The sequence below is a fragment of the Nocardia arseniciresistens genome, assembly GCF_046764875.1.
Classification (GTDB): Bacteria; Actinomycetota; Actinomycetes; order Mycobacteriales; family Mycobacteriaceae; genus Nocardia; species Nocardia arseniciresistens.
In genome coordinates, this window is sequence record NZ_JBKORD010000007.1 from 171,519 (window position 1) to 228,731 (window position 57,213).

At 65.4% G+C, this 57,213-nt stretch carries 50 protein-coding genes, 1 tRNA gene and 1 other RNA gene (2 of these 52 running past the window's edge); 23 read left to right on the forward strand and 29 right to left on the reverse strand.

Annotated elements, in window-relative coordinates:
- A protein-coding gene (locus ACLMAJ_RS14755) for a transglutaminase family protein (RefSeq protein WP_412014226.1) crosses the window boundary here: on the reverse strand, positions 1-1,380 show its beginning. It extends 2,178 nt beyond the left edge of the window; only the first 1,380 of its 3,558 coding nucleotides appear in the window; its start codon is at positions 1,378-1,380; its stop codon lies off the left edge, out of view.
- A gap of 139 nt (positions 1,381-1,519) precedes the next feature.
- On the opposite strand from ACLMAJ_RS14755, the gene ACLMAJ_RS14760 reads away from it, so the two are divergent.
- Together ACLMAJ_RS14760 and ACLMAJ_RS14765 are read left to right on the forward strand one after the other, a co-directional pair.
- Positions 1,520-1,729, forward strand: coding sequence for a hypothetical protein (locus ACLMAJ_RS14760; RefSeq protein ID WP_412014227.1), 210 nt, complete (start codon positions 1,520-1,522; stop codon positions 1,727-1,729).
- 43 nt (positions 1,730-1,772) lie between these two features.
- The gene (locus ACLMAJ_RS14765) at positions 1,773-2,417 is read left to right on the forward strand and encodes a hypothetical protein (protein ID WP_412014228.1); all 645 of its coding nucleotides are present in this window, start codon (positions 1,773-1,775) and stop codon (positions 2,415-2,417) included.
- Positions 2,418-2,450: 33 nt separating this feature from the next.
- Here the strand turns inward: ACLMAJ_RS14765 and ACLMAJ_RS14770 are convergent, their stop codons facing one another.
- The 3 genes from ACLMAJ_RS14770 to ACLMAJ_RS14780 form a co-directional block, all read right to left on the reverse strand.
- Positions 2,451-3,074 carry a LysE family translocator gene (locus ACLMAJ_RS14770; protein ID WP_412014229.1) on the reverse strand — a complete coding sequence of 208 codons (624 nt, stop codon included), beginning with the start codon at positions 3,072-3,074 and terminating at the stop codon, positions 2,451-2,453.
- 67 nt (positions 3,075-3,141) lie between these two features.
- Positions 3,142-3,750: a recombination mediator RecR gene (recR, locus tag ACLMAJ_RS14775; RefSeq protein WP_412014230.1), complete on the reverse strand. Its 609-nt coding sequence runs from the start codon at positions 3,748-3,750 to the stop codon at positions 3,142-3,144.
- Between the two features lie 16 nt (positions 3,751-3,766).
- Entirely contained in the window at positions 3,767-4,099 is a 333-nt protein-coding gene (locus ACLMAJ_RS14780; protein ID WP_412014231.1) for a YbaB/EbfC family nucleoid-associated protein, read from the reverse strand.
- Positions 4,100-4,309: 210 nt separating this feature from the next.
- Here ACLMAJ_RS14780 and ACLMAJ_RS14785 point away from each other — a divergent pair, with 210 nt between their 5' ends.
- The 4 genes from ACLMAJ_RS14785 to ACLMAJ_RS14800 all read left to right on the forward strand — a co-directional run bounded on the left by ACLMAJ_RS14785 (position 4,310) and on the right by ACLMAJ_RS14800 (position 6,868).
- On the forward strand, positions 4,310-4,885 hold the full coding sequence (locus ACLMAJ_RS14785) for a hypothetical protein (RefSeq protein WP_412014232.1): 576 nt from the start codon (positions 4,310-4,312) through the stop codon (positions 4,883-4,885).
- Positions 4,886-5,012: 127 nt separating this feature from the next.
- Positions 5,013-5,633, forward strand: coding sequence for a hypothetical protein (locus ACLMAJ_RS14790; protein WP_412014233.1), 621 nt, complete (start codon positions 5,013-5,015; stop codon positions 5,631-5,633).
- A 52-nt stretch (positions 5,634-5,685) separates the two neighbouring features.
- A complete protein-coding gene (locus tag ACLMAJ_RS14795) occupies positions 5,686-6,507 on the forward strand; it encodes a MerR family transcriptional regulator (protein ID WP_412014234.1) in 822 nt (273 codons plus the stop codon).
- Positions 6,508-6,517: 10 nt separating this feature from the next.
- Positions 6,518-6,868 carry a VOC family protein gene (locus ACLMAJ_RS14800; protein ID WP_412014235.1) on the forward strand — a complete coding sequence of 117 codons (351 nt, stop codon included), beginning with the start codon at positions 6,518-6,520 and terminating at the stop codon, positions 6,866-6,868.
- A 45-nt stretch (positions 6,869-6,913) separates the two neighbouring features.
- Here the strand turns inward: ACLMAJ_RS14800 and ACLMAJ_RS14805 are convergent, their stop codons facing one another.
- Positions 6,914-7,348: an SRPBCC family protein gene (locus ACLMAJ_RS14805; RefSeq protein WP_412014236.1), complete on the reverse strand. Its 435-nt coding sequence runs from the start codon at positions 7,346-7,348 to the stop codon at positions 6,914-6,916.
- 238 nt (positions 7,349-7,586) lie between these two features.
- On the opposite strand from ACLMAJ_RS14805, the gene ACLMAJ_RS14810 reads away from it, so the two are divergent.
- A complete protein-coding gene (locus ACLMAJ_RS14810) occupies positions 7,587-9,026 on the forward strand; it encodes an FAD-binding oxidoreductase (protein ID WP_412014432.1) in 1,440 nt (479 codons plus the stop codon).
- Positions 9,023-10,339, forward strand: coding sequence for a class I SAM-dependent methyltransferase (locus tag ACLMAJ_RS14815; RefSeq protein ID WP_412014237.1), 1,317 nt, complete (start codon positions 9,023-9,025; stop codon positions 10,337-10,339). The genes ACLMAJ_RS14810 and ACLMAJ_RS14815 overlap by 4 nt, the downstream gene beginning before the upstream one ends.
- 24 nt (positions 10,340-10,363) lie before the next feature.
- Here ACLMAJ_RS14815 and ACLMAJ_RS14820 read toward each other — a convergent pair whose 3' ends face one another.
- The 3 genes from ACLMAJ_RS14820 to ACLMAJ_RS14830 form a co-directional block, all read right to left on the reverse strand.
- Positions 10,364-13,912 carry a protein kinase domain-containing protein gene (locus tag ACLMAJ_RS14820; RefSeq protein WP_412014433.1) on the reverse strand — a complete coding sequence of 1,183 codons (3,549 nt, stop codon included), beginning with the start codon at positions 13,910-13,912 and terminating at the stop codon, positions 10,364-10,366.
- A gap of 192 nt (positions 13,913-14,104) precedes the next feature.
- Entirely contained in the window at positions 14,105-14,773 is a 669-nt protein-coding gene (locus tag ACLMAJ_RS14825; RefSeq protein WP_412014238.1) for an SgcJ/EcaC family oxidoreductase, read from the reverse strand.
- Positions 14,774-14,814: 41 nt separating this feature from the next.
- Complete coding sequence (locus tag ACLMAJ_RS14830; protein ID WP_412014239.1) at positions 14,815-15,285, reverse strand: SgcJ/EcaC family oxidoreductase; 471 nt, start codon at positions 15,283-15,285, stop codon at positions 14,815-14,817.
- A 92-nt stretch (positions 15,286-15,377) separates the two neighbouring features.
- Here ACLMAJ_RS14830 and ACLMAJ_RS14835 point away from each other — a divergent pair, with 92 nt between their 5' ends.
- Complete coding sequence (locus ACLMAJ_RS14835; RefSeq protein ID WP_412014240.1) at positions 15,378-15,830, forward strand: MarR family winged helix-turn-helix transcriptional regulator; 453 nt, start codon at positions 15,378-15,380, stop codon at positions 15,828-15,830.
- A 92-nt stretch (positions 15,831-15,922) separates the two neighbouring features.
- On the opposite strand, the gene ACLMAJ_RS14840 is transcribed toward ACLMAJ_RS14835, so the two are convergent.
- Positions 15,923-16,609, reverse strand: a complete 687-nt coding sequence (locus ACLMAJ_RS14840; RefSeq protein WP_412014241.1) for an NAD(P)-dependent oxidoreductase — start codon at positions 16,607-16,609, stop codon at positions 15,923-15,925.
- 91 nt (positions 16,610-16,700) lie between these two features.
- Between ACLMAJ_RS14840 and ACLMAJ_RS14845 the strand changes: the two genes are divergently transcribed.
- Entirely contained in the window at positions 16,701-17,429 is a 729-nt protein-coding gene (locus ACLMAJ_RS14845; RefSeq protein WP_412014242.1) for a TetR/AcrR family transcriptional regulator, read from the forward strand.
- A 61-nt stretch (positions 17,430-17,490) separates the two neighbouring features.
- On the opposite strand, the gene ACLMAJ_RS14850 is transcribed toward ACLMAJ_RS14845, so the two are convergent.
- From ACLMAJ_RS14850 to ACLMAJ_RS14860, 3 genes are all read right to left on the reverse strand, one after another.
- Positions 17,491-19,626 (reverse strand): 3-hydroxyacyl-CoA dehydrogenase NAD-binding domain-containing protein, encoded by a 2,136-nt coding sequence (locus ACLMAJ_RS14850; RefSeq protein WP_412014434.1) that lies wholly within the window; start codon positions 19,624-19,626, stop codon positions 17,491-17,493.
- 50 nt (positions 19,627-19,676) lie between these two features.
- On the reverse strand, positions 19,677-20,891 hold the full coding sequence (locus ACLMAJ_RS14855; RefSeq protein WP_412014243.1) for an acetyl-CoA C-acetyltransferase: 1,215 nt from the start codon (positions 20,889-20,891) through the stop codon (positions 19,677-19,679).
- Positions 20,892-21,182: 291 nt separating this feature from the next.
- Positions 21,183-23,807, reverse strand: coding sequence for a DNA polymerase III subunit gamma and tau (locus tag ACLMAJ_RS14860; RefSeq protein ID WP_412014244.1), 2,625 nt, complete (start codon positions 23,805-23,807; stop codon positions 21,183-21,185).
- Between the two features lie 322 nt (positions 23,808-24,129).
- On the opposite strand from ACLMAJ_RS14860, the gene ACLMAJ_RS14865 reads away from it, so the two are divergent.
- Both ACLMAJ_RS14865 and ACLMAJ_RS14870 read left to right on the forward strand, forming a co-directional pair.
- Positions 24,130-25,077 (forward strand): hypothetical protein, encoded by a 948-nt coding sequence (locus ACLMAJ_RS14865; protein ID WP_412014245.1) that lies wholly within the window; start codon positions 24,130-24,132, stop codon positions 25,075-25,077.
- Between the two features lie 102 nt (positions 25,078-25,179).
- Positions 25,180-26,487: an ammonium transporter gene (locus tag ACLMAJ_RS14870; protein ID WP_412014246.1), complete on the forward strand. Its 1,308-nt coding sequence runs from the start codon at positions 25,180-25,182 to the stop codon at positions 26,485-26,487.
- 146 nt (positions 26,488-26,633) lie between these two features.
- On the opposite strand, the gene ACLMAJ_RS14875 is transcribed toward ACLMAJ_RS14870, so the two are convergent.
- A complete protein-coding gene (locus ACLMAJ_RS14875) occupies positions 26,634-27,551 on the reverse strand; it encodes a neutral zinc metallopeptidase (RefSeq protein WP_412014247.1) in 918 nt (305 codons plus the stop codon).
- A 333-nt stretch (positions 27,552-27,884) separates the two neighbouring features.
- On the opposite strand from ACLMAJ_RS14875, the gene ACLMAJ_RS14880 reads away from it, so the two are divergent.
- Positions 27,885-29,552, forward strand: coding sequence for a DUF2207 family protein (locus ACLMAJ_RS14880; RefSeq protein WP_412014248.1), 1,668 nt, complete (start codon positions 27,885-27,887; stop codon positions 29,550-29,552).
- An 88-nt stretch (positions 29,553-29,640) separates the two neighbouring features.
- Here ACLMAJ_RS14880 and ACLMAJ_RS14885 read toward each other — a convergent pair whose 3' ends face one another.
- The 4 genes from ACLMAJ_RS14885 to ACLMAJ_RS14900 all read right to left on the reverse strand — a co-directional run bounded on the left by ACLMAJ_RS14885 (position 29,641) and on the right by ACLMAJ_RS14900 (position 34,340).
- Complete coding sequence (locus ACLMAJ_RS14885; RefSeq protein ID WP_412014249.1) at positions 29,641-30,918, reverse strand: ROK family transcriptional regulator; 1,278 nt, start codon at positions 30,916-30,918, stop codon at positions 29,641-29,643.
- Between the two features lie 387 nt (positions 30,919-31,305).
- Positions 31,306-32,739 carry an MFS transporter gene (locus ACLMAJ_RS14890; RefSeq protein WP_412014435.1) on the reverse strand — a complete coding sequence of 478 codons (1,434 nt, stop codon included), beginning with the start codon at positions 32,737-32,739 and terminating at the stop codon, positions 31,306-31,308.
- Between the two features lie 168 nt (positions 32,740-32,907).
- Positions 32,908-33,639, reverse strand: a complete 732-nt coding sequence (locus ACLMAJ_RS14895; protein WP_412014250.1) for a DUF8020 domain-containing protein — start codon at positions 33,637-33,639, stop codon at positions 32,908-32,910.
- 125 nt (positions 33,640-33,764) lie between these two features.
- Entirely contained in the window at positions 33,765-34,340 is a 576-nt protein-coding gene (locus ACLMAJ_RS14900) for an HhH-GPD-type base excision DNA repair protein (protein WP_412014251.1), read from the reverse strand.
- Between the two features lie 207 nt (positions 34,341-34,547).
- On the opposite strand from ACLMAJ_RS14900, the gene ACLMAJ_RS14905 reads away from it, so the two are divergent.
- The gene (locus tag ACLMAJ_RS14905; RefSeq protein WP_412014252.1) at positions 34,548-35,354 is read left to right on the forward strand and encodes a methyltransferase domain-containing protein; all 807 of its coding nucleotides are present in this window, start codon (positions 34,548-34,550) and stop codon (positions 35,352-35,354) included.
- A 63-nt stretch (positions 35,355-35,417) separates the two neighbouring features.
- Here the strand turns inward: ACLMAJ_RS14905 and ACLMAJ_RS14910 are convergent, their stop codons facing one another.
- Both ACLMAJ_RS14910 and ffs read right to left on the reverse strand, forming a co-directional pair.
- A complete protein-coding gene (locus ACLMAJ_RS14910) occupies positions 35,418-36,707 on the reverse strand; it encodes an aspartate aminotransferase type Ic (protein ID WP_412014253.1) in 1,290 nt (429 codons plus the stop codon).
- Positions 36,708-36,865: 158 nt separating this feature from the next.
- Positions 36,866-36,960: signal recognition particle sRNA small type (gene ffs / locus ACLMAJ_RS14915), an RNA gene on the reverse strand.
- Positions 36,961-37,080: 120 nt separating this feature from the next.
- Between ffs and ACLMAJ_RS14920 the strand changes: the two genes are divergently transcribed.
- Both ACLMAJ_RS14920 and ACLMAJ_RS14925 read left to right on the forward strand, forming a co-directional pair.
- Positions 37,081-38,028 (forward strand): hypothetical protein, encoded by a 948-nt coding sequence (locus ACLMAJ_RS14920; RefSeq protein WP_412014254.1) that lies wholly within the window; start codon positions 37,081-37,083, stop codon positions 38,026-38,028.
- A gap of 55 nt (positions 38,029-38,083) precedes the next feature.
- Positions 38,084-38,171 (forward strand) — tRNA-Ser (locus tag ACLMAJ_RS14925).
- Positions 38,172-38,261: 90 nt separating this feature from the next.
- Here ACLMAJ_RS14925 and ACLMAJ_RS14930 read toward each other — a convergent pair.
- The 3 genes from ACLMAJ_RS14930 to ACLMAJ_RS14940 all read right to left on the reverse strand — a co-directional run bounded on the left by ACLMAJ_RS14930 (position 38,262) and on the right by ACLMAJ_RS14940 (position 41,618).
- Complete coding sequence (locus ACLMAJ_RS14930) at positions 38,262-39,035, reverse strand: hypothetical protein (protein WP_412014255.1); 774 nt, start codon at positions 39,033-39,035, stop codon at positions 38,262-38,264.
- Positions 39,036-39,166: 131 nt separating this feature from the next.
- On the reverse strand, positions 39,167-39,943 hold the full coding sequence (locus tag ACLMAJ_RS14935) for a hypothetical protein (RefSeq protein ID WP_412014256.1): 777 nt from the start codon (positions 39,941-39,943) through the stop codon (positions 39,167-39,169).
- A gap of 238 nt (positions 39,944-40,181) precedes the next feature.
- The gene (locus ACLMAJ_RS14940; protein WP_412014257.1) at positions 40,182-41,618 is read right to left on the reverse strand and encodes a wax ester/triacylglycerol synthase domain-containing protein; all 1,437 of its coding nucleotides are present in this window, start codon (positions 41,616-41,618) and stop codon (positions 40,182-40,184) included.
- Between the two features lie 170 nt (positions 41,619-41,788).
- Here ACLMAJ_RS14940 and qcrB point away from each other — a divergent pair, with 170 nt between their 5' ends.
- Positions 41,789-43,456 carry a cytochrome bc1 complex cytochrome b subunit gene (gene qcrB, locus ACLMAJ_RS14945; protein WP_412014258.1) on the forward strand — a complete coding sequence of 556 codons (1,668 nt, stop codon included), beginning with the start codon at positions 41,789-41,791 and terminating at the stop codon, positions 43,454-43,456.
- Between the two features lie 135 nt (positions 43,457-43,591).
- Here the strand turns inward: qcrB and ACLMAJ_RS14950 are convergent, their stop codons facing one another.
- Positions 43,592-43,801, reverse strand: coding sequence for a DUF397 domain-containing protein (locus ACLMAJ_RS14950; RefSeq protein WP_412014259.1), 210 nt, complete (start codon positions 43,799-43,801; stop codon positions 43,592-43,594).
- 416 nt (positions 43,802-44,217) lie between these two features.
- Between ACLMAJ_RS14950 and ACLMAJ_RS14955 the strand changes: the two genes are divergently transcribed.
- The 3 genes from ACLMAJ_RS14955 to ACLMAJ_RS14965 are packed head-to-tail and all read left to right on the forward strand — an operon-like array spanning position 44,218 to position 46,456.
- A complete protein-coding gene (locus tag ACLMAJ_RS14955; RefSeq protein WP_412014260.1) occupies positions 44,218-44,715 on the forward strand; it encodes a DUF309 domain-containing protein in 498 nt (165 codons plus the stop codon).
- Positions 44,716-44,729: 14 nt separating this feature from the next.
- The gene (gene gluQRS / locus ACLMAJ_RS14960) at positions 44,730-45,668 is read left to right on the forward strand and encodes a tRNA glutamyl-Q(34) synthetase GluQRS (RefSeq protein ID WP_412014261.1); all 939 of its coding nucleotides are present in this window, start codon (positions 44,730-44,732) and stop codon (positions 45,666-45,668) included.
- Between the two features lie 44 nt (positions 45,669-45,712).
- Positions 45,713-46,456, forward strand: a complete 744-nt coding sequence (locus ACLMAJ_RS14965; RefSeq protein WP_412014262.1) for an RDD family protein — start codon at positions 45,713-45,715, stop codon at positions 46,454-46,456.
- Positions 46,457-46,538: 82 nt separating this feature from the next.
- Here the strand turns inward: ACLMAJ_RS14965 and ACLMAJ_RS14970 are convergent, their stop codons facing one another.
- Positions 46,539-47,150 (reverse strand): DUF4190 domain-containing protein, encoded by a 612-nt coding sequence (locus ACLMAJ_RS14970; protein ID WP_412014263.1) that lies wholly within the window; start codon positions 47,148-47,150, stop codon positions 46,539-46,541.
- A gap of 29 nt (positions 47,151-47,179) precedes the next feature.
- Between ACLMAJ_RS14970 and ACLMAJ_RS14975 the strand changes: the two genes are divergently transcribed.
- The gene (locus tag ACLMAJ_RS14975; RefSeq protein WP_412014264.1) at positions 47,180-47,962 is read left to right on the forward strand and encodes a queuosine precursor transporter; all 783 of its coding nucleotides are present in this window, start codon (positions 47,180-47,182) and stop codon (positions 47,960-47,962) included.
- A 44-nt stretch (positions 47,963-48,006) separates the two neighbouring features.
- Here ACLMAJ_RS14975 and tgt read toward each other — a convergent pair whose 3' ends face one another.
- From tgt to ACLMAJ_RS15000, 5 genes are all read right to left on the reverse strand, one after another.
- A complete protein-coding gene (tgt, locus tag ACLMAJ_RS14980) occupies positions 48,007-49,254 on the reverse strand; it encodes a tRNA guanosine(34) transglycosylase Tgt (protein WP_412014265.1) in 1,248 nt (415 codons plus the stop codon).
- Between the two features lie 90 nt (positions 49,255-49,344).
- Entirely contained in the window at positions 49,345-51,258 is a 1,914-nt protein-coding gene (locus ACLMAJ_RS14985; RefSeq protein WP_412014266.1) for an ABC transporter ATP-binding protein, read from the reverse strand.
- Entirely contained in the window at positions 51,255-52,988 is a 1,734-nt protein-coding gene (locus tag ACLMAJ_RS14990) for an ABC transporter ATP-binding protein (RefSeq protein ID WP_412014267.1), read from the reverse strand. The genes ACLMAJ_RS14985 and ACLMAJ_RS14990 overlap by 4 nt, the downstream gene beginning before the upstream one ends.
- 81 nt (positions 52,989-53,069) lie before the next feature.
- Complete coding sequence (locus tag ACLMAJ_RS14995; protein ID WP_412014436.1) at positions 53,070-53,609, reverse strand: RrF2 family transcriptional regulator; 540 nt, start codon at positions 53,607-53,609, stop codon at positions 53,070-53,072.
- Positions 53,610-53,647: 38 nt separating this feature from the next.
- Positions 53,648-54,241: a TetR/AcrR family transcriptional regulator gene (locus ACLMAJ_RS15000; protein WP_412014268.1), complete on the reverse strand. Its 594-nt coding sequence runs from the start codon at positions 54,239-54,241 to the stop codon at positions 53,648-53,650.
- 202 nt (positions 54,242-54,443) lie between these two features.
- Here ACLMAJ_RS15000 and ACLMAJ_RS15005 point away from each other — a divergent pair, with 202 nt between their 5' ends.
- Entirely contained in the window at positions 54,444-56,741 is a 2,298-nt protein-coding gene (locus ACLMAJ_RS15005) for an MMPL family transporter (RefSeq protein ID WP_412014269.1), read from the forward strand.
- Positions 56,742-56,949: 208 nt separating this feature from the next.
- Positions 56,950-57,213, forward strand: the 5' portion of a protein-coding gene (locus ACLMAJ_RS15010) for an MMPL family transporter (RefSeq protein WP_412014270.1). It continues 2,037 nt past the right edge of the window; only the first 264 of its 2,301 coding nucleotides appear in the window; the start codon lies at positions 56,950-56,952; its stop codon lies beyond the right edge, outside the window.

Below are 57,213 nucleotides of genomic sequence, written 5' to 3' on the forward strand. Positions count from 1 at the left end.
GTCATCGTGCGCATCGGTGTAATTGCCTTCCAGCGCAACATGTTCAGCCATCGGCGCGACACTCGGCGCGACACCTTCCGGCACCCGATCGACATACCGGGGTGCCGACCACGGATCGATGAGCAGCTCCGGGCGGGTCCACACCGACTCGTCGTCGGCGCGCCAAGCGATGGCGATCTCCCAGCGCGGCAGCCGTTCTCCCGGATACCACTTGCCCTGCCGATGTTGGACGAGACCGGTCGGAGCGTAGATCCGGCGCAGCCGGTCGGCCAGGTCGAGCGCGCGTTCGCGCTTGTGCGTGCCGTCCGCTTCGGTGGTCCACTCCGGGCCGGTCTGGTCATCGATCGAGACGAAGGTCGGCTCGCCGCCGATGGTCAGCCCGACCCGTTCGGCGGCCATCCGCGCGTCCACCGCGGCACCGGACGCGGTGATCCGCTGCCACTGAGATCCGGTGTAGGGCAACGTGACTCGTGGATCCTCATGCACCCTGCGGACGGTGTTGGCGAAATCCATGGTCGCCTCGGTCGGCCCCGTCGCGCCGGTGATGGCGGCCGACGAGGTCGGATGCGGTGTCGCGGCCAACGGGATGTGTCCCTCGCCCGCGAACAGACCCGAGGTCGGGTCGAGCCCGACCCATCCCGCACCGGGCAGATACACCTCCGTCCAGGCGTGCAGATCGGTGAAGTCGGCAAGGGGGCCCGACGGCCCGTCGAGCGCCGGGACGTCCTGGGCCAGCTGCACCAGATATCCCGAGACGAACCGCGCGGCCATGCCGAGTTCACGCAGGATGGACACCAGCAGCCACGCCGAATCACGGCACGACCCGATCCCGAGGCGCAGCGTGTGGTCGGGCGACTGCACCCCTGGCTCCATCCGGATCGTGTAGCCGACAACCTGACGCAGCGCCTGATTGATCGCGACAAGGAAATCGATGGTGCGCGGCAGATCGCTCGGCACATGGGCGCGCGCCCAGTCACGGACCAGCGGGCCGGGTCCGGAGCCGTGGCCCGATTCATCGACCGGTCGCAGGTAGGGCTCCAGATCCGCGACCAGTTCCGCGCCGTAGCCGAACGGAAAGTGCTCGGCATAGTCCTCGACGAAGAAATCGAAGGGATTGATCACCTCCAGGTCGGCGATCAGCCCGACGGTGATCGACAGCTCACGGGCCTGATTCGGAAAAACCAGCCTGGCAAGGAAATTCCCGAACGCGTCCTGCTGCCAGTTGCAGAAGTGGTCGGCGGGTCGCACTCGCATCGAGTAGGCATCGATGGTGGTTCTGGAGTGCGGCGCGGGCCGTAGCCGCACTACGTGGGGATGAATCTCCACGAGCCGGTCGAAGGTATAGGTGGTCCGGTGTTCGAGTGACACCTTGATGCCCATGCAGCAAGTTCACCACACCGCGGCGCGCATACGAGGGACACGGAACGGCATGGTTCCGGACAGCCGCGTTCTCGATGCCGTGGCGCGACACGCACCCGGCCTCCCCCGGCCCGGCCTGCACGGATGATAGGACGGAATCATGCGCGCACCCACGTGCCAGTCCTGCGAATCCGCCGTGGACCACTGCCACGGCACCCTCATCGTCCACCTCCGCCGGATCGCCGAATGCACCGACGAGGACTGCTTCGATCTCGACCACGCCCGCCACGCCTTCGTCGTCGACTGCGCCGACATCGCGGGTGGTTGCGCGTGCACCGAACCGGCCGTCGACGGTCAGCGCCACGCCTGAACGCGCGGGCCGGCCCGGCTCGCTGTCCCCGTACCCTGTCCGGGTGAACTACGACCACGTCTTGTTGCCGTCCGGTGCCGCTTCGACGCTCACGGAAGTGGACACCTACCTGTCCACCCAGCAGGGTCTTGCCGAGACGGACGTGGTCGCGCGGTTGGCGGCGGAGCTGAACAAACGCAATGCCGAATTACCCGAGAACGATCATTTTCTCGGTGCGGATTCGGTCGGTGGCGCGGCGACCGGTGCGGTACTACACGTGCCGTGCCCGTATGACGCGATCGGATACGTCCGCCAGCTGTTGTTCGCGCTCGCGACACCGCTGAACTACGCGCTCTACGACCCGCAACTGGCCTGGCTGATCGATCCGGCGGGCAGCGTGCCAGCCGCCGTCACACACGGTGGCACCGGCGGATTTCCCTACCTCACCGAAGCACTCGCGCAGCTGTGGGTTTCGGAGTTGATACCGCCGAACCCCTACCTGATCGTCGAGCGCGCCGACCAGATCTACATGCAGACCTATCGCGCCGAATCGGGTGAGTTCACCGTCGAGTATCGGGATGGAGCTCCCAACAAGCACTTCGGCACCAAGCTTACCGATGCCGCGACGGTCGGCGCCCTGATCTGGGAATGGGCCACCGACGACCGCACCAGGTTGCAGACCCTCCCATGGACCCGAGTCGAGCTCTGATCCGAACTCTCGTCGCGGCACAGCCCCCGCGGTTCACTGGTTTTGGACGGCAAGCCGACCCGCGAGCGCGATGAACGAAGCGCCGAAGACGCGCCGCATCCAGGTGACCACGACCGGGCGAGAGATGACGTGGTTGCGCACGGCTGCGGCGCAGGCGCCGTACCCCGCGAACACCACGAACGTGGCGAGCATGAAAAGCCCGCTCAGTTCGAGCATGCGCGCCAACGCATTCGGCGCACCCGTCGGCACGAACTGCGGCAGGAAGGCGAAAAAGAAGATCGTCAGCTTCGGGTTCAGGATGTTGAGCAGCACCGCCGAAGTGATCACCTGGCGGGCCGACGGTGCGCCGCGCCCGGCGGGTTCGTCCTCCGGTACAGCGAGAGCACCCTTGTCGCGGAAGGTGTTCCAAGCCATGTAGAGCAGGTAGGCGACACCGAGGTACTTCAGTGTCTGGAAGGCGACCGCGCTCGCGTTGAGCAGTGCGGCGAGGCCGGTCACCGCCGCGATCATGTGCGGAATGATGCCGAGGGTGCACCCGAAGGCCGCGATCACGCTGGCCCGTACCCCCCGCGATAGTCCGGCGGCCAGCGTGAATAGCACGCCGGTACCCGGGGTGGCGACGATGACGAGCGTGGTCAGCAGGAACTCGATGCTCATCCCCGACACAGTAACCCGCGTCCCGCGATGCGCAAGCCCACTCGGACCGGGGCCGGAATCAGCCGATTTACAGCGCGCGGCGGCCCGACAACGCCCGACCGAGCGTCAGCTCGTCGGCGAACTCCAGGTCACCACCCATCGGCAGCCCGGAGGCGAGGCGGGTCACGCTGAGCCCTGGGAAATCACGCAGCATTCGCACCAGATAGGTGGCCGTTGCCTCGCCCTCGGTATTCGGGTCGGTCGCGATGATCACCTCGGTGACATCGATGCCGTCTTCCTGATTTCCGATGCGCGTCAACAGCTCCCGAATCCGTAGCTGGTCGGGACCGACGCCGCTGAGCGGATCGAGCGCGCCGCCGAGCACGTGGTAGCGGCCGCGGAACTCGCGGGTGCGCTCGATGGCCTGCACATCCTTCGGCTCCTCGACCACACAGATCATGGTGCGGTCGCGGCGTGGGTCGGCGCAGATACGGCACATTTCATTGTCGGAGACGGTGCCGCAGAGCACGCAGAATTGCACGCCGTCACGCACCTTCTGCAACGCGGCCTGCAACCGGTCGATCTCCGGCGGCTCCACCTGCAAAAAATGAAAGGCTATGCGCTGTGCGCTTTTCGGACCGATGCCTGGCAGTTTGCCGAGCTCATCGATCAGATCCTGAACCGGACCCTCGTACAACTGCTCCGTCCCCGGATCAGAAGTCCGGCAGACCGGGCAGCGATCCGCCACCCGCCAGCGGACCGAGCCGCTCCGACGCGATCGCCTGCGCGTTGGTCATCGCGTCGTTGACCGCACCGATGACCAGGTCCTGCAGACCCTCGATATCGTCGGGATCGACGATCTTCGGGTCGATGGTCAGCGAGAGCACCTCGCCGGATGCCCTGATCGTCACCTTGACCAGCCCGCCGCCTGCCTGACCCTCGACCTCGGTCTCCGCGATCTCGGCCTGGGCCGCCATCACCGCCTGCTGCATCTGCTGCGCCTGGGCGAGTAACTGCTGCATGTCGAACTGACCACCGGGCTGCACGGCTTGTTCCTCTCTGCGGAATGTGTCGCCATCCAGCGTAGCCCCGGTTCGATCATTCACCGGATCGGCATGGTGCTCGCGATCCGCCGTCGTTACGCGTTCGATCGCCCGCCCGCAAGTAACGGATTGATTGCCAACTATCGGCGATCACCGTTGCCGACCTACGATCGAGACGGGCGGGCGACCGGATGTGACAAGTCTGGAGACAGCATGGACACACACCGAGCACTCATCGTGGGAACCCTCGCGCTCGGCCTGGGTTTTTCCAGCATATTCGCCGTTTCCTCGGCAGCGGCGGACGCCGGAGCCGTGGACGTGGCCGATTACGGCGGTGGGTGCGTCCTCGATCCGGAGAATCGCGGCGCGACGATAGATTCGCTGAGACTTCGCTGCTCCGCCGCACAGCAGGATGCGATCTTCCACGACGCGCCGCGCGGCGCGGTCCCGATGGGTGTGAAGAACGGCTGGGTGATCCGCCCGGTGGAGATGCAGACATGGGCGCCCGCAGTCTGGATCGGCAAGACCTTCTACACCGGGCCCGACGGCGGCTACCTGCAGAACAGGATCACCCGCGCCGGAATCGAGGGCTGGCGCGCCGATGTCTACACCGCACCCGCGATCCTGGACGGCGGCCCGACCTGGGCATTGAACTACGCGCCGTCCCCGACACCGCAGATCTATGACGAGATCAGGGAGATAACGCCGGGCGTCTGGTTCGGCTACTCGTGGCGGCGCGATACCGCCTCGCCCACAATGCTGCTGAGCTTCGCGATCGCGACGCCATAACCTCTCCGGCCGCCCAGATCTCGAGTTGGACACTGCTCACCGCGTTTCCCGGCTCGCACCGGCCGTCGCGTCTTACTCTCTCGAATAATGGGTCGGAGACCTGGTGCGTTGAGTTGTGGAGACAGGTATGAGCACGAGCCGTGCAGTTCTGCTGAGCGCAATGACGCTTTCCCTCGGACTTCCGAGCCTCTTCCTGGGTGTGGGTTCCCCCGCGGCCGCCGCGGACACCGGCGTCGCGGTGGACACCGAGGTCACGGCAAACCCTGAGATCACGGCAGTGACCGACTACGGCGGCGGCTGTGTCCTCGATCCCGGCGACCGCGCCACGACCATCGATGCGCTGCGGTTTCGGTGCAGGCCCACACAGCAAGACGCCATCTTCCGTGACGCGTCGCTCGGCGAGGCGCCGATGGGTGTGAAGAACGGCTGGGTGACACGGCCACCCGTCATGCAGTCGATCGCTCCGACGTTCTGGATCGGCAAGACCTTCTATACCGGCCCCGACGGCGGTTACTTGCAGAACAGGATCACCGGCGCCGGAATCGAGGGCTGGCGCGCCGATGTGTACACCGCTTCCGCCATCACCGACGGGAGGCCGACCTGGGCCCTCGACTACACCCCGTCCCCGACACCACCGGTCTACGACGAGATCCGCGAGGTCACCCCCGGCGTCTGGTTCGGCTATTCCTGGTGGCGCGGCTACTTCCAGACCACGCTGCTACTGACCTTCGCCATCGCGACACCGTAGCCAACCGGAGCCGCTTGACTCTCCCCTCACTGGAGGGTGTTCGCTGTGACGCATGACAGCGACCGTCTCCATCGGGGAGTTCGCCAGGCTGACTTATTTCAGCGTGAAGGCGCTCCGGTACTACCACGACATCGAGCTGCTCGAACCCGTCGCGATCGATCCGGGATCCGGGTACCGGCGGTACTCGACCGACCAGGTCGCGCAGGCCCATTTGATCAGACGGCTGCGCGAATTGGATATGCCGCTGCCCGAGATCAAGGCCGTACTCGCCGCCCCCGACGCGGGAACAAGGGACGCCGCCCTGCGCGCGCACTTGGCGCGGATGGAGTCGGAACTACAGCGCACCAGGGACGTGGTTGCCTCGTTGCGGGCGCTGCTCACCCCCGCCGATCCGCTTGTCGTCCAATACCGTTCGATTCCAGCGCTGCGGGTTCTCGCGTTCATCGATACGGCGACAAAGGCAACGGTCGGCCCGTGGTGTGATTCGGCGTTCTCGCTGCTCTACGAAACGCTGGCGGCGGCGCGGGTAGCTCCGGCGGGAATCGCGGGCGCCACGTACTCGATGGAGTTCTTCGCCGACGAGGCCGGTGAGGTCGTCGCCTTCGTCCCGATCCCCGCCGACGCCCGGATAGACCTGCCGGAGGAACTCTCGCTCACCGAGCTACCCGCCCGACGATTCGCGATCGCCGTGCACAACGGACCGTTCGACGATTCCGATCGCACCTACGGCGCGCTCGGCAGCTATGTCGCCGAAAACGACAGCGCGCTCGCCGAACCCGTCCGTGAGCTGTACCTGATCGGCCCAGGCGATGTCGACGATCCCCGTGACTATCGCACCGAAATCTGCTGGCCCATCGGCCTGCTCCAGCAATAGGAGAATATCGATGACACTCGAACTCGGGCACGTCACCTTCGACTGCCACGACGCTGCCGCGCTCGCCGGCTTCTGGTCCGAATTGCTCGACAAGCCGGTGGATCCGGAGGCCAGTGTCCACTTCGCCACGGTCGGTATCGGCTCCGGACTGTCGCCGGTACTGATGTTCATTCAGGTGCCGGACAAGACGCCGGGCAAGAACGTGATCCATCTCGACTTCCACGCCGCCGACTGGCGCGAACAGATCGATCGGGCAATCAGCCTCGGCGCGAAGCACATCGGCGACTTCGACGAGTACGGCGCCAAGTGGGCGACGCTGGCCGACCCGGAGGGCAACCTGTTCGATATCGGCGCGGCATAGTCCCATACCCGGGGCCCCGGCCGCGACCGGGGCCTCGGGCGGCCGTCAGGCCAGTTCGCGCTGAAGGTTTCCCAGCACTTCGGCCTGAATCTTCTTCAGGCCCAACGGCGCGAAGATGCCCTCGAAGATGCCCGCGACGCCGCCCGCACCCTTCCAGGACGTGCGCAGCGTGACCTGGGAACCCGCACCGTCGGGCGTCACCGTCCAGGTGTTCACCATCGTCGAGTTCGAATCACGCTCGGTCACCATCGAATCCGACACCGTGACGACGGCATGTACGTTGCGGGTGCGCTTCTCGGCGGCCTTCAGCGTCCACTCGGCCACGGTGCCGGCACCCTTGCCGCCCTCGATGACCTTGTAGTCGCTGTAGTGCGGGGAGAGAATGCGCGGACGCATCGTCTCATAATCCGCGATGGCCTCGAGCGCGCGCTGCGGATCCGCCGAGATGGCAATCGAACTGCTTGCGCTGACCTGTCCCACAATGAGCTCCCTATGTCCGAATGAGGTATGGACGACCGCCCTCCATCCTGCCCTGAGCAACTCCCGGCGTGCCGTCCAGGTTGGGCGTCGATCTCGCTGTTAGGCTGCCGCCAGGTTCACCGGGAGCGACGGCGGAGCCCCCGGTATTCCCGATGCAACAGATGCGTGACATTTCTCCCTCGTCAGCGACCTCGTGGTGGCTGAGCAATGAGGTGCGTACTAGCGTCGAGGGGTGGCAGTGAGTCCGTTGGGGAAAGCCGGCCGCGCACCGGCCGCACACGAATCCGGTTTCGCCGTGCACCGCGAGGGAGTCGACCGCCTACTGGCGAGTTACCGCGCGATACCCGACGACGCCAACGTACGGCTGGCGAAGAAGACATCGAATCTGTTCCGGGCCAGAGCCGAGAACCCCGCGCCCGGCCTCGATGTCTCCGGCCTTGCCGAGGTCATCGCGGTGGACGCCGACGCGAAGACCGCCGACGTGGCCGGGATGACCACCTACGAGGATCTGGTCGCCGCCACCCTGCCGTACGGGCTGGCCCCGCTGGTGGTTCCGCAGCTCAAGACCATCACCCTCGGTGGCGCGGTCACCGGCCTCGGCATCGAGTCCACCTCGTTCCGCAACGGTCTTCCGCACGAGTCGGTGCTGGAGATGGATGTGCTGACCGGGGCGGGCGAGATCATCACCGCGACACCGAACGGCGAGAACGCGGATCTGTTCCGCGGCTTCCCGAACTCCTACGGCACCCTCGGCTATACCGTGCGGCTGAAGATCGAGCTCGAGACCGTCCAGCCCTACGTTGCGCTGCGGCACATCCGCTTCCACGATCTGCGCGCGCTGGAAGCCACCCTGGCCGAGATCGTCATCGCGAAGACCTACGACGGCGAACGCGTCGACTACCTCGACGGTGTCGTGTTCACCGCCGAGGAGAGCTACCTGACCCTCGGCAGGCAGACCGACGAGCCGGGCCCGGTCAGCGACTACACCGATATGGATATCTTCTATCGGTCCATCCAGCATGATTCCGCCACGCCCAAGCGTGACCGGCTGACGATCCACGACTACCTGTGGCGCTGGGACACCGACTGGTTCTGGTGCTCGCGGGCCTTCGGCGCCCAGAACCCGAAGTACCGCAGGCTCTGGCCGAAGCGGTACCGGCGTAGCAGCTTCTACTGGAAGCTCATCGCGCTGGACCGCCGTTACGGCATCGGCGACCGGTTGGAGGCCCGCCAGGGCAACCTGCCGCGCGAGCGGGTCGTGCAGGATATCGAGGTGCCGGTCGAGCGGACCGCCGACTTCGTCGAATGGTTCCTGCGCGAGATCCCGATCGAGCCGCTCTGGCTGTGCCCGCTGCGGCTGCGTGAAACCGGCGAGGATGCGCGGACCGGACGGTCGTGGCCGCTGTACCCGCTGGAGCCGGACCGCACCTATGTGAACGTCGGATTCTGGTCGGCCGTTCCTACCGTCGCAGGTCAGCAAGAGGGCGCGGCCAACCGCGCCATCGAGCGGACCGTCACCGAGTTCGATGGTCATAAGTCCCTGTACTCGGATTCGTATTACGGCAAAGATGAATTCGCGGCCCTCTACGGCGGCGAGATCTACACCGAATTGAAGAAGCGTTACGACCCGGACCAGCGGCTGCTGGACTTGTACTCGAAGGCGGTGCAACGCAAATGACGACATTCAAGGACCGTTCTGATGTCTTCGCCGATCTGGGAACCAAACTCAGCATTGCCGCGGTGTTCGAAACACTGCTCGACGGCGACATCCCGATCCGTTTCAGCGCCTACGACGGCAGCGCGATCGGACCCGAGGACTCGGAGTTCGCTCTCGATGTGAAGACACCGCGCGGCATCAATTACCTGGCGACCGCCCCCGGCGATCTCGGTATGGCCCGCGCGTATATCTCCGGCGATATGACCGCCACCGGCGTACATCCCGGCGATCCCTACGAGATCCTCCGGGCGATGGACGGGCTGAAGTTCCACCGTCCATCGGCGCTGGCCCTTGTGACCATCGCCAGGTCGCTGGGCTGGGAGCGGCTGCGCCCGATCGCGCCGCCACCGCAGGAGACGCTGCCGCGTTGGCGCCGGATCGCGCTAGAGGGCCTTCGCCATTCCAAGACTCGCGACGCCGAGGCCATCCACCACCACTACGACGTCTCCAACACCTTCTACGAGTACGTCCTCGGCCCATCGATGACCTACACCTGTGCGGTCTACGAGGACGAGCAGTGGACCCTCGAGCAGGCGCAGGAGAACAAGTACCGCCTGGTGTTCGACAAGCTTCGGCTGAAGGAAGGCGACCGGCTGCTCGACATCGGCTGCGGCTGGGGCGGCATGGTCCGCTACGCGGCCAAGCGCGGCGTCAAGGTCATCGGCGCGACGCTCTCGGCCGAGCAGGCCGAGTGGGCGCAGCAGAAGATCGCCGAGCAGGGTCTGTCCGAATTGGCGGAGGTACGCCACTCCGACTATCGCGACATCCCCGAGGCCGACTTCGACGCCGTGTCCTCGATCGGGTTGACCGAACACATCGGCGTGCACAACTACCCGTTCTACTTCGAGTACATCCAGAGCAAACTGCGCGAGGGCGGCCTGCTGCTGAACCACAGCATCACCCGCCCCGACAACTTACGCAGCACGAAGGCGGGCGATTTCATCGACCGTTACGTGTTCCCGGACGGCGAGCTGATCGGTTCCGGCCGCATCATTTCCGAGATCCAGAACGTCGGGCTCGAGGTGGTGCACGAGGAGAACCTGCGCGAGCATTATGCGCTCACCCTGCACGAATGGTGCAAGAACCTGGTCACCAACTGGGATGCGTGCGTCGAGGAAGTCGGCGAGGGCACCGCGAAGGTGTGGGGCCTGTACATGGCGGGTTGCCGCCTGGGCTTCCAGCGCAATGTGGTTCAGCTGCACCAGGTGCTCGGCGTGAAGCTCGGGTCGAACGGTGAGTCCGGCCTGCCGCTTCGCCCTTGGTGGAACGGATAGCGTTTCGCACGCGCCGCTGCCCGCTCAGTCCAGGAGCTCATCCAGGAACAGAGCGGGCAGTGTCGTATCGCCGGACTGCACTGAGCCCGAACGCATTTCGGTGCGCAACACCCGAATGATGGAAAGGACGCCGGGCCCGGCGTCGAGCAGCGGCCTTGTCCAGCCGAGTTCCGCACAGGTGAGGGCAGCGGGGAGCAGAAGTCCGGTGGCCTCACCGACCCAGCCGGAGGCGGCAAGGCACTCGGCGAGCAACAGCGCGGTATCCAATTCCGCACGGGGACGGCCCTGTTCGACTATTCGCAGATGCAGCGCGCGGGCCCTGCGCACGGCCCGGTCGTCGGAGCGGAGCTGCCGTTGGGCGAGCAGCGCCCGGATGGCGGCGATCTCCTCCGCCTCCGCGGCCAGCGCGGCCGTGCCCTTCATCCGGTAGGTCTGGTGGATGGTGCCAGAAATATCGGACTCGTAGCCTGCCGAATCGATCGCACGCCGGGCCCCCGTGTCGGTGATCAGTCCAAGCCGAAGCCGCTCGGCGCGAATGTGCGCGGCAAGCCGGGGCAGACTGTTGTCGGCGGCAATTCGGTCACCTTCATCGAGCCGGCCGGTGGCGGTGTACATATCGCCGAGTACCGCCTTGACCCTGGCGCCGATGACGAACGTCGAGATCAGGAAGTCGACAGATCCCACCCTGGTGACCAGCTGGTGGCTTTCGTCGAGCAGTCGGTCGGCGGTGTCCAGATCGCCACGTCGGTAACTCAATTCACCGAGCAGCGCAGCGGCCACCCGTACCGCGTGCGAGCGCGGACCCGACGTGACACTCGCGGTCCCGAAGGCCTGCTGGAAACATGCTGTCGCCGTGGCGATGTCGAGCTGTTCATAGGCCGCCGCGCCCTGCCCGCAGAGCCCGAACACCGCACCGAGCGGATCCTTCGATCGTTTGTGATATTCCGCGGCCCATTCCTGGATCTCGCGGGCGCCGTCGAAATCGAAGTCGCACAACCGCGCGAACGAGGTCAGATTCGCCGCGGTCGACACCGTCCACGCGGGCAGTTCGTCCGGCCGCTCCAGACAGACGGCCACCTGGTCGAGCACACCCTCGGTGTGATCTCTCGCGATCGCATCCGACGCGGTGAGTACCGCCGCCTCACAGCGCTGCCGGATCACCTCGGCGTCGGTGGACGATCCGCGGGCGAGCACATTCGACAGCCGTCCGAGCGCGGTACGCGCCGCACCGGACTGCTGCAGGTTGACGTTGGCGCGCGCGACCGCCATCAACAACTTGGATCGCGAAGCGACCTGCTGCACAGGCAGTTTCGACACGGTCCCGAGCAGCGTTGCCAGCCGGGACCTATCGATCAGATCCATGCCGCCGACCTCCAACAGGTCGAGCGCCATCTTCAGATCGGTCGCCTCCAGCGCGTGATCGACCGACTTGCGCAGCAGCTGATGCTCGGCGTACCAACGGGATGCCGTGCGGTGCAACGCCTTCAGCCGCCCCGGGTTGGCGCGCTCCAACCGGGCGCGCAGATGCTCGGCGAACAGCGGCTGCATCCGAAACCACTCTGGATCGTGCGCGATGCGCTGCACGAACAGTTCGCGCTGCTCCGCCTGCTCCAGCAGCTGTTCGCTATCGGGGTCCTCCGACAGTGCCGCGGCGAGTGAACCGCACACCCGCTCGGTCACCGAGATCGACATAAGGAAATCGAGCATCTTGGGCTCGAGTGTGTCGAGGACGTTCTCCGCGAGATACTCCCGAATGCCGTGATTGCTCTCGGACAGGGTAGCGATCAATTGGGCAGGATCGGCGTGGCCGCGCAACGAAAGACTCACCAATTGAATGGCGGCGGGCCACCCGTCGGTGGCCGTATGGATCTGTTCCACCTGGTCATCGGTGAGCGCGAAACCGTTGCGCTCCACCAGAATCTGCCTGGTCTCCGCGGCGGTGAGACGCAACGCCGATGACCCGATCTCGACCAGTTCGTCGTGCACCCGCAGCCTGCTCGTCGGCAAACCCGACTGCTCCCTGCTCGTCACCACGAAGCGCAGATGGTGACACCCGTTGTCGAGCAACGTCGCCATCGCACGGTGCACGCCGGCATCGGTGACCCGATGCCAGTCGTCGACGATCACCACGATGGTGGAGCCCGCCGCGTGGATCTCGTCGATCAGCGTGGCGATGACGAACGCGACGGCGTCGGAGGGCTGCTCCTCCAGCACCTGGTCGAGTCCATCGCCGATGTCGGGACGAACCCGGCGGATGGCCTCGATGAGGTGGGCGAGGAACCAGATCTCGTTGTCGTCGTCGTGAGCGATGCCGATCCAGGCGACCGCGACACCGGCGTCGGCCAACTCGGCGCGCCACTGTGCGGCCACCGTGCTCTTGCCGAACCCGGCCGGTGCGTGGATCACCGCGAGCCTGCGCCGACCTCCGGCCCGCAGCGTGTCCAACAGCCTCGGACGCGGGACCGGAGCTCTGGCCGGAGTCGGCGGGCGAAACTTCGTCGCCGCGGTCGGCGGCAGGGTGGGCGTCGCGGGGTACCGCGACACCGCGGGGCGCAGCGTCAACGGCCAGCTACGGCGCGCGGTCACCGCGGGCATCGACGCCGTCGACTCGGCCCCATCGCGCTCGATCGCGCCCGGCTCCACGAAGGTATCCAGCAGCGCCATCTCGTCCGGCACCTGATCGTGCTCGTATTGCGCCGCTCGAAGCATTTCGCCGAGTTCGTATGCCGACTCGGGACGCGCGAGCGGGTCGGTGGACATCGCCTGCTCGATCACGTTGGCCACATCGGGCGGAATGTCCTGCGCGCGGAGGTCGGGCACCGGCTGGGTGGTGATCCGCAGGAACTGCGCGACGACCTTCTCCCCCGCCTGCCGTTCATAGGCGGCATGCCCGGTGAGCAAGGCGAACAGTGTCGCGCCGAGTCCGTACACATCCGAGCGGACGGTCGGGTCGTCGCCCTTGAGTACCTCCGGCGCGGTGAACGCGGGCGAGCCGGTGATCAAGCTGCTCGAGGTCTGAAATCCACCCGGAATCCTGGCGATCCCGAAGTCGGTCAACTGCGGCTCGCCGTAGCCGCTGAGCAGTACGTTCGCGGGTTTCACGTCCCGGTGCAGTATTTCGGCACGGTGCGCGCTTTCGATCGCACCCGCCAGCTTCACACCGGCACGCAGTGAATCCACCCAGGTCAGCGGACCACGTTCGCGGATGAGCTGCTCCAACGAGCCACGCGTGGAATACGGCATCACGATGAACGGCAGGCCGGTGGCGGTGACATCGACCTGCAGGATGTCGACAATGTTCGGGTGGCCGGACAACCTGCCCATCGCCTGTTCCTCACGAAGGAACCGTTCCCGGCTCTCCTCGTCGATCTCGGAGGACAGCACCTTCACCGCGACCACCCTGGCGAGCGCCTGCTGGATGCATCGGTAGACCACCCCGAAGCCACCCCGGCCGATCTCGACAGCGCCGGACAGGCCCATTGCCTCCAACTCGTCGGCAATCCCGATGGGCGGATGTCGCTGCGTGTCCGATTCGGCAGGAGTCGATTCGGAGCTCACCTTCCCCGAACGCATCTGTGGATTCACGTGACCACCTCGAATTCACATCGAATCGGCGTCACCGGCGATCATGCTGCACGCGGACCTCGGACACCGCGACGAGTTCTCGCGGTGTCCGGAATGTCTGCGCATACTCCAACGTAGCGCGGAATGACACCGAGTGGATGGCTTTCGAAACAGCGTGGTTTCGGCGGCCGAACCGTTGACTCAGCGCTCGGCCGCGGGCTTGGTAGCCGGGTCGTATAGAAACGAGATTCGTTCCATGACGTTCTTGCGCTGAGTGTTATGGAACGCGGCGATCTGCCAGCGACCGTCCTGGCGGACCATCGTGTAGGTCTGGGTCTTGGACAGGTCTTCCTGGCTCTTCCGTTCACCTTTGTAGGTGTCGCCGCGGCTGGTGACCACGACAGTGTCCTGCCCGTAGAACCGGATGCTCAGGATCGAGTCGGCCAGTTCGGTGCCCTTGACGAATCCGTTGAACAGCGCACGGTGTCCGTCGGCGATATCGGCGCGACCCTGGTAATAGGTGCCCACGTAACCGGTGTAGCTGGCGTCCTCGGTGAACAACGCGCCATAGGCGTCGGCGTCGCCGCGGCCCCATGCGCCGGTGAGCCGGTCGATCAGATCGCAGATCTCCTGGACCGACTGCGGCGAAGCGGCGGCGCCGGAGGGGGTGACGGTGGTGCATGATGTGCTGCCGAGGTTGTGCACGCCGGAGGTCTTGTCCAGCCACAGGTAGCCGCCGCCCGCGGCGACGCCGATGGTGAGGGCGGAAGCGGCGAGGACGCGGGACAGGGTGCGGCGGCGTGAGCCGCGCTTGGTCGCGGCGGTTTCGGTGGAGTCGACCGTCTCGGCGGTCTCGGTTTCGGTGCTCATGACTGTTCCTTCGAGTGAAAAGGCTTGGGTGGGGCCGGGTTTCAGCGTTCGGCGGCGGGCCGGGCTTCGGGGGTGAACAGGTAGGTGAAGCGCTCGAGCAGCTTCTTGCGCTTGGTGTTCTGGAAGGCGGCGATCAACCAGCGCCCATCCCGGCGAACCAGCGTGTAGGTCTGGGTCTTGGACAGCTGGTCGGCCTGCTTCGGCTTGCCCTTGTAGGTGTCGCCGCGGCTGTTGACCACGGCGGTGTCGGGACCGTAGAAGCGGATATCCAGCACGTCGTCGGCGAGCCGGGTGCCCTTCAGCACCCCCGCGAACAGGGCCCGGTGCGAGGTGACGATGTCGCCGCGGCCGCGGTAGTAGGTGCCGAGAAAGCTGGTGTAGGTCGCATCCTCGGTGAAGAACGCGCCGTAGGCGTCGGCATCGCCACGGCCCCATGCGTCGATCAATTCCGCGATCACGCCCCGGACTTCCAAGCTCGATGCGCTGTCGAAGGCGGTGTTGTCGCTGCTCATGATGACCCTCCATGATAGATTTCTTCTTAGAAGATCTTTCTTCTTTTAAGAAGTTTCTTCGTTGAAGAAGAGATTAATAGATGGAGGTATCCGTGTCAACACCAGAGATGCGCCCGAACGCGAGCGAGGTCTACCGGCGCTACCTGAGCGCGGTCATGCTGCATGGGCAGGCGGGCGCCCGAGCTGTCGACCTCGGCGGGACCGACCTCTACGCGCTCAACATCCTCGGACTCACCGGCCCGATGACCCCCGGCGAACTCGGCGCCCGCAGCGGCCTGACGACCGGACCGACCACCCGGCTGATCGACCGCCTGGAAGACGCCGGCTATGTGCGCCGCATCCCGGTACCGGGCGATCGGCGCAAGGTGATGGTCGAATTGGTCGACAAGCCCGCGGATCTCGACGAGGTCCTCACCCCGGCCCGACGTCGAATCGGCGAAATCATCGCAGGCTATTCACCCGAACAGCGCGAAGTTCTGTTCGACTACTTCACCCGCGCCGCCGATGCCTACTACGCGGCCGCCGACGAGCTGCGCACACAGTGAACACACCTCGACAATGAAGCCCGCCATCGCACATGCGATGGCGGGCTTCATCGTCGAGATGTCGCTGGTGAGGCCTGGTTGTCGAGTTGGCCTCAGTAGCCCACGGTGAATCGGCGCTGAATGTGCCGGGGGATCTCGATCTCGTCGAGCAGCGCGGCGGCTATGTCTTCGGCGCAGATGCTGCCGCCGCCCTCCCGATCGGGGATGACCTGATCTCCGCCGATCCGATACCGGCCGGTGCGTTCGCCGGAGTCGATACGACCGGCCGATGGGCTGATGTAGGTCCAGTTCCGATTCGACAGTCGGCAGAGGTCGAGCACGTCGACCTGGGCTTGCACGACCTTCCGGTACTCCACCGGCACTTCCAGGACATCGGTCAGAATCCTGTCGAAGGCCGCTCCGGTGTCGATCAACCGCACGCCGGGTTCGATCTCGAGGCTGCCGCCGCCACCGACCACTATCAGCCGCGTCGACGGGCGCTGCTCGAGCGCCTTCAGCAGCACCGCGGCGGCGGCGGGCAGCACACCGGCGTTCGCGATCTGGTCGGGGATGCTCTCGCCCGCGTTGATGGCGTTGACCACCACATCGAGGCCGGTGATGGCCTGCGCGACACCGACCGGGTCCGTCGGGTCGGCCACCTTCCAGGTCACCCCTTCGACCTCGGCGGGAACGCGCGATCGGCTGCGAGTACATGCCGTGACGCGGTGACCTCGACTGCGCGCCTCCGCCACGACGGTCCGCCCGATGGTTCCTGTCGCACCAAATATTCCGATATCCATGCGTAGCGCTCCGAATGTATGCCGTGCATAAACTACACGGCGTTCAGTAAAGACACATTGAATAGTAGCCAAACGCTGTAGAGTGTCAAGCGTGGGAGACACGACGTTGAGCAGGCGGGAGCGACTTCGGGCCGAGGCGGCCCAGGAGATCAAGGCGATCGCACTGAAGCTCATGGCCGAGGGCGGGACCGACGCCATCTCGCTGCGCGCTATCGCCCGCGAAATGGGTATGACGGCGGGAGCCATCTACGGCTATTACGCCACCCGCGACGACCTGATCACCACGTTGATCAGTGATGTGTACACGTCACTGCTCGACGCGGTCGAAGCAGCGCGCGACGCCCGCCCCGAGCAGGACGCGGCAGGACGAGTGGTGGCATGGGGTGAGACGATTCGCACCTGGGCCCTGGCCAATCCGGAGGGATTCCGGCTCATTTACGGCGACCCCGTCCCCGGATACCAGCCACCGGAGGGCGGACCCGCCGCAGCGGCAGAGCAGCGGGCCTGTGCGGGGCTGACCGGACTGATCGCCGCGGCATGGCCACATGCTCAATTGACCGTTACCGACAACAACTACCAATGGTCGGATTTCGGCGAGGAACTGGTCACTCATGTTCGTGCGGAATTCCCGGAACTCCCACCCGCCGCCATCGCGCTCACACTGCGGGTATGGGGCCGCATGCACGGCCTGATCGCCCTGGAGATCTACCGCCACCTTTCGCAGCTGTCGCACGACCCCGGCAAGCTCTTTCACGCCGAAATGCTCGACCTGGTACGAACATTGGGGCTCGACCCGCCGACGGGTCGCCGGTCTCGGTAAACGACGAAAGCCCGCCGTCGCGAAAAGCGATGGCGGGCTTCGTCGTTAGTTCAGCGCGAGCTTACTTGCGCAGGGAGGCCGGAACCTCGAAGCGCTCGCCGTAGGTGGCGGCGAGGTAGTCGGCGCGGGCCACGAAGGCTTCCTGGCCGCCCGGGTAGCCGACGATGAACTGGTGTACGCCACCGGTCCAGGCCGGGAACCCGATGCCGAAGATCGAGCCGATGTTGGCATCGGCCGTGGTGATCAGCACGTTCTCGTCGAAGCACTTCTGGGTCTCGATCGCCTCGATGAAGAGCATCCGGTCGATCAGATCCTGCAGCGGCACAGAGAAATCGGCCGTGGTCTTGAAGTGCTCACGCAGGCCCTGGAAGATGCCGATGCGCTTGCCGTCTTCGTCGTAATCGTAGAAGCCGGCCTTCTCGAGACGACCCGGACGCCCCTGCTCGACCAGGTAGTCGATGACATCCTGAGCCGGGTGACGCTTCTTGCCGAGGGTGGCGTCGCCGTGCGCGGCGGCCTCGAGGGTCTCCTTGGCGATCTTCTGCATGAGCTTCAGGTTCAGCTCATCCGAGAGTTGCAGCGGCGCGGCCGGGTAGCCCGCCTGCAAGCCGGCCTGCTCGATGGTCGCGGGCTCGATGCCCTCGGTGAGCATGGCGATCGCCTCGTTGACGAAGGTGCCGATCACGCGCGAGGTGAAGAAGCCACGACTGTCGTTCACGACGATCGGGGTCTTCTTGATGGCGAGGGTGTAGTCGAACACCCTGGCCAGCGCCTCGTCGGAGGTCTTCTCGCCCTTGATGATCTCCACCAGCGGCATCTTGTCGACAGGCGAGAAGAAGTGGATGCCGATGAAGTCCTCTTCGCGCTTCACGCCTGCCGCGAGACCGGTGATCGGCAGGGTCGAGGTGTTCGAGCCGAGCAGTGCGTCGGGATCGACGATGTCCTCGATCTCCTGGAACACCTTGTGCTTGAGCTCGGTGCTCTCGAAGACGGCCTCGATGATGAAGTCGACACCGGCGAAATCGGCCACATCCGCGGACGGGGTGATCCTGCCGAGCAAAGCCTTGGACTTCTCCTCGGTGGTCTTGCCACGCGAGAGGGCCTTGGCCTCGATCTTCTCGGAGTAGTTCTTGCCGCGCTCGGCCGCCTCGATGGTGACGTCCTTCAGCACGACCTCGTAGCCGGCCCTGGCGGAGACGTACGCGATGCCCGCACCCATCATGCCCGCGCCGAGCACGCCGATCTTCTTGATGTCCTTCTTCGGGACATCCTTGGGACGGGAGCCACCGTTGTTGATCGACTGCAGGTCGAAGAAGAACGCCTGGATCATGTTCTTCGCGACCGGACCGGTCAGCAGCGAGACGAAGTAACGCGATTCGATCAGCGACGCATTGTCGATGTCGACCTGCGAGCCCTCGACCGCGGCGGACATGATCGCCCGCGGTGCGGGCATGTTGGTGCCCTTGAGCTGCTTACGCAGGTTGGCGGGGAACGCGGGCAGGTTCGCCGCGAAGGCCGGGGTGGACGGGGTGCCGCCGGGGATCTTGTAGCCCTTCTTGTCCCACGGCTGCACGCCACCCTCGGGGTTGGCCTTGATCCACGCCTTGGCGGCGGGCACCAATTCCTCGATCGAGCCGACGACCTCGTTGACAAGGCCGATTTCCTTGGCCTTGCCCGGGCGGTACTTGTTGCCCTGCAACAGGAACTGCATCAGCGCACCCTGCAAACCGAACATGCGCACGGTGCGGATGACACCACCGCCCGCGGGCAGCAGGCCGAGACTCACCTCGGGGAGGCCGAGCTGCACGCCAGGTACGTCCGCCGCGATGCGGTAGTGGGTCGCGAGGGTGATCTCGAGGCCGCCGCCGAGGGCAGCGCCGTTGATCGCGGAGACGACCGGCTTACCGAGGGTCTCGAGGCGACGCAGCGCACCCTTGATATCGGCGAGCTCGTCCATCAGGGCCTGGCCGTCTTCCGGCCCGACCTTCATCATGTTCTTGAGGTCGCCGCCCGCGAAGAAGGTCTTCTTCGCCGAGGTCAGCACCACACCGGTGATGTTGTCCTTCTCGGCTTCCAGGCGCTCGACGGTCGCGGTCATCGAGTTCTTGTACAGCTCGTTCATCGTGTTGGCGCCCTGGTTCGGGTCGTCCATCGTCAGTACGACGATGCCGTCCGAATCCTGTTCCCAACCGATCATGTTGTCGCTCACAGCCCTATGTCTCCTCGTAAAATCTGTGTCGGTTGGGGTTAGACGCGCTCGATGATGGTGGCAACGCCCATGCCGCCACCGATGCACAGGGTGATCAGCGCGTAGCGGCCGTTGCGGCGCTCCAGCTCGTCGATCATGGTGCCGGTGATCATCGCGCCGGTGGCGCCGAGCGGGTGGCCCATCGCGATGGCGCCGCCGTTGACGTTCAGCTTCTCGTCCGGGATGTTGAGGTCCTTCTGGAACTTCAGCACCACGGAGGCGAACGCCTCGTTGATCTCGACCAGGTCGATGTCGTCGAGGGTCAGGCCTGCGGTGGCCAGCGCCTTCTTGGCGGCCGGGGTGGGGCCGGTCAGCATGATGGTCGAGTCGGCACCGCTGGTCGCGGTGGCGACGACGCGTGCACGCGGGGTAAGGCCGGACGCCTTGCCCGCCTCTTCGGTACCGACGAGCACCAGCGCGGCGCCGTCGACGATGCCCGAGCTGTTGCCACCGTGGTGGACGTGGTTGATCTTCTCGACGAAGTGGAACTTCTGCAGCGCGACGGCGTCGAAGCCACCCATCTCACCGACAACGGCGAAGGACGGGTTCAGCTTGGCCAGGTCCTGCGCGGTGGTGCCGGGACGCATGTGCTCGTCCTTGTCCAGGACGATGATGCCGTTCTGGTCCTTGACGGGGACGATCGACTTGGCGAAGTAGCCGCCGGTGGTCGCCGCGGCGGCCAGCTCCTGCGAGCGCACCGCGTAGGCGTCGACATCATCGCGGCTGAAGCCCTCGATGGTGGCGATCAGGTCGGCCGAAACACCCTGCGGGACAAAGTAGGTGTCGTAGTTGGTGGCCGGGTCCAGGGCCCACGCGCCGCCGTCGGAGCCCATGGCGACGCGGGACATGGACTCGACGCCACCGGCGATGACCAGGTCGTCGAAGCCCGAGCGGACCTTCTGTGCGGCCAGGTTCACGGCCTCGAGGCCGGAGGCGCAGAAGCGGTTGAGCTGGAAGCCACCGACGGTGTCCGGCAGGCCTGCCACGGTCACGGCGGTGCGCGCGATGTCCATGCCCTGGTCGCCGACCGGGCTGACAACTCCGAGGATCAGGTCGGAGATGCGGTCCTCTTCGAGGTTGGGGAAGCGGTTACGCAGCTCCTGGATCAGACCAACAGTCAGGTCGATCGGCTTCACCGAATGCAGCGAACCGGTCTTCTTGCCGCGGCCACGTGGAGTGCGGATGGCCTCGTAGATGTAGGCCTCTGTGGTCATATCGGAGTGTTTCCTTCCTTGGGGTGCGAAGGCCGAACTTCCGTCCGTCCAAGCGCTCTCTGCGGCGGCGCCGCGTATACGGCGCGGCCGCGGGTAACCTCATCGACCGATCCTTCGACCGACCGTCCTGACGCTGTATAAAACTCGGCAAGCAGCAGCGGACGAACATTCCGGACGCCCAGACGCCTGGGCTTACCATAGAACTTCGCCACACCGGAGCTCACGGCCACCCGTTCATACTACCGTGGTGTGCGAACTCCGGTTAACTTAACGTCGTCGACGCGGTGCTTGTCAACCATTCAGCCGTGTGGCACCGAGCTCACTCTTGAGCAACTCCAGAGCGATCTCATCGGGGTCGCGGCGCTCACCAGGGGCCACCGGTGTCGCGGACTCGGCCAGCATCTCCCGCTCCTCCTCCGGAGTCGCGGGCCCGGGCACCCCGTCCACCGGGGCATAGTCCGTCGGGCCGGGGTCATCGGGTAAGTCAGGGAAGTCGGGCGGCGGAATGTCGTCCTCGGCCGCACGTTGCCGCACGTCGGGACTGTCGCTCGACCGTTGGCCGCCGCCCGCCGCGGTATCGGAGGTCGCACCACGTGCCTGACTGGGCCGCGAGAACCGTGGCGGCGCAGCGGCATCCGAGCTCCGGCCCGCGGTGCCGGGTTCACGTGATGAGGTATTGCCGGATTCGCGACCGCTCGCGGGACGGGCGCGACCCGCCGGGGCCGCGGTGGCCGCCGGGCGCGCCGCGGGCGCTCCCGCCTCCCACCGCACCTCGTGATCGCGGCCGAGCACGGCCTGCACCGCGGATCGGACCGCCTCCAGATTCCGGGGATCGGAGAGCCGCTGCGCCAACGGTGGGTGCTGATGAGCGAACACGATGACGTCCCCCTCCAGCCGCGACACCGACGCCCCGGACAGCAGAGCCTGCACGGTGGGGCCGAACTCCCGGACCTTCGCACGAATATCCGCCCAGGCCGCCTCCACCGCCCGCAACAGATCAGCGTCCTGCTGAGCCGGAGCTGCCTCCGATGCAGGGGGCGCCGCGACGTCCGGCTCGTCCACTGCCCGACTCGCAGCCGGTTGCTCCGAAATCGGTTGCACTGCTACCGCTTCCGCAGGCTCCGCACCCGAGGCGCTCTCGGCCTGCTCGGTGTCCGCGATCGGTTCGCCGAGAGGGCTCGGCGCGGTGGCAGCTGCCGGAGCATGCTCAGCGGACGGAGCACCCGTGGTTGCCGGAGCAGACGGGCCCTGACCAGTGACTACAGGTTCAGCAATCGGAGCCGACCCAACATCCGGAGCCTGCTCAGCCCCAGCGGGCGAAGCCGCTGGAGGCTGTCCAGCGGATGGAGCACGCCCGTCGGCAGGCGCGCGCTCGGCAGCAGCAGACGGCCCAATGGCCGGAGCCTGCCCGCCGCCGGAAGAGCGCTGGCCAACAGGAGATGCGTCGAGAGCCGGAGCCCGCTCGCCGGCCGGAACCGCCTGCGTGGACGCAGCCGGAGCCGATGCGTCCGACCGAGGGGCGGCGCTCTGCCCGGGAGCTGTGCCCGCGCCCAGGGCTGCGCCCGAGTTCGCAGCTGTGCCCGAGTTCGCCGCCGGGCCCGCGTCCTCGCCCACGGAGCGGCTCTCCCTGCGGGCGGCAGCCAGCAGTTCCGCTCCACGTCGACGTGGAGCTTCGGCCGACGAGCTGGGTGCCGGCGGCACCGCGGCGGGCGCGGCGGCCGCCGATGCGGTGGCCGCGCCCGTCGCCCGCGGGGTGACCCCATTGGCAACTCCACGCTCGAGTTGCTCGATGCGCTGCAGGGTCGCCGATTCGGCATCCGAGACCGATGGCAACAGCATTCGGGCACAGACGATTTCGAGCAGTAGCCGAGGTGCGGTGGCGCCGCGCATTTCGCCAAGGCCATCGTGCAACAGTTCGGCGTCGCGGGCCAGCGTGGCGGGGCCGAGGCGCTGCGCCTGATCTTGCATGCGCTCCAGGACGTCGCCGGGGCCGGCGACCAGGCCGCGATCGATGGCGTCGGGGACCGCGCGCATCAGGATCAGGTCGCGGAGTCGTTCCAGCAGGTCGACGGCGAAGCGGCGGGGGTCGTGGCCTGCCTCCATGACCCGATCGACGGTGCCGAACAGCGCGGCGCCGTCACTGGTGGCCAGCGCATCGATCGCGTCATCGATCAGCGCGACATCGGTGACGCCGAGCAGTGAGACGGCCCTCGGATAGGTGACGCCTTCGGGGCCCGCGCCTGCCAACAGCTGATCGAGCACGCTCAGACTGTCACGCGGCGAGCCGCCGCCCGCGCGGATCACCAGCGGATACACCGCCTCGTCGACCGCGACGTTCTCCTGCTCACAGATCTTCCCGAGCAGGCCACGCATGGTGGCGGGCGGCAACAGCCGGAACGGATAATGGTGGGTCCGCGAGCGGATGGTCGGCAGCACCTTTTCCGGCTCGGTGGTGGCGAAGATGAAGATCAAGTGCGCGGGCGGCTCTTCGACAATCTTCAACAGCGCGTTGAAGCCCGCCGTGGTGACCATGTGCGCCTCGTCGACGATGAACACCCGATACCGGGACTCGGCGGGCGCGTAGAACGCGCGGTCCCGCAGTTCGCGAGTGTCGTCGACACCGCCGTGGCTCGCGGCGTCCAGCTCGATCACGTCGAGGTTTCCCGGACCGCCGGGGCCGAGCGCGACGCAGGACGGGCACACCCCACACGGCGTCGAGGTCGGGCCGTTCACACAGTTCAGCGATCGCGCGAGAATGCGGGCCGATGAGGTTTTGCCACAGCCGCGCGGGCCGGAGAATAGATAGGCATGACTGATCCGGCCGGTGTCGAGGGCGATGCTCAGCGGGTCGGTGACGTGCTCCTGACCCACCACCTCAGCGAATGTTGCCGGTCGGTACTTCCGGTACAGAGCCACGGCCAGAGGTTACCGGCGTGCACCGACAAAGAACATTCCAGCGGGCACCCGCATCCGGCGCGGCGCGAGACCTGCTCGTTACATTGCTATCAATGTGATGTAGATCACTAGCTGCACGAAGACTATTTCGCCCCCGATGATCAGCGACAAAGATGGCAACATGGCAGCAATCGCCTGCGGAGCGCCCGCCGAAACGGGCACCTTGTCGCTTGACCACCCCCCTTGGCAACGGTTAGCTGAACTCACACCCCGCTTACCCGCCGGTTTGTGGACATAACGAAACAATTAACAGAAGTGACATCGACGCTATCGGCTGGCTACCGTGGTGATCGGCAACTTCGGTAGCCAAACCTTCATCAGGTTGGTGGCCCCGGCCGGTCCCTCATCCCGACCGGGGCACAACCTGGACCTCATAGGCAAACTTCCCACCGGAGGGCGTTTCACCGTGCCGTCTCGTGACGACATCGCCGCCGCCTGGCTTTCGAGCACCGACTTCGCCGACGACCACGCCGCCGTCGACCTGCTGAGCCGCGCGATCAGCCCACAGGATTTCGCGATCAAACGCGACTCGCTGCCGGTGGCCGCTGCCGCCGATCCCGAGACCGCAGCGGCGATTCTGGAACTACTCGAGCGCGGCCAGGTACCGACCATGGCCGCCATCAGGACCCTCACCGCACAGAACGAGATGCGGCGCGAGGCCGAGCGCATCGAACGCCTCGGCCGCAGAGCCCAGCGCAGCATCGACGACTTCGGCCGCGTCCTCGCGCAGTTGGCCCACGACCACTGGACCGAACACGGCACCGGCCCCATCCGCCGCGACATATTGCAGTCCGAGCCGGTGATGGCACTGATCAGGGACCGGATCGGCGATATCGCGCCGACCGCGGTCAAACACCTCTGGCTGATCGAACGCGCCCAGCGCTCCGGGTGGATCGCCTCGAGTGCCGAACCCGGATCACTGTGCGCCGCACGGCGTTTCCACGCGGCCAAGTACGGCAATCGGGTATCGCTGCGACCGGTCAACAGCATCGGCACCCTGGTCGCGGAGTTCCTCGACGCGCATCTGACCGAGCACGGCCGCCCACCCCGCTGGTCGGTCCTTGCCCGCGATCTGCGCGACGACCGAGGCCGCCGGATCTTCCACGACACCGCCGACGCGCGCGCCCAGCAGCTGTGGCTCACCACCGCGGAATGGGTGGCCGTACGCGAGGACCTCCCGGTGCCGGGCCGTCGCGGCACGAGGGCGCTCGCCCGCAAGTCGCGGCGCTGAACTGCCTGCTCGTACCGGGCTGAAACGCCTGGTGGTGCACGGGCAGGCAGTACGCATTCGGTAATTTCCTTGCAACGCATTCCTGCGTGGAAGGAGTTACCCGTGTCTTCAACCATCGATCCCGCGGCTACCGCCTGGCTGCTCATCAGTACCGCCCTCGTGCTGCTGATGACACCGGCCCTTGCCATTTTCTACGGCGGGATGGTGCGCTCGACCGGCGTACTCAACATGTTGATGATGAACTTCATCGCCATCCCGCTGGTAACCGTGGTCTGGTTGTTCGCCGGCTACAGCCTTGCCTTCGGCGAGGACGCGGGTGGTGGCCTGATCGGCAACCTCGACCACTTCGGCATGGCGGGCATCGACCCGAACACGGTGCACGGCTCGGTCCCCGAGCTGCTGTTCGCCACCTTCCAGTTGACCTTCGCGATCCTGACCGCCGCATTGGTCAGCGGTGCGATCGCCGACCGTGCGAAGTTCGCGGGCTGGATGGCGTTCGTGCCGCTGTGGGCACTGGTGGTGTACGTCCCGATCGCGCACTGGGTGTGGGGTCCGGACGGCTGGCTGGCCTCCTTCGGCGCGCTCGACTACGCGGGTGGTCTGGTCGTGGAGATCACCTCCGGCGCGTCCGCGCTCGCGCTGGCGATCGTGCTCGGCCCGCGCGTCGGGTTCAAGATCGACGCTATGCGCCCGCACAACCTGCCATTCGTGCTGCTCGGTGCGGGCCTACTGTGGTTCGGCTGGTTCGGGTTCAATGCCGGATCGGCACTGTCCGCCAATGGTGTTGCGGCAGCGGTTTTCCTGAACACGCTGGTCGCGGGCTGCCTCGGCATGCTCGGCTGGCTCGCGGTCGAGCAGATCAGAGACGGGCGCCCGACCACCTTCGGTGCGGCCTCCGGCGTGGTTGCCGGCCTGGTCGCGATCACACCGTCCTGCGGTTCGGTGAACACGCTCGGCGCGCTGATCGTCGGGCTCACCGCCGGTGTGGTGTGTTCGTTCGCGGTCGGCTGGAAGTTCAAGGCGGGCTACGACGATTCGCTCGATGTGGTCGGCGTGCACTTCGTCGGCGGTGTCGTCGGCACGCTACTGATCGGCCTGCTCGCCAATCAGGTGATGACCGGTGGTGTCGAGGGCCTGTTCTACGGCGGCGGTTCGGCTCAGCTCGGCAAACAGCTCGTCGGCGCACTGACGGTCGCGGCATACGCCTTCGGTGTCACCTTCGCGCTCGGCAAGGGCATCGACCGTGTCATCGGCTTCCGGGTAACCGAGGAAGACGAGACCGCGGGCATCGACTTCGCACTGCACGCTGAGACCGCCTATGCCGAAGGCGTGCACGGGCATTCGCCCCGACGCTTCGGCGAAGGGCACTTCGGGCAGCCGAACGGCGGAATCCGAGACCGGGACCGCTGACCCGGAACACGCAGAGCACCAACACCTGGCTGCCACACCGGACCTGCTCGGTTACAACACCGGTTCGCGGGCCACGGCCAGATGTTGGCTTTCGGCCACCGAGCATTGAGCGCTCAGGTCTCGCTACCTGTTGCGATGGCGTCGTGTCAGCTCACGTCGCTTGGCGCAGCGGTGAAGGTATTGCACTGTGCCGCACGGTTCTTGTCGACGCCGATCTCGAACCAGGCGCCGCCGTTGTCCGCGGTGCCGTGGTCTCGCATGTCGCCGCGCTGATCACCGCGGCCGTGCGCGTCGCGTTTCGCGAGGCTGATCTGGCTGCTGGTCAACGAGCCGCCGTCGGACGAGGAGTCCATGTACATGCCGTCGAAACAGTTGGCCTGCAACTCGACTCGGCGCGAGAGCTCCAGACCCTTTTCACTGCGCGCGCCCGCGTCGACCCGATCGCTGTTGGCCTTGCGCAGGATTCCCGACATTGCCTGGACGTGGTGGCCGTACTCGTGCGCGAACACCGATAGATAGATCACCCAGTTGTCTTTGAACAGCTCGGTCTGGAGCTGACTGATCGGCATGTAGATGGTCTTGTTCGCCGGGCAGTAGAAGGCAGCGAAATTACTGGTGGTTCCGGTGCATGGAGTTGTGATGCCCGAGGTGGTCGCGCTGACGTTGAGCTCAGGAGGCTGGAACGGCAGATTCGACTTGGCCAGCACCGGTTTCCATGCCGACTCCAGGCAGCCTGCGGCCGACTCGAAGAACTTGCGCGCCGCATCCACCTGGGTGCCCCACGATGAGTAGTTGCAGCGCGCCGGAATCAGGGTGGTGCTCGAATCGGTCAACAGCGGGTTCGTTCCCGTCTCCGCGCGCGCTACGGCGCCGCTGGGATCCGGGGTGAAGGTGAAGCTCGGCGTGGACCCCGTCGAGTCGGCACTGTGCTTGCCCGTCGAAATCGCATAGCGCACCAGGGAACCCACCACTACGAACACGATGACCAGCAGTAGCGCTGTCAAACCACCACCGCCACGCTTGCGCGGCGGACCGGGCGGGCGGCCGGGCGGCCCGTACGGCATCGGCGGCGGCATGGGCGGGCGGGATCCGGGCGGCGGATACCCGGGATTCGCACGGTATCCGGGTGGCGGTTGCCGATATCCAGGCGACGGACCATAACCAGGCGGCGGACCATAACCAGGAGGTGGACCATGGCCGGGCGGCGGACCGTAGCCGGGCGGCGGACCATAGCCGGGCGGCGGCGGTCGATGCCCGGGTGGCGGCGGAACCGGACGCCCACCACGAGGAACCGGTCCATAACCGTACGGTGGTTGTGTCACTCCCCCGTACCCCCTCGTCTCATATTCGCCGACAGCCGCTGACGCAGAATAGCAACTTGTCTAGAGTAGGCAGCCATGCTTACTTTTCGGGCGGGCGCCGCTAGCGACTGCTTGCAGGCCGCCCGAAAGCGGACCGCCGCCGGTGCGCTTGTTCTCGCGATCGCGGGATCGGTTTCCGCGGCGCCCATTGCCAACGCACAGCCCGCACCCGATGGCGTGCACATCACCGCCGATCTGAAACTCAGCACGCAGGGCGTACTCGAGGTCGTCGAGAAGGTGGTCGTGCCACCGGACGGCGAGTTCAAAATGTCGCTGCCGCTGCGTCTCAAGGTGGGCGAAGACGTCGAACGTGTCTTCAAAGTCACCGATGTCGACGCCAAGGGCACCGGCACCGCGACGGTCGCGAACGATCAGCTCACCATCGATGCCGCGCCGGGCGAGTCCTCCTTCACCTACGCCATCCACAACACCGTCAGTGACGCGCCGGGCACCCAGGTGTTCCGCTGGCTCGGCGTGATCAATGCCGATGTCGCGTCGATCAGCGCCGCACTGATCAGCCCGTCCTACGAAATGGGCATCGTAGACTGCAAACTCGGCCCGCCGGGAAATCTCAGGCAGTGCTCCGACTTGCAGATCGAGGCGGACGGCGTGCTCTTCTGGGAGCAGAGCGACCTGCACAAGGGCGACACCATCGACCTGACTTTGCAGCTGCCACCCGGCACCGTGCCGACCAACGCCGATGTCCGCGACGGCGGCGCGGCAGGCCCCTTCGCCGTCACCACACCGGTGCTGGTCGCCTTCGGAATACTGCTGCTCGCACTGGTCGGGCTTGTCGTGTTCGTACTGCGGGCCAGGCGCGAAAATGCCGCGGCCGGAGCAGGTTCGAATACGATCGACCCGCTGCGGCAGGAGGGCGACCGCGTGCAGTTCACCTCTCCCGACGGCATCCTGCCCGGCGAGGCGGGCCTGGTGCTCGACGAGCACGCGGACCCTGCCGACATCGCGGCAACCGTCGTGGATCTCGCGGTGCGCCGCTACCTGTGGATAACTCCGATCAGTGACTCCGACTGGCGGATCAACCGAGTCAACGCTCCGGATGACCAGCTGCGCGACTACGAGAAGGTGGTCTACCAGACCCTGCTTCCCGAGGGCGCGGATTCGGTCACCGTCACCGAACTTCGCGCACCGGGCCGCGTGCAGTCCGGGCCCGTCCGCACCGCCTTGGTCGCCGAAGGGGTCGCCCGAGGCGCGTTCGCCGAACGGTCCCCGCTCGGTCTGACGACCTGGCTCGGCGGCGGCCTGATCGTCGCGGGCATCGCCACCACCATCGCGCTCGCCGCCACCTCGGGCCACGCCCTGGTCGGCGTCGCAATCCTGCTGGCAGGCGTCGCGACCTTCCTACTCCCCCGCTACCTACCCGCTCGCACCGCTTCGGGCCGCGAACTGGCCGGACAAGTCCGCGCCTTGCAGCGCGGCCTGGATGCTATTGCGCGCGACCGAATTCCACCCGCGGACCAGGAACTCGTCTTCTCCAGGGCACTGCCGTTCACCATCATCAGCGGCCGAGCCGACAACTGGATCCGCGCCTTCCGCGACCTCAACCCCGCCGCCGACTCCGAACCCGGCCTGTACTGGTTCGGCACCTTCGAGCGCGACCCGAACCTCCAGCGCTTCGCAGGCCACTTCCCCTTCTTCATCACCGCACTCGAGGGCCTCTTCGGCACCTCGCAGAGCAGCCGCTAGCCGCCGCACCCCAACCGCGGCCCGAACTCTGCCGGCACGCAATCACACTGAAGGCCGGGCGCAACGCCCGGCCTTCAGCTCTCAGCGATCAGTCGATGGCCGATGCGCGGCGCATCGCGGACAACGGGTCCGCGTACAGCGCGCTCAACGAAGTGACGACGGCGGCGAATTCCTGGACCTTGCCGCCGAATCCGCTGATGCGGATGTCGGTGGGCGGCAGGCTGGAGGACTGTTGGAAGGCGCGCGCCACGTGGGCGACGGCCGGGCGGTACCCGGTGAAAGCCTGGCCGCCGAGGATCACTCGGTCCGGGTTGAGCATGTCCCTGACCAGCGCGACGGTCTGGCCAAGGGTGGTCGCCCGTTCCGCAAGCAGCTCCTGCGCGGGCTCGGAGCCCGCCTCGGCCGCCCGGTACAGATCGGCGATGGTCGACCCCGCGGTGCCGTTGTAGGCGGGAATGATCCCGCGTCCGACGGCCCTCGCGTGCAGCGACCGGTCACCGACCGTCACCTCGAGGCAGCCACGCCGACCGCACGGGCACACCACATCGGAGCCGGTCGGCAGGTGCGCGATCGAACCGGGCCCATTGCTCGGCGTATGCACGCGGCCATCCAATGTGACTGCCACACCGGCGGTTTCGCGAACATAGAAGTACAGGCTGCTGCCACGCTCCGGTCCGGCTCCGCGCGCGTCGCGCATCTCGGGGATCGGGAGCAGCAACTCGGAGGCAGCCATGGCCTCCACGTGCGGCGCGACCGAAACGGGCAACTCGAGCACCTCGCCGAGCACCGCGCCGATCTGCGCGCCCTTCCATTCCAGCTTGGGATGGTCGACCACACCGGTGAGCGGGTCGACTCGGCCGCCGATGGCGACACCGGCCCACAATGCCTTTCGCCGATGCCAGCGCTGCAGGAAAGCCTTGGCGCTGCGTGCGACGGTCGTGGTCGCGAAGTCCTGACCGGTCTGCGGAGTGGCAATGGCGAGGCCGCCGAGGATCCGGCCGCGCAGATCGGCGGCGACGATCTTGGTCACCGCGGCGCCGATGTGGATGCCGATGGTCAGGTACGCCTCGTGGTCGATCTCGAAGGGCACCCGAGGGCGACCGACCGCACCCGCAGCGGTCAGGTCGGGGCGCTCGCGCAGCAGCCCTGCGGCCAGCAACGCGGACACCTGACGGTTGACCGTCGCGATGCTCAAACCCGTTGTGCGCGCGGCATTATCGCGGGAAACCGGACCGCCGGTCGCGGCGCGCAGCACGGCTGCGGCCGGATTGTCGGCAATACGGAGCTCCGGTGCGACCACCGGACGCTGAACACGAACACGACCGTTGGCAACCCGGGAGAGGGGTCGCTCGAGAGTGAGGGACATATGAAGATTCCTTGCTGAAGTCCCGTACTACGGGACGTGCCTACATGTGCGGCGACGAGGCAGCGCGCGAGTGGAAAGAATCGCTCAGCTGCGGCGGCAGGAACGACACAGTTCCCGCGTCAGCGGCAGCCGCAGACCCAGTGCGGCGGTCACGTAAGTGACCCGCAGTGCGGTCGGGCGACGAGTAGACATGGGATCAAAGTTAACACCGAAACCCGCGCTCACCAAGCCCCCTCGACAGTCCGAGCAACACTCGATATCATGTTTCGCTCCGAAATCCTTGCCCCGCACCGGGTTCCGATCCGCTGTGGCCCAGCGCACGATTTGCCCGGAAAAGCCGAATGGGGCCGCCGAACCGGCGACCCCATCGGGTGACTTGCTCTACCTTTACGCGGCTTCAGCGACCACCTGACGGCGAGCGAGCAGCGCGGTGGCCGAGGCGATCAATCCAACCAGTGCCACCACGGTGACCAGGTACAGACCCGGCCGGTACTGCGCGATGCTGGTTGCGGCACCACCGCTGATCAGGCCGGTGACAACGGCGAGCACGACCGCGCCGCCGATCTGGCCGGAGGTCTGCACGAGACCCGAAGCCAGTCCCTGCTCGTGATCGGCGATGCCCTCGGTGGCCTGGACCATCGTCGCGGAGAAGCCGAGCGCGAAGCCGAGGCCGAGCAGCAGGAACGCGGGCAGGTAGTCGACGACGTAGGTCGGATCGGCGCTACCACCGAAGGCGATGAACCAGATGTAGCCGAGCACGAACGAGCCCATCGAGGCGATGATCATCGGGGTGGTGCCGTAGCGGTCGATGAACTTTCCCGCGACCGGCGAAAGGATTGCGACGATGATGCCTGCCGGAGCCAGCGCGAGCGCCATCTTCAGCGGCTCCCAGCCCAGGGTGTTCTGCAGGTACAGCGACACGATCGTCTGGAAGCTGATGTAAGAGCCGAAGATTGCCAGCGCGGCCAGGTTGGCCCGCACGATCGACTTGACCTTGAAGATGCTCAGCCGGACCAGCGGATGGGAAACCTTGGTCTCCACCACGAAGAACGCGCTGAGCAGCGCGACCGCGATGACAGCGGTGGCGATCACGCTCGCGGTAAGGCCCTTTTCGGGTGCGGTGACGATCGTGTAGACACCGGCGAGCATGCCGCCGGTCAGCAGTGCGGCACCGGCGAAGTCGATGCGGCCCTTTTCCTTCTCGATATTGCGCGGCACCACGATGTAGGCGGTGACGACGACGCCGGCGACAACGATGACGGGCACGAAGAAGGTCAGCCTCCAGTCGATGCCGGTGAGCAGGCCCGAAACGATCAGGCCTGAGGCGTAACCGGTGGCGCCGAAGACCGTGAAGATCGACAGCGCGCGGTTGCGGTCATGACCTTCCTTGAAGGTGGTGGTGATAATCGACAGCGCGGCCGGCGCGGTGAACGCGGCGGCGACGCCCTTGACGATGCGGCTCGCGATGAGCAGCGCGCCGTCGTCGACGAGTCCGCCCGCCAGCGAGGCGAGACCGAAGACCACCAGCGCGACCAGGAAGACCTGGCGGCGACCGAGCAGATCGGCCGCCCGTCCGCCGAGCAGCAGCAAGCCGCCGTAGCCGAGGATGTAGCCATTGACGATCCATTGCAGGCTCTCGGTGTTCAGACCGAGTTCCGATCCGATGGACGGGAGTGCGACTCCGACCATCGAGACATCGAGCGCATCGAGGAACATCGCGAGGCCCGCCACGAACAGCACGGCCCACAGCTTGGGCCCCCAATGACCCGGGGCGTGATCAGTTGATGAGGTATTCAGTGCCCCTGGGGCGGTAGCTGTCATAGTCACGTCGCTTAATTTAGATGCACACGCATTAAATGTCAAAGCATCTAATGCAGACGCACAAACCGCCAGGTCGGACGCGCACAGCGAAAGGCCCCGCCCAGTCGAAAGGTGCTGGGCGGGGCCAATCTTCCGCGGCAGTGGCGGCCACGGACGTCGGTTGAGCTCTTACTTGGCCGGAGCCGGAGCCGGAGCGGCGGGCAACGGCTGGTTGATGGTGGTGAAGTACTGGATCACCGCACCGATCGCCACCGGGGCGGTGACGAGGATCTGACCCGCAAAGACGCCGACGGCGCCGACGAGGGCGATGCCGCCGATGCAGCCGACGACGGCCGCGGGCAGGAACGGCCCGAACAGACCGATAAGGGTGGCCGAGGCGACGGTCGCGCCGACGATGCCGCCGAGCACGCAGCCGACGGCCGCGCCGCCGAGGCCGCCGACGAGGGTGCCGATGGTGGCGCCCATGGAGATGGTGCTGGTCAGCCGGGTCCAGGCGGCCACCTCACGGTCGTAATCGTTCTTCCAGGGCGCCTTGTCCTCATACGGCAGCGCAACCGGCTTGTAGACCGCCTGGGCCGGATCGAGCTGCGGCGTGAGAGTCGCTGTGCGGCCGGCGATTTCGGCGGCGATCGGGAACTCGAACTCGTCGACGCGGAACTTCAGCGGGGTACCCGCGACCACGGTGCCGTCGGCGGCCTTGATCTTCAGTGCGTCATCTTCGACAACGAGCGAACCGGCATCGGTCGTCACGATCGACTGGGTATCGGTGGCGTTAGCGGTGAAATTGATCGGGGCGGCGATCTGTTCGGCCGCTGCGGGCGTGGCGCCGGAGGTGCCCGCGGCCACCCCGGTCGCCATGGTCATCAGCGCCGCGGCAACGGCGAGCTTCCTCATCTTCATGTACTGCAATCCCTCATCTCAGGTGGAGCTTCCGAGGGCAAAGCCTCGACGAGAAGCCACCGTGGGACGAGGTAAAAACGCAGCCAGATTCCAAATAGGCAAACCCGGAGCGAACAGAAGAGAAACTACTTCGCCTTTGCCGCGGCCTTGGCCTGCTTCTTGAATGCCCGTACTTCCAAGAGCGATTCGGCATCGACAATGTCGGCGGCGGAACGACGAGACCCCTTCTCCGAGTAGGCCCCCGCCGCCGTTTCCCACCCCTTCGGCCGCACTCCCAGCTGCTTACCGAGCAGCGCGAGGAAGATCCTCGCCTTCTGATCGCCGTATCCAGGCAGGGCGTTCAGACGCTTCAGTACCTCTTTGCCATCCGGATCGTCGGTGGTCCAGATCGCCTCCACGTCGCCGTCATAGTGCTCCAGCACATACTTGGCGAGCTCCTGGGTCCTGCGCGCCATCGACCGGCCGTAGCGGTGGATCGCGGGCGGCGTCGCGCAGAGTTCCTCGAACTCCGCGGTATCGGCCGCGGCGATCCGGTGGATGTCGAACCCGCCCATCCGGTCGGCGATCTTCTTCGGGCCGCGGAAGGCGTGTTCGAGCGGAAACTGTTGATCCAGCAGCATTCCGACCAGCAGCGCGAACGGACTCTCCGACAACAGCTCGTCCGCCTCCTGGTCCTGCGCGAGGCACAACTTCACAGTCACGGGCTTTCCTTTCCCGATTATTCGACGGCCGATCGAGGTGTCCTCGATCATCTCACCCGCCGCAGGCGAGTAGTCCTATCCACCCGGATCGACTGGTCCTCGAATCGTGACGCACCTCACAGACCTACCATGCGATGCGGTGGGCCCCCGCGTAGGCTCTCGGCCATGCCTCAGACGACGGCCATACCGAGGGACGGAATCGGGCCAATGGATTCGCAAGGATTGCGCCCAGATCGCTTCGACAGCGCGGGCCAGGATCAGTTGGTCGATGTGCGCGATCTACATGCGGCACTGCCAGGTATCCGGCGGCTGCGAAACTGGGCCCACGAGGCCCTCGCACTGCAGCAGGGCGAACATGCGCTCGACATCGGCTCCGGCTCCGGGTCGGAGGTGATCGACTTCGCCGACGCGGTCGGACCGACGGGAACCGCCATCGGCGTCGAACCCGACCCGCAACTGCTCGCCGCCGCCGAACGCCGCGCGAACCAGGCCGGTTCACCGGCCAAGTTCCATTCCGGCGATGCCTACGGCCTGCCCTTCGGGGCCGACAGCTTCGACGCGGTGCTGTGCGAGCGGGTCTTCCAGCATCTGACCGCGCCGATCCGCGCGGCCAACGAGATCGCGAGGGTGCTGCGGCCGGGCGGCCGGGTCGTCGTGGTGGACAGCGATTGGGGTACGGCGATCGTGCATCCGGGCGACCGCCAGGTGGTCAGGGCGGTTGTCGACACGCTGGTGTCGGCGACGACCAATCCGCTGTCGGGCCGCCGCCTGCCGGGACTGCTGACCAAAGCGGGACTCGTCGTCGATGACGTCGGCTCGCACGCGCTGGTACAGGACCGCAGCGTCGGGGCCGGCTCGCTGGTCAATCGCATCTCAGCGATGGCGGTGGCGCGTGGTGTCATCAGCGAGGCCCAGCGCGACCAGCTGGTCGCGGACCTGGAGGCGGGTGCCGAGAGCGGCGATATCCACCTGTCGGTGACGATGTTCGCCGTGTTGGCCCACAAGCCGAGCTGACCTACGCGAAAGCGGGCGCACGCCGGATACGGGTGCGCCCGCGTTCGATTCGATTCGATTCGATTACTTGTCGAGCAGCTTCTCGGTGGCGGCCAGCAGCACGCAGGTGGCGAGGCCGTCCATCGCCTTCGCCAGTTCGGCTTCCTTCGGGAAGCTCGGCGCGATACGAATGTTCTTGTCCTCCGGATCATTCCGGTACGGGAAGGCCGAACCCGCTGCGGTCAGCGCGATTCCGGCATCCTTGGCCAGCGCGATCACCCTGGCCGCGGTGCCCTCCAGCACATCGAGGCTGATGAAGTAGCCGCCCTTGGGCTCGGTCCAGGACGCTACCTTCGAAGCGCCGAGCCGGTCCTCGAGAATGCGCAGTACCAGCGCGAACTTCGGTTCGAGGATGGCGCGATGCTTCTGCATGTGCGCGCGAACGCCGTCGGCGTCCCCGAAGAAGCGCAGGTGACGCAGTTGATTGATTTTGTCGGGGCCGATGCTCTTCTTCGACGCGTGCCCCAGATACCAATCCAGGTTCGCTGTCGAAGCGCCGAGGAAACTGACGCCGGAGCCCGCGAAGGTGATCTTGGAGGTAGAAGCGAAAACGATGGGGCGGTTGGGGTTTCCGGCCGCCGCCGCGAGCCCGAGCACGTCGATGACCGGTGCGGCGGTGTCGGTCAGCGGGTGCACCGCGTAGGCGTTGTCCCAGAACAATCGGAAGTCCTGCGCTGCGGTAGGCATCGAAACCAGTTCCCTGGCAACATCTTCGGAGAAGACAACACCGGTCGGGTTGGAGTAGTTCGGTACCGCCCACAAACCCTTGATCTGCGGGTCATCGGCGACGAGTGCCGCGATGGCATGGGTGTCGGGGCCATCGTGGTTCATCGGGATCGGGATCATCTCGAAACCGAGCGCCTCGGTGATCGTGAAGTGCCTGTCGTAGCCGGGGCTGGGGCACAGGAACTTCAGCGTCGGCTCGGCGGCCCAGCGCTGCTTCGACTCCGGGGTGCCGTACAGCATCGCGTAGGCGATGACGTCGTGCATCAGCTCCAAGCTGGCGTTGTTGCCCGCGATCAGGTTGTCCACCGGAATGCCGAGCAGCTCACCGAAGATGGCGCGCAGCTCCGGGAGTCCGTGCAGCCCACCGTAGTTGCGGCAGTCGGTACCGGTGCCGTCGCGGAAGTCACCCGCGCCGGGCAGCGAAAGCAGTTCCGCGGACAGGTCGAGTTGTTCCGGCGAGGGTTTTCCCCTCGTCAGATCCAGCGTGAGCTTCTCGGTTCGGAGCGTCGCGTAATTCGCGTGCTGGGTCTCGTGTTCCGTCACGAGCTCCGCGTGGCTCATCAAACCGATCTGCGTTTGCCGGGGCATTCTGGGCAGCCTTTCGAAGCAACAAGGTGGTGTGGGGCGACATCCGGCCGATGTCGTTTATGACCATCGGCGGACCGCTGTTCACGTTACCCGGCGGTTGCTCCGAATTGGAGGGGATAAAAGCGGCCCGGGATGTTGATCCGACCGAGCGCTCAAATTTAAGGGGACCCCGCGCACCCGGCAGAGCCCGTTGACCCTTGCTGCCTTCCGGCCCTGGGGGAGTTCACAGGATGCGCGCCGCGCGGGATCCGTCGGCCAGTGTAACCGCTCGGCTCCCATACGCCACTATCCGGGGCCCACACGCACTCGCGAGCAGTGACTACGATCTCTCCAATATCGGAGGGGCTTCCTCACCGTACGAGGGGATCGACAGGTGACAGACAACAATTCGCCGCACGGCGGGCACGAGGTACCGCCGCTGGGATCGTCGGACGACGCGCAACCCGCACCGCAGTGGTGGGAAGCGCCGAGCACCAGTGACGCCAGCGGTTCCACGACGGGCGCCGATCCGACGCTCGTGCGCGGGCAAGGGCAATTCGACGGGTACACGCCGCCACCACAGCCTTACGCGCCACCGCAGCAGTCATACCTGCCGCCACAGCCGTACGCACCGCAGCCATACGCACAGCCCGCGCCCCCACCGCCCGGTTATCCACAGCCGCCCTTCTATGGCGCCCAATACCCGGGTCCACCGCCGCATCGACGCAACAACACCGGGTGGATCCTCGGCGGTATCGCCGCGCTGGTCATCGTGGTCGTGCTGATCGGGGGTCTCGTCGTTGCTATGAAGAGCACCGACAGCGACGACAAGTCCTGGGCAGGCGACTTCGCCATGGACAAGGTGACGGACTCGTGCAGCCTGGTCACCCCCTCGATCCTCGCCCGGTGGGCACCCACCCAAAAGGAACTCACGCACACCGAGAACCAACCCGACAGCGACTACGGCGGCGGCTCGATGAACTGCAACGCGAAGTACGAAGGCACCGGAATCAACGACGCGTCCATGACCATGGACGCGAACCTCGCCAGTAAGTACGGCAAGCCGTACTACGACACCTGGAAGGACATCGACACCGGCACCACGGGCACCGGCCGGTCCTCCGGCGTGCTGGGCAACCTCGGCAAGGTGGCGTACTTCTCCTACCGCGAGGACACCTCGACGTCATTCAACTCGCTCGACTACACAATCGGCGCGCTGGATAGCAATCTCTCACTCAAGATCGAGATCAACATCTATTCCAAGACTCCCATCGACAAGGCCGCCGTCGCCGCCGCCTGCGAGGCCCAGGCCCGACAAGCCATGGCCGGCCTGCGGAAATAGCCCCCGAGCTGCCCCATTTGGCGACCGACGGGGTGTACCCGGTATGCTGCTCCACGGAGGATTCGCCTAGTGGCCTATGGCGCTCGCCTGGAACGCGGGTTGGGTTAACGCCCTCAGGGGTTCAAATCCCCTATCCTCCGCCACACAGTGGGTCAGGACACATTTACAGTGTCCTGACCCACTGTTGTTTATTCGACGAGGCTACCGAGCGCGACATTCACTCCAATGATGGCCTACTTCTGTTGGACGCGTGCGAGACCCAAACGGTTGCAACGAGTTTCCACGGCGTGCGCGCATACAGATGTCTTGCGCATGCGAATCCATTGGGCGATCGCCGCGATGGCTGAAACCAGCGAGATCGCGCCTGCGAGCCATGCCCAAGAGGTGAGACCGGCGGTGGCCGTCGTGACCTGGCGGAGGCCGGGCACCGGCATCTGGCCGTTGCCGGAGGCCCAACGGACCACGAGGCCGACCTGGGTGCCGAGATCACGAGGGTGTCCGTACCCGGTCATTGCGCGCACTTCGGCCGCTTTGCCGTTCAAGTGGGCCACCGCGGAAACTACGAGAACCGCGAGGGCTATCGAGGAACCTGCCGCCACATGAGCGAGCGCCTTGGTGCGAGCCCGAAGATTGACCGCCACAGCGAAGACCGTTAGTGCGCATGCCGCGCTGGCGAGCACGCCCCATGTGCCGTTGACATTCGCGGCGGGCGGCGGCGATCCCGACCAGAAGGTCACCAGGGATGTGGATATCTGAAGACCCCCGAAAGGGTCGGCGCTGATCTTGCCGTCGGTGCCCGTAGCGGTGAGCCACGGCCTGAACAGCAGGAGGAAGGTGACGACGCTCCCTGCCGCTGCACCCAGGTAGCCCCAGTTCTCTTGAAGCGGGGCAAGAGCTTTCGGGACGAAGACCCGGCGTTGTCGGGCACTTCCCGCTGTCCGGCTCGCTGAGTCGGCCGGCCGGTGGCGAGTCGTTCTACTTGCTTGCCAGGGGGTCGGCTGCACCATTTCCCCAGACTAGAAGTCGGACAACGGTTCCCGCTGTCAAGGATTTCCGCCTTGCTGTATATGAATCGTAAATATCGAATCCGAGTACTCGAATTCACAGTGCGTCGGCTGCTCCTCGGACAGCGCGCGGGTCAGCGTCCGAAGACAGTGGTCATGATCTCATCGGCCCACTTGTTCATCGGGGTCACAACGTTGGCGTGGAGCCAGCGGACGGGCCGGGCGACCACTGCCTGCCAGGCGATGGCCATCGCGGTGAATATCGGGCTCAGAACGGCGCGGTAGACGACGCGGCACGGGATCACTATCAGGACCCCGACGACGATGGTCGCGATTCGCCATGCGTACAAAAGGACCGCGCGGAGCAGGCGCCACAGCGGGAGCAGAATCCATCGCCAGAGTTGGTAGAGCGGCCACACGATCAGGTACTTGACGACCATGTACAGCGGCCACGCGATCAGGTACTTGTAGCCCTTGTAGAGCACCCAGAACACGGCAGACCCGACGGGGAGCAGCACCTCCCTTGCCAGCCACTCCGCTGCCGGACGCAGGACGCGCCGCCAGAGGAACTCCTCCACCGCGCGGCGCAGCGGGCGCAGGAAGAAGTCGAGCAACAGCGCACCGATGGGAGTGAGGACCATGCCCCAGAGGACATGCTGGAGTAGCCAGCCCCAGAGGAAGTCCTTGACGAAGGCCCATACCGGACGGATCAGCCACTGCCAGGCGAAGCGGCAGACGGGTTCCAGCAGCTGGGTCCTGACGAAGCGCAGCACGGTGAGCACGATGCGGCCGAGTAGTTCGACGCCCTCCCAGAGCAGACGTACCGGAATCAACACCACGATGGCGATGGCTCGCGCAATCCACTGGCCGCCCGAAGTGTGTTCAGGCGGGTTGATGTTCGGTGTCGACATGCGTGGCCCCTACTGTTTGGCCGATCCGCGCGGCGGCGATCGGCGACTGCCGAGTGAAAGGCCCCGGCGTCCAATACATTCGAGCACCTGGGCAGCGTCCGGTCATGAGTAGAAGTACCGCAAACCCGCCCGCATCGGACAGTGCACCGTCGACACCGGGCCGAGCGCGGGATTGCTCCGACTCCATCCGGCTGTCGAATGAGCTGCGGCCGTGGGGGGTGACGTCGCCACTACCGGATCAATCCACAACTCCGTCGGCATGCGCCGCCGCTGCCTCCTCCAGCGCCGCGACAAGCAGCTCCGAGTAGGTATCGATATCAGGCAGCGCGGCCGTGTCGGCGTGGATGGAGATCGTGACCGTCGCCCCGTGCCCATCGGGATCCTCGCCGAGTCCGTGCACGCCGTGAGTCAGGTGCATGACCGAGCCGAGCGCTGGGAATCCCGCGGTGAAGCGGACACGGCCGCCACCGAAGGTGAGGTCGGCGGCACCGCGGTGGACGCTGGAGACCACGGTGTGGCCTGCGATCGAGTCGGGGACGGTGTCGAGCGGAAGCCGGTCGACGTCGCGGCGCAGCAGCGTGGCGGGTACGACGGCGGTGACTCGGTCTTGGGCGGCGAGCAGCGGATGCCGTGCGCGGGTCGCCCGGTCGGCGAGCGCATCGGCGATTCGTTGGGCACGCACGCGGAGATCGGGTTCGTCGACGAACAGATCCACGCCGAGATTGCGGTAGTTATTGCGTGGCGCGGACGCCTCGCGATCCGGCAGCGCCATCGGCACCTGCGCGCCCAGCCGATCCACCTGCGCACCGCGCGAAGCGAGGTAGCGGGTGAGTGCGAGCGATACCGCGGTCAGCACGACCACGGTCACGGTGCGGTCGGTGATCCGTAATCGGTCTGCCGCGCACACGATCATGCGCACTCGATGGTCCGCCGCGCCGACCTCGATCGAGGGGTTGATCGAGGTCGGCGCAAAGTCGGGCCCCGGCGCGGGCAACTGCCCGGTCGAGGTGAGTTCGGCCAGTTCCCGCTGGGCCCGGTAGGCGCGATATCCACGCGCGACGGTCCGCACCACCTGGAACGGCATACGCGCCAACCCGAGCACCGAATCCACCAGCGCGGAACCGAGCAACACAGAACCGATCGAGGCCCGCTGCCGCGGCGTCGAGCGCGATACCGAGCCGGTGTTGTCCCCCTCGATCGCGCCCGGCTCCGCGAACAGATCGCGAGCGATCCGCGCGGCACTTCGCCCATCAGCTAGCGCATGCGACATCTGGAGCACAACCACCACCGCGGTGCCCGCCTCCGCCCCGGGTGCTCCGTCGATGTCGCGAAACACGTGCAGTCGCCATGGACGAACGGACGCGTCCAGTCCGGTACCGAGTAGTTTGCCCAGGACATTCAGCACAGTCGGCCAATTCGATTCCGACAGTGGATGCTCCATGAATTGCTCGGCGGCGAAACCGCAGGGTATCCAGGATGGGTACTCCAGGTCGCCGGGCACTTCGCGCAAGCGAACTCGCAAGTCGGGTATCCGCGCACTGCGCCGAGCGACGAGCGCACGCAGTTCCGCAGTGGGGCGACCGGAGTCAGTGAAGCAATACAGCAGGAACAGATCGTTGGCGGTGCGCTTGGACAGCCAGTACATCGTCGCGTCCTGCGGGGCCACCGAGCTCACACCTCGACGATATCGGCCATTGTGCGCGGCGGCGGTAGCGGCGTCGACCAGCGCCGAATGATCTTGTTTCGCATCGGTGTTCGGCGAAACCCATCGATTCCGTCCGACTCCTCTGCTACCGTCTGTAGTAGAAGAAAAATCTCACTCACCCAAGGGGCGGGGTGTCGATCATGGCTGGTCAGGTAGGTCGCAAGCTCAGCGCGCAAGCCGATTCCGCAGATGAGCGATATCAGGCCGCGGCATTCGTCAAACGCTCGATCAACAAGGTCTTCCCGACCCACTGGTCGTTCCTGCTCGGTGAGATCGCGCTCTACAGCTTCATCATTCTGCTGCTGTCGGGCGTCTATCTGTCGCTGTTCTTCGATCCGTCGATGACCGAGGTCGTCTACAACGGTTCCTACCAGCCGCTGCGTGGTGTGACCATGTCGCGCGCCTACGAGACCGCGCTCAACATCTCCTTCGAGGTGCGTGGTGGTCTGTTCGTCCGCCAGGTCCACCATTGGGCGGCACTGCTTTTCGCGGCGTCGATCATCGTGCACCTGTTCCGCATCTTCTTCACCGGCGCGTTCCGCAAGCCGCGTGAGGCGAACTGGGTCATCGGCTCGATCCTGTTGATCCTGGCCATGTTCGAGGGCTACTTCGGCTACTCGCTGCCCGACGATCTGCTCTCGGGCACCGGCCTACGCGCGGCCTTCTCCTCGATCACACTCGGCATACCGATCATCGGCACCTGGTTGCACTGGTTGATGTTCGGCGGCGACTATCCGGGCACCATCATCATCCCGCGACTGTTCATCGCCCACGTACTGCTGCTGCCCGGCATCATGCTCGCGCTGATCGCCGCGCATATCGCGCTGGTCTGGTATCAGAAGCACACCCAGTTCCCCGGACCGGGCCGCACCGAGAGAAACGTGGTCGGCACCCGCATCGTGCCGGTCTTCTCGCTGGATCAGGGTGCGTTCTTCGCGTTCACCCTCGGCATCGTGGCGCTCATGGGTGGCCTGCTGCAGATCAATCCGATCTGGAATATGGGTCCCTACAACCCATCTCAGATATCGGCGGGCTCACAGCCGGACTTCTACATGATGTGGACCGACGGCATGATGCGCCTGATACCGCCGTGGGAGCTGTATCTCGGCCGCTACACCGTGCCTGCGCCGGTCTGGGGCGCGTTGATCATGGGCCTGGTATTCACGTTGCTCATCACATATCCATGGATCGAGCGACGGCTGAACAAGGACGCCGTGGCACACAACTTGCTACAACGGCCGCGAGATGTGCCGGTGCGCACCGCAATCGGCGCCATGGTGATCGCCTTCTACGTGGTGCTGACACTCTCGTGCGTCAACGACATCCTCGCCTACCGGTTCGACATCTCGCTCAACGCGACAACCTGGATCGGCCGGATCGGCATCTTGATCGCACCGCCGACCGCCTACTTCATCGCGTATCGGATCTGCCTGGGCCTACAGCGCAGCGACCGAGCCGTTCTCGAGCACGGCATAGAGACCGGCGTGATCAAGCGGCTGCCGCACGGTGAATACATCGAGGTGCACCAGCCGCTCGGCCCGGTCGACGATCACGGCCACCCGATTCCATTGGAATACCAAGGTGCGCCGGTCCCGAAGAAGATGAGCAAGCTCGGCTCGGCGGGCAAGCCCGGAACCGGTGCCTTCCTACGTGCCGATCCATGGCAGGAGTCCGAGCACAACCTGGCAATCGAGCACAAAGAGGAGCGCAAGCAGCTCGCCGTGCTACGGCGAGTTGAGGAGCAGACCAACGGGCACGCGGGCAATGGGCTCTCCGGCAATGGCCACAGCGGCGACGGCTCGGCCTGAATCACGTACATCTCGCGAACGGTGCTACAACGAACAGCGCTGCAAGGTCTAGGCAGCACCGTCCTGAGCAGTGCGCTAAGGCCCCGAGTCTGTTTCGACACGGGGCCCGTTGCTGGCTGGTTCGAACGCGGCTGGTTAAGCGCGACCGAACTCCCCTGTTGTCATTCCGGCTAGGAATGCGTCCCACTCACCCGGCGCGAATGCCAACACCGGGCCATGTCCGTTGTTCTTGGTATCGCGAACCGCTACGTTGCTTCCGACGAGAAATGCGACTTCCACGCAGTTCCCATCGGGACCGCTATGTGTGCTCTTGCGCCACACAGCGCCCGTAAAATCAACTTCCACGGCACTAGCTCCTTTGCTGCGTCGAGAACGAGAAATCTTCTGACATCGCTCTAACTAGCACCGGTACTCGGCAGAAACACCGAATCCCGTGGTGCGCCTAGTGGTTGCGCGTCGCTTTCACGGTGCGTCGTGATTGCATTGCGCCCGAGGTGAATACACCCCACGAGGTTGCCCTCGCGGTCCAAAGACTAGCAGGTTCATCGATAATTTGCCGATATCTTGCCAGTCCGATCAACGCATTTGCCAATCTTGCGAAGATCGGATGTTGCGGAAACATTGCCAGTCGGTGACTTTGATTCGAACAAGCCACGCACCGCTAACTTTTGTGTCGATGTGATTACTCCGTGATCCGTCAATTAATCACCAAGGTTCCCCCTCCCTCGACAGCTTCGCAACCGGCCGTGGATCATGGGGGCATGGTCGAACGCCCCCGCGACGAGGCAGGTCGCGCCCGTAATCCCCGTCCACGCGACAGCTTCGGACGCCCGCTACCCACTGGCAGCCCCGGTACACCTCGAATTCCGGACGACTTGAATCTGCCACCCCAGCAAACTCTTTCCTATGCCCAGCAACTGCTGGATGACGGCCTGGCATTCAACGCACACGAGGTATTAGAGGCCGCATGGAAGAACGGACCGTTCGCCGAGCGGATGCTGTGGCAGGCCCTCGCGCAATATGCGGTCGGTTTGACCCACATCCAACGCGGCAATCCCAAGGGCGCCCGAACGCTACTCACTCGAGCGGTGGACCGACTCAACGCCTATAAGCCGGACGATAGCGGCGAAGCGGAGACCGGCGTCCCCTATGGCATCGACCGCGCCGGGTTGATCGCGCACGCCGAGACCCTGCTCGCAGAGCTGGATTCCGAGACGCCGATCCCCGCCGAGCGGCTCAAGCCACAGCTGCTCGGCTGACCGCACCGCCTAAGATGACAAACGTGCGCTTTTCGAATGTGGTGACCGGCGCGGGCAGATACGCACCCAGCCCGTCGGGCGATCTGCACCTCGGAAACCTGCGTACCGCGCTGTTGGCCTGGCTGTTCGCCCGCTCGACGGACCGACGCTTCCTGATGCGCGTGGAGGATCTCGATCGGGTGCGCCCCGGCGCCCAGGCGCGACAGCTGGCCGACCTCGCCGCGATCGGTCTCGACTGGGACGGACCGGTGATCAGGCAATCCGAACGGTTGCCCCGATATCAGGCGGCCATCGATCGACTGACCGATGCTGGGCTCGTCTACGAGTGCTACTGCACCAGAAGGGAAATACAGCAGGCGGCGACCGCGCCGCACGGTCCGATGGGCGCCTATCCCGGTACTTGTCGCGCGCTGACCGATGCCGAGCGTGCCGCACACCGCGCCGACCGCAGACCCGCCGCGCTGCGACTGCGCGCCTCGGTAACGGAATTCGAGATCGTGGACGAACTGCACGGGCGCTACCGCGGCCAGGTGGACGATCTCGTGCTGCGCCGCGGTGACGGTACCCCCGCCTACAACCTTGCCGTGGTGGTCGACGACGCGGCGCAGGGCATCGATCAGGTGGTGCGAGGCGACGATTTGCTGTCTTCCACACCGAGGCAGGCATATCTGGCATCGCTGCTCGAGCTGCCGGTCCCGCAGTATGCCCATGTACCGCTGGTGTTGAACGAGGCCGGAATACGCCTGGCCAAACGCGACGGCGCGGTGACACTCGCCGACCAGCTCGCACTCGGCAACACGCCCGAGCAGGTAGCCGCTGCGCTGGCCTGTTCACTCGGATATCCGCCGTTATCGCCGATCGAGCTCCTCGACAGTTTCACACCTGCCCATCTGCCCATGGAACCGTGGATACTCGACGAGAATGGGTTGTTGCAACGCAACAGATGTCCGTAACGTACGCACTCGACCGATCTACTGATCACTGACGAGGACTGAATATGACAAGCGGTGGGTACGACCCAAACAAGCATCCGCAAGGCGGGCAGCAGTATCCGCAAGGCGGCCAGCCGGACCCCTATGGGCAGCAGCCGCCGCAATACGGCCAGCAGCCGCCGCAGGATCCCTATGGCCAGCAGCAGCCACCCCAACCCCAGTACGGGCAGCAGCAGCCGCCGCCGCAGTACGGCCAGCAGCCCCAATACGGCCAGCAGCAGCCGCCGCCGCAGTACGGGCAGCAGCCGCAGTACGGCCAGGACCCCTACGGCCAGCCCTACCCGCAGCAGCCGCAGTACGGCGGGCAGCAGGGCGGCTACGGCGGGCAGCCGGCTGACATCGGATCCAGGATCGGCGCCCGCGTCATCGACCACCTGATCGTCGGTATCCCGGTCTCCATCATCATTCTGTTGATCTTCGGTTTCACCAACACCGGCCAGTTCATCAACGGCGCTGTGGTTTCGCTCGCGCTGCTCGGCTACTTCGTCGGCATGGAGACCACCCAGGGCACGACGCTCGGCAAGAAGATCCTCGGACTCAAGGTCCTCGCGCCCGGTGGTGCGGCGAAGATCGAACCCGAGGCCTCGCTCAAGCGCAACATCTACGTCGCGGCGTCGATCATCCCGTGCGTCGGCGGCCTGATCTCGCTCGGCCTGATCATCTACATGATCATCTCGACCTCGCAGGACCCGAACAAGCAGGGCTGGCACGACAAGTTCGCAGGCGGCACCCAGGTCGTCAAGAGCTGACACCGGCTCGCTCGACCTGAACAAACGTCAGGGGCGCACCCGCTTCCGGGTGCGCCCCTGACGTTTTCGGTTGATTCGGAGGCTAGCTGCTGCCGATCAAGATGATGACGAACCAGAGCACGCTCAGCACGATCACGCCGACTCCGACCCAGATGCCCGCCAGCGCCATGCCGCGACCCTCCTGACCGGACTGCTTAATCTGATTGAGCGCGACGACGCCGAGGATGATCCCGACGATCGACCCGATGCCACAGGTGACGAACCCGATCAGCGACGAGATCAGCGCACCGATGGCCATGCCGCTTGTGCCCTGCGGCTGCGGATAGCCATAGGGCTGGTACGCATTCTGATAGCCGTAGTTCGGCGGGGGCGGATATGCCTGCGCGCCGGGCTGCGGCGCCTGGTAAGCCGGGTACTGCGGCTGCGGCGGCGGTGTCAGCTGGGGAGCGGGCTGCTGCGGATACTGCGGCGCCGACTGCTGCGGATACTGCGGAGCGGATTGCTGCGGGTACTGCGGAGCCGACTGCTGCGGATACTGCGGAGCCGACTGCTGCGGATACTGCGGAGCCGACGGGTATCCGGGCGGTTCGGCGGTGGGATATTGCGGTACCGAGCCCGGGGTGGCAGCCTCCGGCGACACACCTTCGCCGCCGTACTGCTTCCACCACTCGTCGGAATCGCCGGGATTCGTCATGGCCACAGCCTATTCGACAACCTGGTTGGATGAAGCGCGTGAGTGAGTTGAATAAAACAGAAGAACACGAAGGGTCTGGGCGCCCCGCGCAGGACCATGCGGCATTCGCCCAGGTCGCGCGGGGGTACTACACACCGATCGTGGCGTTGTTCACCGCAACGCTGATCATTTCCAACATCTGCGCGACGAAAGGCGTTCAGTTCTTCACCGATCATTCGGTGCAGCTAGGGCCGCTGGAGATACTGCCGATCTCCACCGATGGCGCTTTCTTCCTCTTTCCGCTGGCCTATATCCTCGGCGACGTGCTCAGCGAGGTGTACGGCTTCCGCGCCACCCGCAGGGCCATCTACTACGGTTTCGGCGCCCTGCTGCTGACCGTCGCTTGCTTCAGCATTGCCATCCGGCTCCCCGCCGCGGTGTTCTACGAGAACCAAGAGGCGTTCCGCACCGTCATCGGCACGACGCCGCAGCTCGTAGCCGCCGGTCTCGCCGGATACTTCGTCGGCCAGCTGCTCAACTCGGTGACGCTGGTGCTGATCAAGGAACGGACCAGGGAGAAACACCTGTGGGCCAGGCTGATCGGGTCCACCATCGTCGGTGAGCTCGCCGACACGCTGATCTTCTGCTCGATCGCGGCCACCGCGATCGGCATCGACAGCTGGCGGCAGTTCGTGAACTACGTCATCGTCGGCTTCCTGTGGAAGACACTGTGCGAAGTGTTGGTCATGCCGATCACCTATCGAGTGATCGCGACCCTCAAGAAGCGCGAACCGAGCTATGCCCCAAGGGAATCCGATCCGCTGCATGTCTGACGCGCACCCCGTCGTCCAGCGTCGGCATCCGTCGACGACTGGGCTCACGGGGTCGCGATGCGGCCTTTCCACCTGCCGAGGGTTTCTGCTTTGTAGTCGTCGAAGTAGTCGCCCTCGATACTCGCCCTGATCCGGTCGACCAATCGAATCGTGTAGCGCTCGTTGTGAATTGTGCACAGCGTCGAGGCGACCATCTCCTTCGCCTTGAACAGGTGATGGATGTAGGCGCGCGTGTAATGGGCGCAGGTGTAGCAGTCGCAGGTGTCGTCGATGGGAGTGAAATCGCGGCGGAACCGGGCGGTATTGATATTGAATCGGCCCTCGGCGACATAGATGGCGGCATTGCGGGCGACCCGGGACGGGTTAACACAGTCGAAGGTGTCCGCGCCGTTTTCCACAGCGGTGAAGATGTCCTCCGGCTCGCTGATGCCGAGCATGTGGCGTGGCTTGTCCTCGGGCAGTTCATCGCTACACCAGCCGACTATGGCGCCGAGGTTGTGCTTCTCCAGCGCGCCGCCGATGCCGTAGCCGTCGAAACTCGTTCCCGCGCTGCCCCGGATCGATTCCAGCTCGCGAGAGGCCTTGCGGCGCAGATCTTCGTACTGCGCGCCCTGGATCACCGCGAACAGTGCCTGATACGGGCGATGAGTGCGTGCCGCGCTCTGCCGCTCGTGCTCGTCGATGCAGCGCTGCGCCCACTCGTGGGTGCGCTGTAGCGATTTCTCTTGGTAGCCACGGGTATTGAGCAACGTGGTCAGCTCGTCGAAGGCGAACATGATGTCGGCGCCGAGCCGATGCTGGATGCCCATCGATACTTCCGGCGTGAACCGATGCGTGGACCCGTCCAGGTGCGACCGGAAGGTGACGCCCTCGTCGTCGACGGTCGCCAGCCGCTCCTTGCCCTTGGCGATGACGTCGTCGCTGCGCACGTCGACCGCCTCCATCGCAAGCACCTTCTTGAAGCCGACACCGAGCGACATCACCTGGAAGCCGCCACTGTCGGTAAAGGTGGGGCCCGACCAGTTCATGAACTTGCCCAAGCCGCCCGCCTCGTCGACGATGTCCGAACCGGGCTGTAGGTACAGGTGGTAGGCGTTGGCGAGCAGGGCCTGCGCCCCGAGCTCCTTCATCGTCTCGGGCAGCACCGCCTTCACCGACGCCTTGGTCCCGACGGGGATGAAGGCAGGCGTCGCGATGGCACCGTGTGGAGTGTTGATCACACCTGCCCGACCGTGCCGCCCACCATCCAGGCGGTTATTGATGGCGAAGGAGAAGGCTTCGGGTGTGGACACGCTGCCATCCTCTCAGGCGGCATCGAGTGACCGACGCCGCATGTCGGCCGACCCCCGTCCACTACAACACCGGCGACCGGCAGCAGTCGGTCAGGCGTCGGCGGCGGCCGCCGCGAACTGGGAGTTGTAGAGGCGGTAGTAGGCGCCGCGCTCTTCGAGCAGGCGCTCATGGGACCCGTGCTCGACGATACGACCCGCCTCCATGACAACGATGAGATCCGCATCGCGGATGGTGGAAAGGCGGTGCGCGATGACGAAGCTGGTGCGGTCGCGGCGCAACGCGGCGGTCGCATGCTGCACCAGCGATTCGGTGCGGGTGTCCACCGAACTCGTCGCCTCGTCGAGCACCAGAATGGACGGCTTCGCCAGGAAGGCGCGGGCGATGGTGATGAGCTGCTTCTCACCCGCGCTCACCCCCGAACCCTCCTCGTCGATCACTGTGTCGTAGCCGTGCGGCAGCGCGTGCACGAAACGGTCGACATAGGCGGCGCGGGCGGCGGCGAGAATATCCTGCTCGCTCGCGTTCGGATTGCCATACGCGATGTTCTCCCGAATGGTGCCCTTGAACAGCCAGGTGTCCTGCAAGACCATGCCGATGCGCGAGCGCAGATGGTCACGGGTGATCTCGGTGATGTCGACATCGTCGATCGTGATGGTGCCCGCGTCCAGTTCGTAGAACCGCATCAGCAGGTTGACCAGCGTTGTTTTGCCCGCACCGGTCGGGCCGACGATGGCGACCACGTGTCCTGGCTCGGCGACCAGCGATAGCCGCTCGATGATCGGGGTCTCCGGTTCGTAGCGGAAGGACACCGCCTCGAATTCGACTCGGCCGCGGTCGACCGGACGGACGTTCTCCATCACCGGGTCGGCCGACTGCTCTGCGGCGTCGAGGATCTCGAAGATCCGCTCGGCCGAGGCAACGCCGGACTGGAGCAAATTGGCCATCGCGCCGATCTGGGTGAGCGGCTGGCTGAACTGCCTGGAGTACTGGATGAACGCCTGCACCTCACCGAGGGAGATGTTTCCCGTCGCGACCCGCAGACCGCCGACCAACGCCACCAGCACGAAGTTCACGTTTCCGAGGAACATGATCGAGGGCATGATCAGGCCGGAGATGAACTGCGCCTTGAAGCTCGCGTCGAACAGTTCGTCGTTGCGCTTGTCGAACTCCGCACCGACCTCGCGATTGCGGCCGAACGCGGTGACGATCTCGTGGCCGGTGAAGGCCTCCTCGACCTGGGCGTTCACCATGCCGGTGTACTTCCACTGATTCACGAAGTGCGGCTTGGACCGCTTGGCGATCTGCGCGGTGACGACGATGGCCGCCGGAACCGTGAGCAACGCGATCACCGCGAGCAGCGGTGAGATCCAGAACATCATGATCAGGATGCCGAGCACCGAGAACACCGAGGTCAGTAGCTGACTCATGGTCTGTTGCAGGCTCGTCGAGACATTGTCGACGTCATTGGTGACGCGACTGAGCACGTCGCCGCGCGGCGCGGAATCGAAGTAGCTCAAGGGAAGTCGATGCAGCTTGTCCTCGACATCGCTGCGCAGCCGCTTCACCGTCCTGTTGATGACGATGTTGAGCAGGAAGCCCTGCAACCAGCCGAATACCGCTGCGCCGATGTAGAGCAGCAGCACCAGGATCAGTACCTTGCCGACGGCGTCGAAGTCGACACCGACACCGGGAGTCACATCCATCGCACCGAGCATGTCGGCAAAGGTGTTGTCGCCCTTGGCCCGAATCGCCTCGATCGCCTCGTCCTTGCTGATGCCTGCGGGCAGCTGCTTACCGACCAAACCATCGAAGACCAGGTTGGTCGCTCTGCCCATGATGTACGGGCCGAGCGTGTTGAGCACCACCGCCGTGATGACCAGTGCCACGATCAGAATCACGTACACCCGTTCCGGCGCGAGCCGGGCGAGCAACCGCTTCAGCGACGGTTTGAAGGACTTCGCCTTGGCATCCGGCGCACCGGGATTCGGCGCTCCGGGCCTCATCGAACCTCCTCCGCGCTGAGCTGCGACGCGACGATTTCCTGATATTCCGGACAGTCACGCATCAACTGTTCGTGGGAGCCGATCCCTGCCATCACACCGTCCTCGAGCACCACAATCTGGTCGGCGTCACGGATCGTCGAAATCCGTTGCGCCACAATGATTACTGATGCATCCCTGGTGACCGGCCGGAGAGCTTCGCGCAGCCTGGCGTCGGTGGAGACGTCCAGCGCGGAGAACGAATCGTCGAACAGGTAGATCCGCGGCTTCTTGACCAGCGCCCGTGCGATCGCGAGGCGCTGACGCTGACCACCGGATACCGTGGTGCCACCCTGCGCGACAGGCGCCTCCAGCCCCAATGGCATATCCCGCACGAAATCGTCGGCCTGCGCGATTTCCAGTGCCCGCCACAGGTCTTCGTCCGTGGCTTCCGGATTTCCGTAGCGCAGATTGCTCGCGATCGTTCCGGAGAACAGGTACGCCTTCTGCGGTATCAGGCCGATCTGCTCGCGCAGCAACTCCAGATCAATGTGCCGGACATCGGTCTGCCCGACATAGACGGCGCCGTCGGTGACGTCGATCAGGCGCGGAATCAGGTTGAGCAGTGTGGTCTTTCCCGCACCGGTGGATCCGACGATCGCGGTGGTCGTGCCCGGTTCCACCTTGAATCGGATAGCGCGAAGCACTGGCTTCTCGGCGCCGGGGAACGCGAACTCGGCGAACGCGATGTCGACCGATCCTGGATCGCCCTTGAACGGCTGCGGCAAACGCGGCGGTATTACCGAGGAGTCGGTCTCGAGCACTTCGCCGATCCGGTCGGCCGAGACCGCGGCGCGCGGCGCCATCATGGCGAGGAACGAGGCCATCATCACGGCCATCAGGATCTGCATGATGTAGGACAGCATCGCGGTGAGCGAGCCGATCTGCATGGTGCCCGCGTCGACAGCGTGGCCGCCGAACCAGATCACCGCGACGGCGGTGACGTTGCTGATCAGCATGACCAGCGGAAACATCAACGCCATCAACCTGCCGACCCGCAAAGAGGTTTCGGTCAGCTCGGTATTGGCGACACCGAAGCGCCAGGTCTCCTGCCGTTCCCTGACGAATGCGCGCACCACGCGGATACCAGTGATCTGCTCGCGCAGGACTCGGTTCACCTCGTCGATCTTGGTCTGCATGGCACGGAAGCCCGGCACCATCTTGACGACGATAAAACCCATCGAAATGGCAAGCGCGGGTACCGCGATGAGCAGCAGCCAGGATAGTCCGAGGTCCTCACGCAACGCCATGATGATGCCGCCGACGCACATGATCGGCGCCATCACCAAGATCGTCGCGGACATCACGATGAGCAGCTGGACCTGCTGCACATCATTGGTGGTGCGGGTGATCAGCGACGGCGCACCGAACATGCCGACCTCGCGGGCGGAAAAGGTGCCGACCCGATGCAACACCGCACCACGCAGATCCCGACCTGCGGACATCGCGGCGTGCGCGCCGAGATAGACCGAGAACGCGGACGCGACGATCTGTACACAAGTCACCGCGAGCATCCATAGCCCGGTGGTCCAGATGTAACCGATGTCACCTTTGGTGACGCCGTTATCGATCAGATCGGCATTCAGACTCGGCAGGTACAACATCGCGATGACGGAAACCAGTTGCAGGACAACGACCCCCGTCAATTGTGCCCGGTAGGGGTACAGATGTGTACGCAGCAGTCTGATCAACATGATGATTGGCAGGTTACCTGCAAATGGTGACGCGGGTCGCGATGATTATCGACCAGCAAGAACATGCCGCATTTGCGGCATTTACCTGCGAGCCCACGCGCCGGGATCTTCGGTCAGCGTCTCGACGAATTCGGGTAGCCGGTCCTGCGCTATGTCTTCGATGGACACATTCTCGAGCACCGCGCGAATGTTCACCCGCAATGCGATCCATACCCGCTGCAACGGCTCGGCCGCGCCCGGATAGTTCACATCCTCCGGCCGCTGACCGCGTACCGAAGCCAATGGTCCCTCGATCGCCCTGATCACGTCGGCGATGGAGATCTCGGCGGCGGGGCGGGCCAGCCAGTAGCCGCCGTCGGGGCCACGCCTGCTGATCACCATCTCCGCCCTGCGCAGCTCGGCGAGAACGGTTTCCAGCACTTTCGGCGGAATACACTGCGCGGTAGCGATCACATCGGCCTTGACCACCGCGGCCGCGGTGATTACCGGACCTGCCTGCACGAGCGGCGTCGCATCCAGCGCGGGGATATCGGCCGCCATCTGGGCCTGGCTCACCCTCGGCGCGCGGGCGATCTCCAGCAAGGTCCGCACCGCGTAATCGACCTTCGCGGAGATGTGCACAGCCACCTTCCCTGAACTATCCGATGACCTGGTCGAATCTACGCGGTACCGCAGGCGGTCAGCACACAGGTCGCCGCGTCGAGCAGCGTTGATTCCACCAGGGAGTCGGGGGCGGTCGGGACGAACTCCTTGGACAACAGCGCGACCCCGAGCACTTCCAGCGCCGCGCAGGCGCGCAGCGTCGCCTCGTCGGACGCGTCCGGTCCGGCCAACCAGGACTGCAGGATTCGATTCGAATCCATCAGATCGGGGTATCGATCGGCCATCGCGTTGATGATCGCCACGGTGTCGCGCACACACAGCGCCCCGGCATCGCGATTGCGGATCATGCCGCGCAAATACGTGCGCAGCACAGCGCGCACACCCTCAGGATCGTGCGGCACCGCGTCGATGTCCTCGACGACCGCGCGCATGTGATCAACGATCGGATCGACGATCGCGAGCAGCAGATCGAGCTTCGAAGCGTAGTGATAGTAGAGCGACGCCTTTGTGATTCCTACCGCATCTGCGACCTCGCGCAGGCTCGTCTGCTCGAATCCCTTGGCTCCGAACAGCTTCACCGCGGCGTCGCGAATCGCGATTTTGGTCCCGCCACCTGCGGTAATGACTTCTGACGCATGACGGACAGTCATCGGATGGTCCTCTCACCAATCGTGCGCGGAGCTAACGTTGCCACCAAAATTGAGGTTGTACCTCCGCTTAGGCCCTAGGTAGTCTACCTACCGCACGGTAGGCAGAAAGCGTTAGTGGAGGCGGGGCCGGCAGGGCACCCCGCGAGTGCTGTCTACAGGCCGAGAACCAGCACGCACCCAGTCATCGCTAGGAGAATCTTTCGTGTCCGTTTATCTGTATAGATGGGGAAAGTTCGCTTTCCGCCGGAAATGGATAGTGCTTCCGGTCTGGCTCATCCTCTTCGTCATCCTCGGCGGCCTCGGCACGCAGCTGAAGGAACCGATGAGCAATGACTTCAGCATGCCGGAACTACCGTCCGCACGCGCAAACGACATCCTCGACAAGCACTTTCCCGGCGCCTCCGACGCCTTCAAGTTCGACGCCGTCACCGGAACGTATGTGATCAGCGCGCCCGAGGGGCAGAAGCTGACCGACCCGGCCAACCGCGCGGCGCTGGACGCCTTCATCGCCAAGCTCGGCGACTTGAATATCGTCGACCACGCCAAGCCGGTCTCGAACCCGATCGAAGCGGCCGACAAGATGGGCTGCCTGGCAAATCCCGATCCGTCGCAGTGCAGCGGCGCTCCGCTGAATGTGCTCAGCAAGACCGCGCCCGACTCGGTCGCCTTCATGAGCGTCCCGTTCTCGCTCGAGAAGTTCACCGACGTCACCGACGAACAGCGCACCGCGGCATACGACGTCGCTGATGACGCGCGCAACGCCGGACTCACCGTCGAGATGAGCGGCTCGATCGCGACGAAGCAGGAGGCGCCGAGCGGCAAATCCGAGCAGATCGGCATGGGCATCGCGCTGATCGTCATGATCGTCGCGTTCGGCGCTATCGTCGCCGCCTTCGTCCCGATCATCACCGCGATCGTCGGACTCGGCGCGGCCACCTCGCTGATCTTCCTCGGCACCTCGGTGATCGAAGTACCGAGCTTCACCACGTTCCTCGCATCGATGATCGGTATCGCACTGTCCATCGACTACGCGCTGTTCATCGTGTCCAGGTACAAACATGAACTGGCAGTGCAGGATTCGCCGGAAGAAGCCGCGGGTACCGCGCTCGGAACCGCCGGTTCGGCAGTGGTGTTCGCAGGTCTCACCGTGATCATCGCGCTTGGTGGCCTGAGCATCGTCGGGGTCGAGTTCCTGACCTTCATGGGTCTCGGTGGCGCGATCGCCGCCGCGTTCGCGGTACTCACCGCCATCACCCTGATGCCCGCGCTGCTCGGCGCCTTCGGTCGTGCCCTGTTCAAGCCGAAGCTGCCCTTCGTCGCCAAGCACGATCCGGAGGACGACCGCTCGGTCAGCAACGGTCAGCGCTTCGGCAAGCTCATCGGCAAGGCGCCCGCACTGACGCTGATCCTCAGCGTCATCGTGCTCGGCCTGCTCGCCGCGCCCGCCGCCGGTTTGAACCTCGGCCTGCCCGGCGATGACAGCATGCCGAAGACCTCCACCGTCCGAAAGGCATACGAGCTGCGCACCGAGGGCTTCGGCGAGGGCAGCAACGGCGTGCTGAACGTCGCCGCTGACCTCACCAACGTGCCTGCCGAACGCCGGGTGGACGCGGTCAACGCGCTGCGCACCAAGCTCTCGTCCTATTCGGGCATGGATTACGTGACCGAGCCGCAGTGGAGTGGCGAGGACAAGGCGGGCGCACTGCTGGACGGCGTGCCCAAGTCGGGTCCGAACAACCAGGCCACCAAGGACCTGGTCAGCGACGCTCGTAACGCCGAGGGATCGTTGAAGTCCGAGTACGGCATGGAATACGGCATCACCGGCAGCACGGCGATCTTCGCCGATGTCGACCATGTACTGCTCGGCAAGATCGTGCCGTACCTGGCCATCGTCGCAGGCGCCGCGTTCTTGCTGTTGATCCTGGTGTTCCGCTCGATTCTGGTGCCGCTGACCGCCGCGCTCGGGTTCCTGCTCTCCATGGCGGCGACCTTCGGTGCGACGGTGCTGATCTTCCAGGAGGGCAAGTTCGGGTTGATCGACGACCCGCACCCGATCATCAGCTTCCTGCCGATCATGTTGATCGGTCTCGTATTCGGTCTCGCCATGGACTATCAGGTGTTCTTGGTGACCCGGATGCGCGAAGAATTCGTGAACGGCAAGTCTCCGAAGGAGGCGATGATCAGCGGCTACCACCACGGCGCCCGGGTGGTCACCGCGGCCGCGGTCATCATGATCTCGGTGTTCGGTTCGTTCCTGCTCGAATCCGATGCCACGGCCAAGTCGTTCGGCTTCGCGCTCGCGGCGGGCGTGCTGTTCGACGCCTTCATCGTCCGGATGGTCCTGATCCCGTCGCTGCTGGTGCTGATGGGCAAATGGGCCTGGTGGATCCCGAAGTGGCTCGACCGGATCCTGCCCGACATCGACGTCGAGGGCACGAAGCTGCGTGAATTGCGGCAAAAGTCCGTCGATTTGAACAAGGAGCCGGTTCCCGTCGGCTAAGGCGGCCAACGCCTGAAAACGCTCGGCCCCGCACCCGAAGTATGGGTGCGGGGCCGAGTGCTTTGATCCAGGTTCTTGAACTTGTGCGCGGTCGGCAGCAGACTCAGAGATTGTTCGACTCTTCAGCTCGGTATGTCACCGGCTCCGGCGGTCGGTGTGGATGTTCGGAAAGAACCCGGCACGACCCGATCACCGCGAGGAGAACCCTGTGTCCGTGTATCTGTACCGGTGGGGAAAGTTCGCATACCGCCGCAAATGGATAGTCCTGCCCGTCTGGATCGTCCTGTTCCTGATCCTCGGCGCCCTCGGCACTCAGCTGAAGAAGCCGATGAGCGACGATTTCAGCATGCCGAACCTGCCATCGGAGCGGGCAACGGAAATCCTCGACAAACATTTCCCAGGCATGTCACAGGCCTTCCAGTTCGACGCGGTCACCGGCACCTATGTGATCGGCGCTCCGAACGGTCAGAAG

Excerpts from the sequence above, each read along its gene's own strand:
- ACLMAJ_RS14760 (WP_412014227.1), top strand. The coding sequence starts at position 1,520 with ATGCGCGCACCCACGTGCCAGTCCTGCGAATCCGCCGTGGACCACTGC.
- ACLMAJ_RS14770 (WP_412014229.1), bottom strand. The coding sequence starts at position 3,074 with ATGAGCATCGAGTTCCTGCTGACCACGCTCGTCATCGTCGCCACCCCG.
- ACLMAJ_RS14785 (WP_412014232.1), top strand. The coding sequence starts at position 4,310 with ATGGACACACACCGAGCACTCATCGTGGGAACCCTCGCGCTCGGCCTG.
- ACLMAJ_RS14790 (WP_412014233.1), top strand. The coding sequence starts at position 5,013 with ATGAGCACGAGCCGTGCAGTTCTGCTGAGCGCAATGACGCTTTCCCTC.
- ACLMAJ_RS14795 (WP_412014234.1), top strand. The coding sequence starts at position 5,686 with ATGACAGCGACCGTCTCCATCGGGGAGTTCGCCAGGCTGACTTATTTC.
- ACLMAJ_RS14800 (WP_412014235.1), top strand. The coding sequence starts at position 6,518 with ATGACACTCGAACTCGGGCACGTCACCTTCGACTGCCACGACGCTGCC.
- ACLMAJ_RS14815 (WP_412014237.1), top strand. The coding sequence starts at position 9,023 with ATGACGACATTCAAGGACCGTTCTGATGTCTTCGCCGATCTGGGAACC.
- ACLMAJ_RS14820 (WP_412014433.1), bottom strand. The coding sequence starts at position 13,912 with ATGCGTTCGGGGAAGGTGAGCTCCGAATCGACTCCTGCCGAATCGGAC.
- ACLMAJ_RS14825 (WP_412014238.1), bottom strand. The coding sequence starts at position 14,773 with ATGAGCACCGAAACCGAGACCGCCGAGACGGTCGACTCCACCGAAACC.
- ACLMAJ_RS14830 (WP_412014239.1), bottom strand. The coding sequence starts at position 15,285 with ATGAGCAGCGACAACACCGCCTTCGACAGCGCATCGAGCTTGGAAGTC.
- ACLMAJ_RS14840 (WP_412014241.1), bottom strand. The coding sequence starts at position 16,609 with ATGGATATCGGAATATTTGGTGCGACAGGAACCATCGGGCGGACCGTC.
- ACLMAJ_RS14850 (WP_412014434.1), bottom strand. The coding sequence starts at position 19,626 with ATGATCGGTTGGGAACAGGATTCGGACGGCATCGTCGTACTGACGATG.
- ACLMAJ_RS14855 (WP_412014243.1), bottom strand. The coding sequence starts at position 20,891 with ATGACCACAGAGGCCTACATCTACGAGGCCATCCGCACTCCACGTGGC.
- ACLMAJ_RS14875 (WP_412014247.1), bottom strand. The coding sequence starts at position 27,551 with ATGCCGTACGGGCCGCCCGGCCGCCCGCCCGGTCCGCCGCGCAAGCGT.
- ACLMAJ_RS14880 (WP_412014248.1), top strand. The coding sequence starts at position 27,885 with ATGCTTACTTTTCGGGCGGGCGCCGCTAGCGACTGCTTGCAGGCCGCC.
- ACLMAJ_RS14885 (WP_412014249.1), bottom strand. The coding sequence starts at position 30,918 with ATGTCCCTCACTCTCGAGCGACCCCTCTCCCGGGTTGCCAACGGTCGT.
- ACLMAJ_RS14890 (WP_412014435.1), bottom strand. The coding sequence starts at position 32,739 with ATGACAGCTACCGCCCCAGGGGCACTGAATACCTCATCAACTGATCAC.
- ACLMAJ_RS14895 (WP_412014250.1), bottom strand. The coding sequence starts at position 33,639 with ATGAAGATGAGGAAGCTCGCCGTTGCCGCGGCGCTGATGACCATGGCG.
- ACLMAJ_RS14905 (WP_412014252.1), top strand. The coding sequence starts at position 34,548 with ATGGATTCGCAAGGATTGCGCCCAGATCGCTTCGACAGCGCGGGCCAG.
- ACLMAJ_RS14910 (WP_412014253.1), bottom strand. The coding sequence starts at position 36,707 with ATGCCCCGGCAAACGCAGATCGGTTTGATGAGCCACGCGGAGCTCGTG.
- ACLMAJ_RS14930 (WP_412014255.1), bottom strand. The coding sequence starts at position 39,035 with ATGGTGCAGCCGACCCCCTGGCAAGCAAGTAGAACGACTCGCCACCGG.
- ACLMAJ_RS14935 (WP_412014256.1), bottom strand. The coding sequence starts at position 39,943 with ATGTCGACACCGAACATCAACCCGCCTGAACACACTTCGGGCGGCCAG.
- qcrB (WP_412014258.1), top strand. The coding sequence starts at position 41,789 with ATGGCTGGTCAGGTAGGTCGCAAGCTCAGCGCGCAAGCCGATTCCGCA.
- ACLMAJ_RS14955 (WP_412014260.1), top strand. The coding sequence starts at position 44,218 with ATGGTCGAACGCCCCCGCGACGAGGCAGGTCGCGCCCGTAATCCCCGT.
- gluQRS (WP_412014261.1), top strand. The coding sequence starts at position 44,730 with ATGACAAACGTGCGCTTTTCGAATGTGGTGACCGGCGCGGGCAGATAC.
- ACLMAJ_RS14965 (WP_412014262.1), top strand. The coding sequence starts at position 45,713 with ATGACAAGCGGTGGGTACGACCCAAACAAGCATCCGCAAGGCGGGCAG.
- ACLMAJ_RS14970 (WP_412014263.1), bottom strand. The coding sequence starts at position 47,150 with ATGACGAATCCCGGCGATTCCGACGAGTGGTGGAAGCAGTACGGCGGC.
- ACLMAJ_RS14975 (WP_412014264.1), top strand. The coding sequence starts at position 47,180 with ATGAAGCGCGTGAGTGAGTTGAATAAAACAGAAGAACACGAAGGGTCT.
- ACLMAJ_RS14985 (WP_412014266.1), bottom strand. The coding sequence starts at position 51,258 with ATGAGGCCCGGAGCGCCGAATCCCGGTGCGCCGGATGCCAAGGCGAAG.
- ACLMAJ_RS14990 (WP_412014267.1), bottom strand. The coding sequence starts at position 52,988 with ATGTTGATCAGACTGCTGCGTACACATCTGTACCCCTACCGGGCACAA.
- ACLMAJ_RS15000 (WP_412014268.1), bottom strand. The coding sequence starts at position 54,241 with ATGACTGTCCGTCATGCGTCAGAAGTCATTACCGCAGGTGGCGGGACC.